Source organism: Paenibacillus sediminis, from assembly GCF_017873765.1.
Lineage (GTDB): Bacteria > Bacillota > Bacilli > Paenibacillales > Paenibacillaceae > Paenibacillus_AG > Paenibacillus_AG sediminis.
The window spans coordinates 115,343-173,013 of the sequence record NZ_JAGGKP010000006.1; the positions used below are offsets into that span (position 1 = coordinate 115,343).

At 43.1% G+C, this 57,671-nt stretch carries 59 protein-coding genes, 2 pseudogenes and 1 riboswitch (1 of these 62 cut by a window edge); of the genes and pseudogenes, 13 read left to right on the forward strand and 48 right to left on the reverse strand.

Features of this window, described 5'->3' with window-relative positions:
- Positions 1 to 606, reverse strand: the 5' portion of a protein-coding gene (locus tag J2Z20_RS12595) for a hypothetical protein (RefSeq protein WP_209850652.1). 63 nt of this gene lie to the left of the window's left edge; 606 of the gene's 669 nt are visible here — the first part of the coding sequence; the start codon lies at positions 604 to 606; the stop codon falls past the left edge of the window.
- Between the two features lie 102 nt (positions 607 to 708).
- Between J2Z20_RS12595 and J2Z20_RS12600 the strand changes: the two genes are divergently transcribed.
- From J2Z20_RS12600 to J2Z20_RS12605, 3 genes are all read left to right on the forward strand, one after another.
- On the forward strand, positions 709 to 993 hold the full coding sequence (locus J2Z20_RS12600) for a hypothetical protein (RefSeq protein WP_209850655.1): 285 nt from the start codon (positions 709 to 711) through the stop codon (positions 991 to 993).
- 98 nt (positions 994 to 1,091) lie between these two features.
- On the forward strand, positions 1,092 to 1,340 hold the full coding sequence (locus J2Z20_RS18370) for a hypothetical protein (RefSeq protein WP_415640023.1): 249 nt from the start codon (positions 1,092 to 1,094) through the stop codon (positions 1,338 to 1,340).
- 42 nt (positions 1,341 to 1,382) lie between these two features.
- Positions 1,383 to 3,083 carry a DUF262 domain-containing protein gene (locus J2Z20_RS12605; RefSeq protein WP_209850658.1) on the forward strand — a complete coding sequence of 567 codons (1,701 nt, stop codon included), beginning with the start codon at positions 1,383 to 1,385 and terminating at the stop codon, positions 3,081 to 3,083.
- A gap of 146 nt (positions 3,084 to 3,229) precedes the next feature.
- Here J2Z20_RS12605 and J2Z20_RS12610 read toward each other — a convergent pair whose 3' ends face one another.
- From J2Z20_RS12610 to J2Z20_RS12655, 10 genes and pseudogenes are all read right to left on the reverse strand, one after another.
- Positions 3,230 to 3,412, reverse strand: coding sequence for a hypothetical protein (locus J2Z20_RS12610; protein ID WP_209850660.1), 183 nt, complete (start codon positions 3,410 to 3,412; stop codon positions 3,230 to 3,232).
- Between the two features lie 94 nt (positions 3,413 to 3,506).
- Positions 3,507 to 4,073, reverse strand: coding sequence for a DUF1643 domain-containing protein (locus J2Z20_RS12615; RefSeq protein WP_209850663.1), 567 nt, complete (start codon positions 4,071 to 4,073; stop codon positions 3,507 to 3,509).
- Between the two features lie 180 nt (positions 4,074 to 4,253).
- A complete protein-coding gene (locus tag J2Z20_RS12620; protein ID WP_415640022.1) occupies positions 4,254 to 4,952 on the reverse strand; it encodes a DNA-methyltransferase in 699 nt (232 codons plus the stop codon).
- A 345-nt stretch (positions 4,953 to 5,297) separates the two neighbouring features.
- Positions 5,298 to 5,675, reverse strand: a complete 378-nt coding sequence (locus J2Z20_RS12625) for a hypothetical protein (protein ID WP_209850666.1) — start codon at positions 5,673 to 5,675, stop codon at positions 5,298 to 5,300.
- A 3-nt stretch (positions 5,676 to 5,678) separates the two neighbouring features.
- Entirely contained in the window at positions 5,679 to 5,858 is a 180-nt protein-coding gene (locus tag J2Z20_RS12630) for a YdbC family protein (RefSeq protein ID WP_245252306.1), read from the reverse strand.
- A 74-nt stretch (positions 5,859 to 5,932) separates the two neighbouring features.
- Positions 5,933 to 6,555, reverse strand: a pseudogene (locus J2Z20_RS18375) (type I restriction endonuclease subunit R, EcoR124 family).
- Positions 6,556 to 6,635: 80 nt separating this feature from the next.
- Positions 6,636 to 7,166, reverse strand: a pseudogene (locus tag J2Z20_RS12640) (DUF2199 domain-containing protein).
- Entirely contained in the window at positions 7,153 to 7,527 is a 375-nt protein-coding gene (locus J2Z20_RS12645) for a hypothetical protein (protein WP_209850669.1), read from the reverse strand. Before J2Z20_RS12645 ends, J2Z20_RS12640 begins: the two are co-directional and overlap by 14 nt.
- 30 nt (positions 7,528 to 7,557) lie before the next feature.
- Entirely contained in the window at positions 7,558 to 8,052 is a 495-nt protein-coding gene (locus J2Z20_RS12650; RefSeq protein WP_245252312.1) for a barstar family protein, read from the reverse strand.
- A gap of 404 nt (positions 8,053 to 8,456) precedes the next feature.
- On the reverse strand, positions 8,457 to 9,917 hold the full coding sequence (locus J2Z20_RS12655; RefSeq protein WP_209850672.1) for a hypothetical protein: 1,461 nt from the start codon (positions 9,915 to 9,917) through the stop codon (positions 8,457 to 8,459).
- A 375-nt stretch (positions 9,918 to 10,292) separates the two neighbouring features.
- Between J2Z20_RS12655 and J2Z20_RS12660 the strand changes: the two genes are divergently transcribed.
- On the forward strand, positions 10,293 to 11,459 hold the full coding sequence (locus J2Z20_RS12660) for an IS256 family transposase (protein ID WP_209850675.1): 1,167 nt from the start codon (positions 10,293 to 10,295) through the stop codon (positions 11,457 to 11,459).
- 228 nt (positions 11,460 to 11,687) lie between these two features.
- Here J2Z20_RS12660 and J2Z20_RS12665 read toward each other — a convergent pair whose 3' ends face one another.
- Both J2Z20_RS12665 and J2Z20_RS12670 read right to left on the reverse strand, forming a co-directional pair.
- Complete coding sequence (locus J2Z20_RS12665) at positions 11,688 to 12,968, reverse strand: MFS transporter (RefSeq protein WP_245252314.1); 1,281 nt, start codon at positions 12,966 to 12,968, stop codon at positions 11,688 to 11,690.
- Positions 12,969 to 13,007: 39 nt separating this feature from the next.
- On the reverse strand, positions 13,008 to 13,595 hold the full coding sequence (locus J2Z20_RS12670) for a LysE family transporter (RefSeq protein WP_209850678.1): 588 nt from the start codon (positions 13,593 to 13,595) through the stop codon (positions 13,008 to 13,010).
- A gap of 114 nt (positions 13,596 to 13,709) precedes the next feature.
- On the opposite strand from J2Z20_RS12670, the gene J2Z20_RS12675 reads away from it, so the two are divergent.
- A complete protein-coding gene (locus J2Z20_RS12675; RefSeq protein ID WP_209850680.1) occupies positions 13,710 to 14,264 on the forward strand; it encodes a helix-turn-helix domain-containing protein in 555 nt (184 codons plus the stop codon).
- A 394-nt stretch (positions 14,265 to 14,658) separates the two neighbouring features.
- On the opposite strand, the gene rlmD is transcribed toward J2Z20_RS12675, so the two are convergent.
- The 4 genes from rlmD to J2Z20_RS12695 all read right to left on the reverse strand — a co-directional run bounded on the left by rlmD (position 14,659) and on the right by J2Z20_RS12695 (position 18,168).
- Positions 14,659 to 16,104, reverse strand: coding sequence for a 23S rRNA (uracil(1939)-C(5))-methyltransferase RlmD (gene rlmD / locus J2Z20_RS12680; RefSeq protein WP_209850684.1), 1,446 nt, complete (start codon positions 16,102 to 16,104; stop codon positions 14,659 to 14,661).
- A 75-nt stretch (positions 16,105 to 16,179) separates the two neighbouring features.
- A complete protein-coding gene (locus tag J2Z20_RS12685; protein ID WP_209850687.1) occupies positions 16,180 to 17,064 on the reverse strand; it encodes a diacylglycerol kinase in 885 nt (294 codons plus the stop codon).
- Positions 17,065 to 17,082: 18 nt separating this feature from the next.
- Positions 17,083 to 17,874: a sirohydrochlorin chelatase gene (locus J2Z20_RS12690; RefSeq protein ID WP_209850690.1), complete on the reverse strand. Its 792-nt coding sequence runs from the start codon at positions 17,872 to 17,874 to the stop codon at positions 17,083 to 17,085.
- Positions 17,875 to 17,877: 3 nt separating this feature from the next.
- Positions 17,878 to 18,168 carry a YerC/YecD family TrpR-related protein gene (locus J2Z20_RS12695; protein WP_209850693.1) on the reverse strand — a complete coding sequence of 97 codons (291 nt, stop codon included), beginning with the start codon at positions 18,166 to 18,168 and terminating at the stop codon, positions 17,878 to 17,880.
- Positions 18,169 to 18,431: 263 nt separating this feature from the next.
- Between J2Z20_RS12695 and J2Z20_RS12700 the strand changes: the two genes are divergently transcribed.
- Complete coding sequence (locus J2Z20_RS12700; RefSeq protein WP_245252316.1) at positions 18,432 to 19,031, forward strand: tyrosine protein kinase; 600 nt, start codon at positions 18,432 to 18,434, stop codon at positions 19,029 to 19,031.
- 80 nt (positions 19,032 to 19,111) lie between these two features.
- Here the strand turns inward: J2Z20_RS12700 and corA are convergent, their stop codons facing one another.
- From corA to J2Z20_RS12735, 7 genes are all read right to left on the reverse strand, one after another.
- Positions 19,112 to 20,068: a magnesium/cobalt transporter CorA gene (gene corA / locus J2Z20_RS12705; RefSeq protein ID WP_209850696.1), complete on the reverse strand. Its 957-nt coding sequence runs from the start codon at positions 20,066 to 20,068 to the stop codon at positions 19,112 to 19,114.
- Between the two features lie 66 nt (positions 20,069 to 20,134).
- Positions 20,135 to 21,121 (reverse strand): inorganic phosphate transporter, encoded by a 987-nt coding sequence (locus J2Z20_RS12710; protein WP_209850699.1) that lies wholly within the window; start codon positions 21,119 to 21,121, stop codon positions 20,135 to 20,137.
- A 92-nt stretch (positions 21,122 to 21,213) separates the two neighbouring features.
- Positions 21,214 to 21,828 carry a DUF47 domain-containing protein gene (locus J2Z20_RS12715; protein WP_209850701.1) on the reverse strand — a complete coding sequence of 205 codons (615 nt, stop codon included), beginning with the start codon at positions 21,826 to 21,828 and terminating at the stop codon, positions 21,214 to 21,216.
- A 171-nt stretch (positions 21,829 to 21,999) separates the two neighbouring features.
- Positions 22,000 to 23,079: a DUF3048 domain-containing protein gene (locus J2Z20_RS12720; RefSeq protein WP_209850704.1), complete on the reverse strand. Its 1,080-nt coding sequence runs from the start codon at positions 23,077 to 23,079 to the stop codon at positions 22,000 to 22,002.
- Between the two features lie 142 nt (positions 23,080 to 23,221).
- Positions 23,222 to 24,022 carry a DODA-type extradiol aromatic ring-opening family dioxygenase gene (locus tag J2Z20_RS12725; protein ID WP_209850707.1) on the reverse strand — a complete coding sequence of 267 codons (801 nt, stop codon included), beginning with the start codon at positions 24,020 to 24,022 and terminating at the stop codon, positions 23,222 to 23,224.
- Between the two features lie 79 nt (positions 24,023 to 24,101).
- Positions 24,102 to 24,932 (reverse strand): alpha/beta hydrolase, encoded by an 831-nt coding sequence (locus J2Z20_RS12730; RefSeq protein WP_209850710.1) that lies wholly within the window; start codon positions 24,930 to 24,932, stop codon positions 24,102 to 24,104.
- A 120-nt stretch (positions 24,933 to 25,052) separates the two neighbouring features.
- The gene (locus tag J2Z20_RS12735; RefSeq protein WP_209850713.1) at positions 25,053 to 25,265 is read right to left on the reverse strand and encodes a hypothetical protein; all 213 of its coding nucleotides are present in this window, start codon (positions 25,263 to 25,265) and stop codon (positions 25,053 to 25,055) included.
- Positions 25,266 to 25,485: 220 nt separating this feature from the next.
- Between J2Z20_RS12735 and J2Z20_RS12740 the strand changes: the two genes are divergently transcribed.
- Both J2Z20_RS12740 and J2Z20_RS12745 read left to right on the forward strand, forming a co-directional pair.
- On the forward strand, positions 25,486 to 26,325 hold the full coding sequence (locus tag J2Z20_RS12740; protein WP_209850715.1) for a hypothetical protein: 840 nt from the start codon (positions 25,486 to 25,488) through the stop codon (positions 26,323 to 26,325).
- A 140-nt stretch (positions 26,326 to 26,465) separates the two neighbouring features.
- Positions 26,466 to 27,131, forward strand: a complete 666-nt coding sequence (locus J2Z20_RS12745) for a DUF1129 family protein (RefSeq protein ID WP_209850717.1) — start codon at positions 26,466 to 26,468, stop codon at positions 27,129 to 27,131.
- Positions 27,132 to 27,199: 68 nt separating this feature from the next.
- Here J2Z20_RS12745 and J2Z20_RS12750 read toward each other — a convergent pair whose 3' ends face one another.
- From J2Z20_RS12750 to J2Z20_RS12775, 6 genes are all read right to left on the reverse strand, one after another.
- Complete coding sequence (locus tag J2Z20_RS12750) at positions 27,200 to 27,916, reverse strand: copper amine oxidase N-terminal domain-containing protein (protein ID WP_209850720.1); 717 nt, start codon at positions 27,914 to 27,916, stop codon at positions 27,200 to 27,202.
- Positions 27,917 to 28,110: 194 nt separating this feature from the next.
- Positions 28,111 to 29,373 carry a threonine ammonia-lyase IlvA gene (gene ilvA / locus J2Z20_RS12755; protein WP_209850723.1) on the reverse strand — a complete coding sequence of 421 codons (1,263 nt, stop codon included), beginning with the start codon at positions 29,371 to 29,373 and terminating at the stop codon, positions 28,111 to 28,113.
- Positions 29,374 to 29,610: 237 nt separating this feature from the next.
- Positions 29,611 to 30,231 (reverse strand): alpha/beta hydrolase, encoded by a 621-nt coding sequence (locus tag J2Z20_RS12760; RefSeq protein WP_209850726.1) that lies wholly within the window; start codon positions 30,229 to 30,231, stop codon positions 29,611 to 29,613.
- On the reverse strand, positions 30,228 to 31,175 hold the full coding sequence (locus J2Z20_RS12765; RefSeq protein WP_209850728.1) for a ring-cleaving dioxygenase: 948 nt from the start codon (positions 31,173 to 31,175) through the stop codon (positions 30,228 to 30,230). Before J2Z20_RS12765 ends, J2Z20_RS12760 begins: the two co-directional genes overlap by 4 nt.
- Before the next feature lie 216 nt (positions 31,176 to 31,391).
- Positions 31,392 to 32,933: a DHA2 family efflux MFS transporter permease subunit gene (locus J2Z20_RS12770; protein ID WP_209850731.1), complete on the reverse strand. Its 1,542-nt coding sequence runs from the start codon at positions 32,931 to 32,933 to the stop codon at positions 31,392 to 31,394.
- A gap of 12 nt (positions 32,934 to 32,945) precedes the next feature.
- A complete protein-coding gene (locus J2Z20_RS12775; protein ID WP_209850734.1) occupies positions 32,946 to 33,581 on the reverse strand; it encodes an HlyD family secretion protein in 636 nt (211 codons plus the stop codon).
- A 177-nt stretch (positions 33,582 to 33,758) separates the two neighbouring features.
- Here J2Z20_RS12775 and J2Z20_RS12780 point away from each other — a divergent pair, with 177 nt between their 5' ends.
- Positions 33,759 to 34,310 carry an NAD(P)H-dependent oxidoreductase gene (locus tag J2Z20_RS12780; protein ID WP_209850738.1) on the forward strand — a complete coding sequence of 184 codons (552 nt, stop codon included), beginning with the start codon at positions 33,759 to 33,761 and terminating at the stop codon, positions 34,308 to 34,310.
- Positions 34,311 to 34,318: 8 nt separating this feature from the next.
- A complete protein-coding gene (locus J2Z20_RS12785; protein WP_209850741.1) occupies positions 34,319 to 34,672 on the forward strand; it encodes a hypothetical protein in 354 nt (117 codons plus the stop codon).
- 93 nt (positions 34,673 to 34,765) lie between these two features.
- On the opposite strand, the gene purD is transcribed toward J2Z20_RS12785, so the two are convergent.
- The 14 genes from purD to J2Z20_RS12855 form a co-directional block, all read right to left on the reverse strand.
- Entirely contained in the window at positions 34,766 to 36,031 is a 1,266-nt protein-coding gene (gene purD / locus J2Z20_RS12790) for a phosphoribosylamine--glycine ligase (RefSeq protein WP_209850744.1), read from the reverse strand.
- Between the two features lie 19 nt (positions 36,032 to 36,050).
- The gene (purH, locus tag J2Z20_RS12795; protein ID WP_209850747.1) at positions 36,051 to 37,598 is read right to left on the reverse strand and encodes a bifunctional phosphoribosylaminoimidazolecarboxamide formyltransferase/IMP cyclohydrolase; all 1,548 of its coding nucleotides are present in this window, start codon (positions 37,596 to 37,598) and stop codon (positions 36,051 to 36,053) included.
- Between the two features lie 119 nt (positions 37,599 to 37,717).
- Entirely contained in the window at positions 37,718 to 38,326 is a 609-nt protein-coding gene (gene purN / locus J2Z20_RS12800; protein ID WP_209850751.1) for a phosphoribosylglycinamide formyltransferase, read from the reverse strand.
- Complete coding sequence (purM, locus tag J2Z20_RS12805) at positions 38,326 to 39,366, reverse strand: phosphoribosylformylglycinamidine cyclo-ligase (RefSeq protein WP_209850754.1); 1,041 nt, start codon at positions 39,364 to 39,366, stop codon at positions 38,326 to 38,328. Before purM ends, purN begins: the two co-directional genes overlap by 1 nt.
- Positions 39,367 to 39,733: 367 nt before the next feature.
- A complete protein-coding gene (gene purF / locus J2Z20_RS12810; RefSeq protein ID WP_209850757.1) occupies positions 39,734 to 41,206 on the reverse strand; it encodes an amidophosphoribosyltransferase in 1,473 nt (490 codons plus the stop codon).
- Entirely contained in the window at positions 41,191 to 43,434 is a 2,244-nt protein-coding gene (purL, locus tag J2Z20_RS12815; protein WP_209850760.1) for a phosphoribosylformylglycinamidine synthase subunit PurL, read from the reverse strand. The genes purF and purL overlap by 16 nt, the downstream gene beginning before the upstream one ends.
- Entirely contained in the window at positions 43,412 to 44,101 is a 690-nt protein-coding gene (purQ, locus tag J2Z20_RS12820; protein WP_209850763.1) for a phosphoribosylformylglycinamidine synthase subunit PurQ, read from the reverse strand. The genes purL and purQ overlap by 23 nt, the downstream gene beginning before the upstream one ends.
- 5 nt (positions 44,102 to 44,106) lie before the next feature.
- Positions 44,107 to 44,352 carry a phosphoribosylformylglycinamidine synthase subunit PurS gene (purS, locus tag J2Z20_RS12825; protein ID WP_209850765.1) on the reverse strand — a complete coding sequence of 82 codons (246 nt, stop codon included), beginning with the start codon at positions 44,350 to 44,352 and terminating at the stop codon, positions 44,107 to 44,109.
- 38 nt (positions 44,353 to 44,390) lie between these two features.
- Positions 44,391 to 45,266, reverse strand: coding sequence for a phosphoribosylaminoimidazolesuccinocarboxamide synthase (locus J2Z20_RS12830; protein ID WP_209850839.1), 876 nt, complete (start codon positions 45,264 to 45,266; stop codon positions 44,391 to 44,393).
- Between the two features lie 69 nt (positions 45,267 to 45,335).
- Positions 45,336 to 46,631 (reverse strand): adenylosuccinate lyase, encoded by a 1,296-nt coding sequence (purB, locus tag J2Z20_RS12835; RefSeq protein ID WP_209850768.1) that lies wholly within the window; start codon positions 46,629 to 46,631, stop codon positions 45,336 to 45,338.
- A complete protein-coding gene (gene purK / locus J2Z20_RS12840; protein WP_209850771.1) occupies positions 46,628 to 47,806 on the reverse strand; it encodes a 5-(carboxyamino)imidazole ribonucleotide synthase in 1,179 nt (392 codons plus the stop codon). The genes purB and purK overlap by 4 nt, the downstream gene beginning before the upstream one ends.
- On the reverse strand, positions 47,803 to 48,288 hold the full coding sequence (purE, locus tag J2Z20_RS12845) for a 5-(carboxyamino)imidazole ribonucleotide mutase (protein ID WP_209850774.1): 486 nt from the start codon (positions 48,286 to 48,288) through the stop codon (positions 47,803 to 47,805). Before purE ends, purK begins: the two co-directional genes overlap by 4 nt.
- 157 nt (positions 48,289 to 48,445) lie before the next feature.
- A riboswitch (purine riboswitch) is annotated at positions 48,446 to 48,547 on the reverse strand.
- A gap of 141 nt (positions 48,548 to 48,688) precedes the next feature.
- The gene (locus J2Z20_RS12850; RefSeq protein WP_209850778.1) at positions 48,689 to 49,123 is read right to left on the reverse strand and encodes a universal stress protein; all 435 of its coding nucleotides are present in this window, start codon (positions 49,121 to 49,123) and stop codon (positions 48,689 to 48,691) included.
- 41 nt (positions 49,124 to 49,164) lie between these two features.
- The gene (locus tag J2Z20_RS12855) at positions 49,165 to 49,434 is read right to left on the reverse strand and encodes a DUF1294 domain-containing protein (RefSeq protein ID WP_209850780.1); all 270 of its coding nucleotides are present in this window, start codon (positions 49,432 to 49,434) and stop codon (positions 49,165 to 49,167) included.
- A 217-nt stretch (positions 49,435 to 49,651) separates the two neighbouring features.
- Here J2Z20_RS12855 and tlp point away from each other — a divergent pair, with 217 nt between their 5' ends.
- On the forward strand, positions 49,652 to 49,876 hold the full coding sequence (gene tlp / locus J2Z20_RS12860) for a small acid-soluble spore protein Tlp (protein WP_209850782.1): 225 nt from the start codon (positions 49,652 to 49,654) through the stop codon (positions 49,874 to 49,876).
- 55 nt (positions 49,877 to 49,931) lie between these two features.
- Here the strand turns inward: tlp and J2Z20_RS12865 are convergent, their stop codons facing one another.
- From J2Z20_RS12865 to J2Z20_RS12880, 4 genes are read right to left on the reverse strand one after another with little or no spacing between them, the layout of a single operon-like run.
- Positions 49,932 to 50,069, reverse strand: a complete 138-nt coding sequence (locus tag J2Z20_RS12865; RefSeq protein WP_209850785.1) for a hypothetical protein — start codon at positions 50,067 to 50,069, stop codon at positions 49,932 to 49,934.
- Between the two features lie 55 nt (positions 50,070 to 50,124).
- Positions 50,125 to 52,257, reverse strand: coding sequence for a DNA topoisomerase 3 (locus tag J2Z20_RS12870; protein WP_209850789.1), 2,133 nt, complete (start codon positions 52,255 to 52,257; stop codon positions 50,125 to 50,127).
- A gap of 17 nt (positions 52,258 to 52,274) precedes the next feature.
- Positions 52,275 to 53,012 carry an acyl-[acyl-carrier-protein] thioesterase gene (locus J2Z20_RS12875; RefSeq protein WP_209850792.1) on the reverse strand — a complete coding sequence of 246 codons (738 nt, stop codon included), beginning with the start codon at positions 53,010 to 53,012 and terminating at the stop codon, positions 52,275 to 52,277.
- A gap of 53 nt (positions 53,013 to 53,065) precedes the next feature.
- Complete coding sequence (locus J2Z20_RS12880; protein ID WP_209850795.1) at positions 53,066 to 54,286, reverse strand: MFS transporter; 1,221 nt, start codon at positions 54,284 to 54,286, stop codon at positions 53,066 to 53,068.
- Between the two features lie 207 nt (positions 54,287 to 54,493).
- On the opposite strand from J2Z20_RS12880, the gene J2Z20_RS12885 reads away from it, so the two are divergent.
- On the forward strand, positions 54,494 to 56,317 hold the full coding sequence (locus J2Z20_RS12885) for an ABC transporter substrate-binding protein (RefSeq protein ID WP_209850798.1): 1,824 nt from the start codon (positions 54,494 to 54,496) through the stop codon (positions 56,315 to 56,317).
- 124 nt (positions 56,318 to 56,441) lie between these two features.
- The gene (locus J2Z20_RS12890; protein WP_209850801.1) at positions 56,442 to 57,656 is read left to right on the forward strand and encodes an MFS transporter; all 1,215 of its coding nucleotides are present in this window, start codon (positions 56,442 to 56,444) and stop codon (positions 57,654 to 57,656) included.
- Positions 57,657 to 57,671: the final 15 nt, after the last annotated feature.

The following is a 57,671-nucleotide window of genomic DNA, read 5'->3' on the forward strand; positions in this document are numbered from 1 at the left end:
ACTGTCGTTTGGTTCCATTGTTTTTGAATTCACCGCACAAAAATTTTGCGTATTAAAGTAATAACAACTTCTGCATCTCATGGTTCTTTTACTCGATTTATTTTTCCACGAGGGCTTAAGTTTTGTCGGTTTTTTTGATGATTTTACTTTGGCTTTCGGCTGACTATTTGGGGTCTTGCTCGATTGTTGCTCACTTTGCTTAGAAGATATAGTTTCGATCATTTTATTTGTTGTAGCGATTTTGGCACTTAGTTCATCTAATCGTGTTTGAAAAGTTCCTAATTGCCTTTGCTCATAAGCTTTTTTATCATAAGTAACATTCAAAGACATTAATAATCCGTGAAATTCACCAACTACTTCATGAAAACCACCAGTTGTTGCCACTAAGTATGAATTGCCCTTATTTGTTAAGGGGTTTATTGTTCCTAAGGCTTCATCAAGATCAATTTTAACCACAAGTTTTTTCCTGCCATTAATAACTTCGACAGCGTACTCTATATTATCCATCGGATCAATATTTGACTTCATGATTTCTGTGCCATTAATTTTCATCATTTTTTCCAAGTCTGACATCATCTTTTGTAATTGTTCTTTTATCTCATCCACTAAGATCATCTCCTTATTTAATCATCCAAATCAAGGAAACTTGTGTTACAATACAGCTGAGACCTACAAAAGTCCCGATATATTTATAAGAGGAATCTCAATATGAAAACAAATGTCTTCCAACCAGCAGTAGAATGGATGAAGGAAAATAAATCAAACCTCTTTCCCCCAGTCTCTTTTCAAGATTACCTGAAAAAGAACGAATTGCCAATCGCAAATACCGCAGCATCCATCTCCGTCGATTCAATAGAAAAGTTAAATCCGCTATTACGATTCGAACAAACAATGGTGTTTCGATTAGGAGATTCGGGAACGGGTACTCAGTTCGCTTTGTTTCGATTACAACTGCAACTTATCAGGCCGCATTCTCCTTTTCACTTAAGTTGAGTTCTGAGGATACCACGTCCTTCATGCACAACAGAGGACAAGTTGAGATTTGATGCTATGTTTGTTGCAGAGAAAATAATCACCCGACACTATTCGTAATGGAAGCTAAGAGCGATACAACTCATAGGTCATTAGCAAAGCACAAGCTCGTTTACCCGATTCTTGCGATTTCAGAGAGCGTTTCTGCTGAAATACCTATTAATCCCGTCTATCTAAAAGTATTCGAATCTTATAATTTTTGGCATTTCCATATTATTGAGTGTTCATTTCCTGATCCAAGAAATAGTATTCGTGCAATTAACGAATTACGACCAAAATCACATACATATTTCCGAGTGCGGCAATAGCAATGTTTTTGCACGATTATAGAATAGGAGTGGGAATTTATAATGGCAGCAGGAACAATTGAAGCAAACAAAGAGATTCTCCAAAAAATATTTTCAGAAGATTTTTGGTTTCTTATCCCCGAGTATCAGCGCTCATATGTATGGCAAACTGATAATATTACTGAGCTTGTAGATGACTTGTATTTTGCTTTTGAACACAAGCCAGAAAATGATTACTTCCTCGGATCATTAGTTCTGAAGAAGTTTAAGGAAAGTACATTTCCAGAATATGAAGTATTGGATGGACAACAACGACTAACAACATTTTTTATCATGATGGCAGTGTTAAGAGATACCATTGATAACCCACAATATAAGAAAACACTGCATAAAAAAATATTCCAAGAAGAGAGTCCTCTTGAAAATATCCCCTCCAGAACTAGGCTAACTTACAAAATTCGAGATAGTGTAGAAGACTTCATCCATCAATTTGTTATTAAATTAGAAGGAACAAGCAATATAGATGCGCTGAAATCCTATTTAGAGAGCGACAACGTATCCATCTCAAATATGTCCAACGCCATCCTCGTTTTGCGTGAACAGATGCTAAAAATAAAACAAGAGCATGGTCTGGAAGAATTCGTGAAATTCATCTTTAACAAAGCACTATTCATTTATGTATCGACAGAAAATACCGAAGATGCATTCCGGTTGTTCACGATTCTGAATAATCGGGGAATCCCACTGACAAATGCAGACATATTGAAATCACAAAATATTGGGGCGCTGCCCACTGAAAAGGAAAAAAATAAGTACGCAAAGATATGGGAAGAAGTCGAAGGTAAACATGGAAATGATTTCGATCGTTTCTTGCAATTTATTAGAACGATCTTAGTACAGGAAAAAGCCAGAGCAAATTTGCTGGAGGAGTTCAATGAGAAGATCTATAGTGCCAAGCCTTCGCAACCACCTCGACTCCAATTAGGTAAAGACACGATTGACTTTATTAATCGATACAATGAGATATACGAGGAGATCATTGAACTACAAGACATTACTTTAAGTAATAGCTTTAAAAACCTACTTACCATCATGAAAATCGGTTTACGATCAGAGGACTGGATTCCGCCTTTAATGCATTATTATGCTAAGTATGGAACGAACCATTTGGAAGAATTCCTTAAAAAATTGGAGTATAAATTTACGGGGGACTGGGTCTGTGGAATTACTCCAACAATTCGATTAGATGCGATGAATAGCATTCTAAAAATGATCGATCAGACTTCGCAAAACCAGCTAGACAATTTACTAAAAGATAACCAATTATTTGAAATAGATGTTGAAGAATTTAAACGCAATATCCAAGGGAATATTTACAAAAAACAGTATGCACGACATCTGCTTCTGAAAGTAGAGTATTTATCTGGAGACAATACTGTCCATTTGTCGAACTACCAGTACATCACTGTTGAGCACGTTTTGCCTCAAAATCCACCAGATAATAGCCAGTGGAAACGAGATTTCAACGAAGAAGAAAGAAATACTTGGATTAATAAAATTGCAAATCTAGTCCTGGTAAGTCAAAAGAAAAATAGTGCATTAAGTAATCAGGACTTTGATATGAAAAAGAAGACATATCTAACTAAACGGATCGATGCTTTCCATGCTAATAAAGTCTTTATTGAGCAGAATTCAATTTGGACACCTAATGTTTTAATTAATAGGCAATCCCAATTAATTAAAATACTTTCTGAAGTACAGTAACCCAAAAACGCAACTTGCCACCCCTCCCATGAGAGTTAACATCGACACACTTAACTCGGGAGGGAATTTACTATGTCACATATACAGATTTTCCAATATGGTTTAGAGAAGCACTAAGCCGGAGATTCGATGAACAGGCAAATGCATCAGTCCCGTCTATAGTCTCCAAGTGTCCATATATGGATTCCTAACCGTTTTGCGATCTCCTCATCCGTAGCTCCTTCTCGCACCCAAATCGCAATATCCTTGAATCTAGGAACGACATTCAATTCATATTTTGTCAGTATTTTTGGCTTGTTTTTCTTGGGTTTATGGTTATTTTCAGCCATAATTACCTCACCTCCGTTTCAGGCACAAAAAAACCCATGCAATGAAATGCACAGGCAAATGAAAAATTTATCGAACTCTTGATCTGAAGGGAGCTTAAAGTAAATCTTTTTCACTAAACATCCACGAGTCATCGTAGATTTCCTTCCCATCTTTATCGATAAGGATACCTTCTCTGCTGGTAAACTTACGCTCAACTGTTGGATTAACTTTAATTAACCTCCTTAGTTTAAAATCTTTAAGAGGATTACCTGTACTCACAAATAAAGGATGACGAGGATCGCCATCAGTCAAAATATCTAAGCACTTCAACTGGTAATTTTTAAATAATGAAATTAACTCATCATCTTGATTCCTCTTATGAGTTTTTCCATTAGAACCCCAAGCAGCTACAATTAGATCTGCTCGTTCCAACGCTTCACGAATATTTGTTAGATTTTCTGAGCCTATTGCAATTTCCTTTTCAAGTTTATTCAATTCCGAAGGGTCTGTTGCCCTATATGCAAAAAGATTAACGACTTCAAATGAGCCATATTCCCATTTCTTCGTGAATCTAATACAAGCCTCAATAGTACGATCATCTTTTTCATGATCTGCCGTGCTAGGATTAAGCATAATCCATAGTGCTTTAGGCTTTGTTAAATCCCATTCTCGCCGTAACAAGTATCTATAGATTCCAGTAGAGTCGATAATAGCTTCCCTTTTCAGAATAATTCCTCCCCTAAGGATTTAATACTATAATTATACATCGGAAATAAGAATACTTCGAATCGCAAGTAACGAAATTACACAAGATTACGACCAATATCTCCTATGACGGTTATAGAACAATCTCACTCATTCTTAGTATTTCATTGTTGCAACAACATCCTGATAACCAATCTTCACACCACCCCTAACCAAATATACTTTACTAACCCCGCGAACATGGGCAATATATCGATTCACAATTACATCTGCATATTTTGGGTCAAGTTCAATCGTATAGCAAATCCGATCAGTTTCTTCACAGGCAATCAAAGTGGAAACTGAACCTCCAAATGGATCGAGTACAATATCGCCAATTTTACTGGAATTTTTGATCGGATATGTAATCAACGGAACAGGCTTCATTGTTGGATGATATTCATTCCGAAATGGGCGATCAAACTGCCACAAGGTTGTTTGCTTTCTGTCACTGATCCAGTAATGTCCAGCAGTCGGTTTCCAACCGTACAATACAGGCTCATGCTGCCAATGATAGTCCCGTCTGCCCATCACCATTGTTTGCTTCGTCCAAATACAACACTGTGCCAGTTTGAAGCCAGCTTCGATAAACGCCTTCCTAAAATTTAATCCTTCTGAATCCGCATGAAACACATAGATACTCGCTCCGTCATCAGCCGCTTCATACATTCTTGTATAAGCTGCCAATAGGAAATTATAAAACTGGTTATTGTCCATCTTGTCATTTTCAATTTTTAGCGCATCTTTCGTTTTGCCGGTATAATCCACGTTGTAAGGTGGATCAGTCACAATCAATTTGGCTTTCTCACCATCCATCAACGATGCGTCATTTTTTGCGATTGTTGTTTAAAAGAAAAGAAGCCGATAATCTGCAATCACAGACAACAGCTTCATTTTGATTTTATTGTATCTGCCGCGCGGCGCATTCTACAATTCCCTTTACATATTAAACGATCCAAAATGTGCAATTACACCTCAGATAATAGTTTCCATCAATTTTTACAGATTCATTATTAAACTTTTCCACTTTCCCAACAGTATCTAATTTTTCAGCAATCCAAACTTCAACATTACGTTGATGTTATAGAACGTTGAAAGTCTGAATCTGTTTTTATAGGTTTTTTTCTAATCATGTTGGTCTGCCCTTTCTTAAATTAAGGCTTAGTCAAATGGCTTCCCCGACAATTTCCGAACAACTTCACAAAACTTCTTCCACTCAGGCGGATAGGCATTGCTGCCATTTATGTGAATACTTTTTTCGGACAACTGAATCTCCAAGCTCCACTGCGTTCCATCAAGAATATGATGATCGATGTATTCTTTATCCCAACTCAAGATGTTACATTCCCTTAGCCCATTTCGAACCAATGTTATTCCTTCAGCATCCATATTCAAGATGATCGGAGGTTCAAAATACTCACCTTCAGTGCTCCAAGAAATGTGTCCATTCACTAAGTCAGCTTTAAACTTGTAACTCGATCCAAAGTATCCGCCTATAGAAGCTTCGATTTTTTTGATATTGTTATAATCCTGATTCAATAGCTACAACTCCAATCCATTCAAAAAATCACGCAAAGCAACAATCTCTTCCTTGGACAATGTGATACCTTTGCCCATCCTTTCATAATCTTCTGACCAGTCACGAATATCATACTTAGCTTCTTTATCGTTCCAGCTTATACTTCTCAGTTCCTTTGTCCAATCCTTTGAAGATTCCGACAATCTGCCGTGTATTTGAGTTACTTTATATTTGAATTATGCCATTTCTCCACATTGTACTATCTATTTTAAATTTATTAAATCTTTCCACCTACTCCCTTAAACTTATCTACAAAGGCAGAGATTTTCTGAAAAACGCTCTGCTTTTTTGTTAAATACTGAGGATTAAGAGGACTCATTTTAGGAAGAATTTCATTAAGCTCCGTTCCATTTTCACTGGCATATTCTCTTTTTAATGAAGTTAAAATATATCTTTTTGCAGCCTCTTCATTAAGATTTTCAGTATTAATCAATTCTTCTGCTCACGTTTTTGCTCAGTTTGAGCAAATGAGAAGAAGGCATCAATAATACTTGCTTTATCTTGAATATTGTCTAAATCTGTTTGATTGATAAAATCGACTACTAAACTTTCTTTCGCACGGTTCCCCACACTAGAACGAATTAAGCGACGAACTTCTTCAACCAAGGATGCTTTATCTTTTACTTTTTTGTTATGCTCAAAAATAAGTTCAAGAATGTAATCTAAATTGATCTCTTGGGATTTTAAAAGATCTACTTCAAAGACAACATCATCCCAATCAATAGAGGAATTATCTTTTTCTTTTCCAGTTCTTTCACGACGAAGCCAATCACGAATATCATTATATGAAGAACGATAATCTTGAATAGCTCTTTCTTCTAACACTTGAATCTCTTGCATAACAGCTATATCTTCATCCGTTACATAGTGAGTAGACTTAAAATTTTCCAAAGCCTTCCGCAATTAATACTTTCTATTTTCTAGACACTCATATGAATTATATTTTCGGCGATTTCTTGATTCCTTTTCATACTAATCCCATCTCTTTGTTCAACTGCAAGAGGATGTTCCGTTGGTTCTACTTCTATTAATGGTCTAATACCTATCTTTGTGAGTATGTACCATTGTTTTTAGATTCAATGTCTCTTCTGAATAACATGGAATAGTAGTCTATAACCAACCGAACATTGGTTCTAGCTCATTTTCTCTACCCTTCTTAGTCCAGCATGATACTGCCTTTTCAAAATTTTCTTTACTAAGAGAGACCCAAACATCCCAAAACGAAAATCTTTTTATCTTCCTTTACAGGTATTTCAATGTTACCACGGATGAAGTAATGCTGGTCATCCATAAAATTCAGAATCAAGAGTAAACCTTGTTTCTCTTTCTTCTGGTTTTGTTTGAAACCAATAATATGGAGCATTACTACCATAACTCATTGGAAGTTCATCATGCTTTTTGCCACAACACGAACAGATATAACCATTGCTTTTCTTCTTAAAAAAGTTCATCAAATAGTTCTTCTCCCATCACTAAAATTACTCCTTTATTCAAATTTAATACCTTTTTTAGTGTGTTAAGGTAATCGTTTAATGCGGCATTAAAATCAATGTCATCATCTATGTTTTCAAAATACTTCCACAGCATCAATTCTTCTGTATTTTTATGTATTACTTCAAAATCCATCTCTCTTGACTTGTATACAATTACTTGACCCATGCAATGTTCTGACTCTTGAATTATTCTAATGAATGGCTTTGCTAAGAGTTCAATATTTTCTACATTTGCCATTACAAATTCAGTTGATATACCTTCATTTTTTAATGATTCAATATTATCTTCAACCCACACCTTGAATTTTTGTCTTATCATTATTCACCAGCCTTAAACGAAATCGTGCTTTCAATACAATTCTCTGGACTTATTAAGCCATTCTTCATTATTCCAAAGTACAGGCAATGCTCCCACAGATTGTATATGTAACCGAGGGTCATTGGAATGCAAAAAAGCCATCAATTTCTTTTGATTTTCGACAAGTAATCTCCAAGAATTATTTTGGATAATATTTAGCACATGATACGCAGTATCTTTATCTCTTTCATTGAATTTATCGAAGTTCTTGAAGACTAATACGAATCCTTCATTGCTAGGGACAATGTCGGAAAGGCAATCATTAAAAGCATCTAGGTTTTTACCATAGTAATCGGGGAACTCAAGAGTATTACCTAATTCCAAAAGACAAGCATTCTTATCCCATGACTCACAATCAAAGAGATATACGTCAAATCCTTCTTCTCTTATATTTTCAACATACATTTCTAGTATGCTTTGTCTCCAAAACATAACGATAGAACCGTTTATCATCAACGATTTCCATAATGCTTCTTCTCGTTCCATCTATCTAACCCCCAAACAACTTTCATCAGAACAACGACCTAAACCCATTGTACCATATGTTGGTATTTTTCTTTTCGTATCGTTAATATTTTTACGTCTGGTTGCTGAGTAGATGTGTACTGCCCGATATTGATAACAGAGACATTCATTTAGCTGTAAACCACCCCCGAGTGTCCTATGACAAACTCCCGCTCCCTTGTGAAGACAAAAAAATACCCTCTCAATTAAGAGAGGGCAATCCCACATTAACTTCTCATTCGTTATTTCCGTTCCAAACCAACAGTGAGCAGCACTCCACATGCAACGAGCGGGGTGGATTGATGTCTTTTACATTGTCGGTAGTCGGGAACAAGTCAAAGGCTCTTTTTGCACTATCGGTAGGCGGGAACATGTCGACTACACTTTTAGTTATTGTTCTTACATTTCTGTAACTTCGCGGCTACACGTTGGCAAGCCAATTTTTCCGGCGAGTCTTTGGATAAAACAGGAATAAACGTATTCTTTAACTTTTCAGCAAGAACAAGCAAATTAAATGGTTTTTTTGTTTCGAACCTATCTGTTTCATTAATATGACTATCAATTATGTTCCAAAATGTCTCCGTTTTAATGATATTCATTATTTTATCGATGATAGTATCCCAATATCCCATCGGTGTTTTCATACATCCAATTTCATCTAAATAATCTGACGGCTTTTTGAGTAGATCTAAATATTTGAAATCTGCGATACTCATACACGAAACCATCTCATAGATTAGTGTTGATGCCAGTACGTTTATATCTTCACTTTTTTTATTATCAAGTGCATCTGATATCATCATCAATATTTTATACTTTTCGTGTGATATCTCATAAATCCATGAAATTACAGTATTCAAATCAAGTATCAATTCATTGGCTAAGTGTTCCAAATTATCTGTTTCTATTAATCCAGTATGTGCAATTTCATTTCTTATCTCTGGGATTTCAAACATATAATACGGATATACGGATAACATTAATATATGATTATCACGGAACGATTTATCTACTTTCTCAACCAAAGTTCCTGCCGAACCGCTCAGTTCATTATTTTTCAACACATTACAGCAGTCATAAAACAACCCTTCAATCTGCAATATTGCAAGAGATATAAAAGATTGCCATTTTTTCTCCGCATATAAGATTTTCAAAGTATTAAATACTTCCAACCGGCGTTTCATTATATTATGTACTTCTATTCTTTCACATAGGTAGTCCAATACATTATTTTCAACTACAATTCTGCTTATTTCCACCTGATATGCATTGAAGTTTTCATTCTTTAGTTTTATATAACTATTTATTACATCTATAAAATTCTCTAATTTTACTCCAGGAATAAATCTAATTTTTGCTTCTGTTGAAAAGTCGTAGTTGGGATCGTAGTATTTTTTGAAAAAGCCGTATTCATAGCAACTTTGTAGCATCAAATTAAGTAATTTATCGTCCTGCCGAGTAACATAATTTCCAGACTTATGTTCTATTAAATAATCCAGTAATCCGGTACTGAGAAATTGTATTATTTCATCTCTTGCTTGCTTATTTAAATTAGCAAAGTACCTTAACTTCCTATGTTCGTAGTCTTTCTCAGCTGGGATAGAAGCATCTAATTGTTTCAGATATTGTAAACGCTCGTTTATCTCACATAGATCAGCTATTATCTTCTGGGATATATAAATATAATTAGAAACAAAAACCTCTTTATCAAGATCGATTTCTTCTATTCTAGGGGTTATTATTAAAGATAATTTTTCACATAGTTCTTCTTTTGTTAGAGGAACGGCTTTCTCAACCTTAGGAAATATTTCTAAAAAATCCTTTATCCTTTTATTAATTTCGTCCACTTCTTTTCATTGCCTCCTATCAACTCATAATGAGTTCCATTTCTACATAAATCACTCTTCAATTTTCCAATGAGAGTTGTTTATTATCTCATATAAGATTTGAATTATTCTAGGAGCGTAGCTTTCAAATACTATTGTCCAAGTTCCTGGTTCTGCAAAGGGAAGAGCTTTACCATCAGTACCTTCTAAACAATATTGGTATGCATTTCTATGTGTCATGATATTTCTTATGCCTCTAATACCAGATTCTTTGCTAGCTAAAAAATCATAATGATGATGTATAAAATTTTGTGTCAAGCATTTAGTTAGACCAAAAGAAAAAGGTAGGGTATTCTCTGATTTGGCAAAAATCTTAGAGAAAGGAGTACCCTACCTATGTCTAAAAGTATATCGAATATAGATTGGATGAATCAACTGGAAAACGTTATTCGTGAGTTTGTAAAGGAAAAATTAGAGCTGATCATGAAGGAAGAAATCCAGACTTTCCTCGAAATGGAACAAGAGGGAACGTCGAATAGAAGAAACGGCTATTACCATCGAAACCTAGACACGCAGTATGGTCGTATCGAAGGCCTTTCTGTTCCAAGAGACCGAAACGGGGAATTTCAAACGCAGCTGTTTGCCCCTTACCAACGCCATACGGGCTGGCTCGAGGAAGCCATCATCAAGATGTATCAAAGTGGTATGAGTACGCGTGAAATTGGCAAGTTTATTGAACGAATTTTAGGCAAGGCCTATTCTCCTTCAACGATCAGTCGTATGACCGATATCGTGAAAGAAGACATTGAGAAATGGCACAAACGTCCCCTGCACAAACGTTATTCTGTCTTATATTTAGACGGCTTGTATGTAAAACTTCGTCGCGATACCGTGGAGAAAGAAGTGATTTATGTGGTGTTGGGGGTCAACGAAGAAGGATATCGCGAAATTCTTGATTTTTTCGTAGGAGGACAGGAGAGTGCCTATGGATGGCAAGAGATTCTTCAACAGCTCTACAAAAGAGGCGTACAGGAAGTGCTTCTGGGCGTATTTGATGGCCTTCCGGGGCTAGAGGAAGCCTTTAAGGCTGTTTATCCGAAAGCCGATGTGCAGCGCTGTGTCGTTCACAAAGTACGTAATACCTTAAATCGTGTTCGGAAAAAAGATCAATTTGAAGTGGCAGAGGATCTCAAACTGATTTATCGCGCACCGAATAAGGAGATTGCGTTACAGATGTTTCAACAGTTTGAGTCGAAATGGTCGAACAAGTATCCGAGAGAAGTTCAATCTTGGGCCAATGAGTTGGATGTCCTCCTTACATTTATGGATTATCCAAGCAGTATTCGAAGTGTGATTTACACGACCAATGCCATTGAACGAACGATCAAAGAGATTCGGAAACGTCTAAAGCCGATGAACAGTTTGAGTAGTTTAGAAGCCGCTGAAAAAGTCGTGTATTTGACCATCCAAGATTTTAATGAGAAATGGGCAGGGCGAAAGTTGCGAGGATTTGCCGAAGCACATGAAGCCCTTCAACAAATGTTTGAAAAACGTTATAACTAACCAAATATTGTAAATGAACAAAATAAAGGGATTCTCCCTTTCCACAGTAGAGACTGAATATTCAGTCTCCTGTGTAGAGGAAATCGAACCCCTATCCATTCCAAATCCATTTCAGAGATATCCTATCTATCTTACATAACACAAAATTCTTGACGGTACCTCTTTATTTTATTCCTCATTGTGTTAAAGCATCCTTAAGTTGAACAAGACATTATCGCATTATTAATGTTATATAGTTAATGAATCATCTTTAATGTTTGTCAGAGAGGTTTGTTTTTTAATAATAATTACAAATAGGCTTGCTACTAAGCAGAATATTCCTGCCAAGAAAAATGCCCAAGAGTATGAATCGAATATTTTATAAATTAGTCCACCACCATAGGCTGCGACTGCTGCACCAGCCTGATGTGAAGCAAAAATCCAGCCATACACTATTCCACTCTTTTCAATTCCAAAGACTGTCCTTGATATGCCAATAGTTGGTGGTACGGTTGCAATCCAATCTAATCCGTAAAATACAGAAAAAATAATGAGTAAAGTGAAGGAGCTCTCAGATAACGCAATTGGAAGAAAAACAAGTGATACGCCTCTTAAGCAGTAGTACCAAAATAATAACCATCTATTATCAAAACGGTCTGATAACCAACCTGAAAGAGTTGTTCCTACCAAATCAAAAACTCCCATAAATGATAATAGCGATACGGCTGTAACCAAAGGTATGCCGTAACTGATACAATAAGAAACAAAGTGAGTACCGATTAATCCACTTGTTGAAAGTCCACAGATAAAGAAACTACCCGCTAACAACCAAAATTCTTTCACTTTTATTGCTTCATATAAACCGTTGAAAGCAATAATAATCGGATTTTTCTTCTGTTCTTCTATATAATCTTCTGATTCCTTTTCAAGACCAAAGGGAAGAATACCAATATCTCTTGGAGAATTTTTTATAAAAAGTAAAATGATTACTAGGATGATTACACTAAGTACCATAATTAAGGCAATCGCCCAACGCCACGAATATTTTTCTATAATATCCGCTAAGATTGGAAGAAGTATTAATTGACCAGTTGCTGTACTTGCTGTTAATATTCCTAACGCAAGACCCCTTCTTTTTTCAAACCAATGATTTGCAACATAAGGACTTAGTACGGTTAAAAATAACCCTGAACCCAATCCTATAATAATGCCCCAGATGATAATGAGTTGCCACGACTGTTGCATAATTAGGGTAAGCAAAACCCCTATTAATAGTGTTGACATAGATACAATCATTATTTTTTTTAAACTAAGCACTTCAATTAGTGCAGCCATAAAAGGACCTGATATACCATATAAAAATAAACCAACAGCAAAAGCTAGTGAAATAATTGAACGGTCCCAGCCAAATTCATTCTCGAAAGGTTCTATGAAGACCCCTGAAGATGACCTTACAATTCCAGCCACAATAATTGAGAAAAAAGTAATAATTAAAATAATCCAACTATAATGAATACGATTTCGAATCAAAATCTCACCTACAATCCTGGTTAATGAGGTATCCTATCCCTAACTTTCTAATAATATGGATACGGCACTGTATAAAAGTAACAAAGCCATTACCATATTAAACTGATTTCTATATCTTGTTAAGAATATTTGAAACAAGGAGCCAAACACGCTCCAACAAACAGTACCAGCAAAACCGACAAAAGCAAGAAATAGCGAATATAAAATTAAACTAAAATTAGAATTGTTAAAGGGTATGATAAAGGTTGATGTAGCAGTTATCCCATATAAAACAACTTTGGGATTTATGAATTGTAAAAGCATCCCTAAAAAAAATCCATAATTCTTTTTGTCGTCTCTTTCATTATTTTTTTCTTTACTAAAAATAATTTTTAAAGCTAAATACAACATATAGATTGAGCCAAAGATATTCATACTAAATTCTATTTTTGGAATGGTGTTTTTTAACAAAACATTCAAATAACTACACAATATCATGATTACTAAAAAACCTGTACCAACTCCTAAACAAAACTTAATAGTCCTTTTAAAGCCATACTTATTAGCAGACAACATCACCATAATGTTATTGGGACCAGGAGTAAAAGCAGTCACAAAAACATATAACAAAAAAGATAATAAAGTCAAAATATAACCTCCCTTATTGTGTGTTATAATGTCTAAAATAGACAATATAACGATTTACGTTTTATTGTAAATTACGGACGTTATATTGTAAATAAAAAATTTAGGAGTGTTTTTATGGAAGAAATAAATTTAATCATTGCAAAAAATTTAAAAGCTTATAGGGAAAGTAAAAAATTAAGCCTAGAAAAAGTCGCAGAAATTACTGGGGTAAGTAAAACCATGATTAGTCAAATTGAAAGAGGTGAATCAAGTCCTACAATTACAACAATATGGAAAATTGCAAATGGATTAAAGATTTCTTTTACTTCTTTAATAAATAATCCACAACCAGATGCTAAAGTTATCTTAAAAAATGATATTCAAACACTTTTTGAGGATAATGGAAAATATAGACTTTATCCTTTCTTCCCCTTCCAAGATGATAGACGTTTTGAAGTCTATTCTGTTGAAATAGAAAAAGGTGGGTATCTTAGTTCGGAGTCGCACGGTGAAGGAACTGAGGAGTTCTTAACTGTTTTTGAAGGTGAATTAACTGTACGGGTAAATAACAATGAATATACAGTAAAAAATGGCGATTCTATCAGGTTTATGGCTGATAGACCTCATACCTATCATAACTCAGGGGTAACATTAACCCGATTAAGTATGGTTATATACTATCCAATTTAACCCCCAGTTTAATTAAATAGGGGGTTTTCCTTTTAATTCTTTATCTTGGACTATGTTCAACTAAACTGCCGCGAACATTTCTATCGATTAGATATGGGAAAAGGCACTATCAGGAATAAAGTTCGTGGTATTACATCAAATGAGGAACTTGATAGAATCTTCGATGCAGATGCTGTACGAGAAGATTAAATTCTACATCTATCCTGTCTCCTCAACCTGTGCAAAAACAAACACTATCCAATCTGTCAACTCAACCCTATTCCTTTTTTGGTAGTTGATTTGTTTCCACAAACAATAAAAATTAGGGTTTCCTTACATTATCTCCTCCGGCAAAGTAACCGTGAGGAAAGCCAAATGTCTGGAAACCCTTTATTTATCAGTGTTTTGAATACTCTTATTTCTCTATCCTTGACATCAATACTACGCACTCAACGTGTACCGTATGCGGAAACATATCCACCGGCTGCACTTCCACCGTGCGGTAGCCGCCATCCTCCAGCACGCGCAGATCGCGCGCTAGTGTGGCCGGATTGCACGACACGTACACGACACGCTCTGGCTGCATCGCCAGAATCGTATCCAGCAGCTTCGGATCGCAGCCTTTGCGCGGCGGGTCGACGACGATGACACCTGGGACGATGCCCTCCTCGCGCCAGCGAGGGATGACGTCTTCGGATGCGCCTGTCTCGAAGTGGACGTTGCTCATGCCGTTCAGCTCGGCATTCGCCTTAGCGTCTTCGATCGCCTCGGGGACGATTTCGACGCCGTATACTTGCTTCGCGTGCTGGGCGAGGAAGAGTGAGATCGTACCGATGCCGCAATAAGCGTCGATGACAGTCTCTTTCCCCGTTAGAGCAGCGTACTCTACTGTCTTGCTGTACAACAGTTCGGTCTGTACCGGGTTCACCTGATAGAATGAACGCGCTGAGATAGCAAATTTAACGTCTCCGATGTAGTCATAGATGACTTCACGTCCCCAGAGTACTTTAGTCGTATCCCCGAAGATTACGTTTGTTTGTTTCGTATTAATATTCTGGCAAATGCTCACCACTTTAGGCATTTCTTCACGAATTGCGGAGATCCAAGCATCCACTTGCGGGATACGTTCGCCGTTCGTCACGAGGACGATCATCATCTCGCCTGTGCGGAAGCCGACCTTCACGACAACGTGGCGCAAGAGACCTTGTCCGCTCTCTTCATCATAAGCGGTAATGCCGAGTCTGCGGCCGATGTCTTTCACGCGGCGCACGACGTCGTCGTTATGCTCATGCTGAATGAGACAGCTCTCCATATCGACAATTCGGTGGCTGCCGCGTGCGTAGAAGCCGCCGACAAGACCGCCGTCCACGATACCCATAGGCACCTGTGCCTTGTTACGGTATCTCCAAGGTTCGTCCATTCCAATTGTCGGGTGGACAACAATACCCTCGGCACCGTCTTCAACCTGCAGCTTGCCGATCCGCTCCAAGTTATCCACGACGAGCTGACGCTTCCACTGAAGCTGAGCCGTGTAGTCCATATGCTGGAGCTGACAACCTCCGCATTTATCGTAAATCGGGCAAGGCGGCGCTACGCGATACGGGCTGCTCTCTACGAGTTCAAGCAGCTTCGCATACCCGTATTGCTTCTTCGTCTTCAGCACTTTAACGCGAACCTTCTCGCCGGGAAGTGCTCCTTGTACAAAAAGGGTATAGCCGTCTGCACGGCCTACCCCTTCTCCTTCATGGCTCATGCCGATGATGTCGACTACGACCTCATCGTTCTTAGATACTGGCAGCCCTTCAATTTGGGCAGTGCCAGTCCGGCGGCCGATCCCAGGGCCGCTGCGGTGTTTCTTCATGTTGTCTTCTTCACTTCTTTCATCATCTTCTTTATAAATCCGTTATATTTAAATGTTCATCTGATATGGAATGGATTATGCAAAAATTCGCAAATGCTGAGGCAGCATTTGAAATGTAGCAGGAAGAACGCCGCCAAGCTCACCATCTAGGTTAAGCTGCACATGGGCTGGGGAAGTGACTTCCATATAATCTGTCCGAAAATAGACGACGTGCGGATCGTTCAAATGCTCACCGCGGAGCGCTAATGTTACAAGCCGTACAAACTCTGGCAAGTTGCATTTCTTTAGCGCAATCACATCGAATAATCCGTCATCGATGCGAGCGCCGGGAGCGAGCTTCTCAAAACCGCCTACAGAGTTCGTATTCGCGATAAGGAACATCATGAATTCATCATGCAGCATTTCCTGTCCTTCGGCTTGTATAATTAACTCTGTCGGAGATAGGTTCGTCATCTTCTCAATCCCTTTTAAATAATAAGCGAGCTGTCCAATCATCGTCTTCAGCTTGCTCGGAACCTCGTACGTAAGCTCAGTCAGCTTGCCGCCGCCTGCAATATTTACAAAATACCGATCATTGGCTTTGCCCACATCGATCGGCCTAAGCTCCCCGCGAATAATGAGATTGCAGCAATCTTCCCAATTTCTAGGGATTCCCATCGCACGTGCAAAGTCATTCGTCGTTCCAACCGGGAAGTAGCCAAGCGGAGGCAAGTTCTCCTTCTCTGCCATCCCGTTAATGACTTCGTTCAGCGTACCGTCACCGCCAGCAGCGATAATGAGATCATATCCTCCTCGCTCGACGGCATCTGCCGCTGCACGAGTCGCATCACCTTCACCCGTTGTTGCATGACAGGTCGCTTCTATTCCCGCTTCGTCGAGTCGCTGCAGAATATCCGGCAGCCTCCTCCGCATCTCCTCGCGTCCTGAGGTCGGATTATAGATCAACCTAGCTCTCTTCATTGTATGATACGCCACCTATTAATCATATTGTCTTTCATTTAGGAAAGAACGAATTTGCTTCAAGGTCCACTTAGGCAGAAAAGGGTGCGGTAACAGCGCCTTACCTGCATATTGATAGGATAGCCCTCTCAGACGGTCTGGAATCGCGGTATTTAAGAAATACCCTTCGCTTAAGAACAGAGGTGCAACGATAACCGTATAACCCCGCTCCTGACTCCAGTATTCCACTCGTTCCCGAACACTCTCTGGGTTAAGCAGACCATAATCAGCATAAGCAACTCCGCTTATGTGCTGGACTCGCTCGGCCAGTGATGAAATTCCATGCACCCAACGCTGGCGAAACCAATCATATCTACTCCCATGCCCTACAATAACAATAACCTCTCGATCAGGCCTAGCAGACAAATGCTTCACTTTATCCCAAATCATTTGTGCGACTTCAGCATCATCATCGACAGGCTTTCCATAATGGATATGAGCACGGAAATCAAAACGTTCCAAATCAGTCTCCAGTTCAGGCTGCTCCTTCACACCAAGGGCGTAAGCAATTTCATCCACATGGGTACTGCCCGATGAGACGAACAGCGGAATAACAAAAATATCGGTTACTCCTTGCTCCTCTAACCGGCGAATTCCATCCTGAATAAGCCTACCTTCCACGAGTTCAAGAAAGGAGGCTTCTACTTGTAAATTCTTTAGCTGTTGCTGTTTGATTTGTTCTTCTAACTGAGTTACGGCTTCATCCACCAAAGTAACCCAAGACGATTCACGCGAACCATGGCTAATAATAAGTACGCCAGGTTTGTTCATGGTTTAACGTCCCAGACGATCGAGTGCCATCTTGTAACCGTCTGTTCCGTAATTTAGGCACCGTTTCACACGGGAAATCGTTGCAGTGCTTGCACCTGTCTCAGCCTCAATCTGATTATATGTGCTGCCTTTACCAAGCATGCGGGCAACTTCGAGGCGCTGAGATAAAGACTGAATTTCATTTACTGTACATAAATCTTCAAAAAATATATAGCATTCTTCGATGTCTTTAAGCGTTAAAATAGCTTCAAATAATTGATCTATCGTTTTATCATTCAATTTCTTGAGCTGCACGAATTATCATCCCCTACGATTACTGTAACCTTCTATTATCACTTCACTTACTTATTCTCATTGTGATCCATCCTCATTGTAACTGAGCGAGCCTTACTTTTTCAAGCATTACCGATTTCACGCATTACAGAATAGAATCATGAAATGGATGATGACTTCTATTTCAGCCCAAATCCGCCTATTTCAGGACATTCGTCTATACATGTAATTTGCCTACTACATACAGTATAGTATAAATCATCCATGAAGGAATGTGATCATTCATGCCTGAGCAATATGTTCACCCGCGTCATAACCAACGTTCACTGGGCGGTCCGTTCAATCCTTCCCCCTACCCAGGCATCAACCCATATATGGAAGTGCCGAATATGGCACAGTCATCCTCGCTCGTTCCCTTTGCTTCTTCTGCACAGCCTGTAACCACGGTTACCCAGGGAGCCGCGGGTGCTGCGGGCGCCGCCAGTGCCGCAGGCAGTGCAGCATCTGGAGGATTGTCTCTGGCAAATCTAGGACAGTTAAAGGGGATGATTGACCGCTTAGGCGGAATTGACGGAATCGTCGCTACAATGGGCAAAGTGCAGCAAGTTATGAACGGCGTTCAGCAAGTCGCTCCTATGATTAAACTGCTCATGGGATCGTTCGGTAAAGGCAAAAGTAAAAAAAATGCTACAACCAAACCAAGAAGGCAAGTTGTATATGAATATAGACCTCGTCGCAAACGCCGTAGAAAGACATATTCAAGTCCAAGAAAATCCTCTTCATCTAGGACACGACAATCATCCGGCAGTTCAACATCGCGCCGCCCGAAATCATCAATACCATTCCGACCGCCTTCATCCCAATCCTCAACTAAAAAACGCTAAATACTTGAACATTTTGGAAGGCATACTCCTCTTGCCGTATTGCGAACCCACCTTTTCGGGATTCCAGTACGGCTTATTGTTTAGAACCAGCCTCTCCGTTTAAACCAAGCAGCCATCCATATGCCAAGGAGTGCCATAATCAATAGTACGGCAAAATAACCATACTTCCACTTCAGCTCAGGCATATAAGCAAAGTTCATCCCATAAATTCCAGCAATGAGCGTCAGGGGCATAAAAATCGTCGTGATGACCGTCAGCGTCTTCATGATCGAATTCATCCGGTTAGAGTTCAACGAAATATAACTATCCCTTAAATCGGCAGTCATCTCTCGATCTTCCTCAATCATGTCAGACAGCTTCAGCAGATGATCATATATATCGGTAAAATAAGCCGTGTGTTCCCGTTCTCTCTGAATATGCTGTGAATTCACTATACGGTACAGTAATTCCCGCATCGGCACAATGGTACGGCGAAGTTTAAGAAGACGGCTTCTTAGATCAAACACCTGTTCCATCAGTTCATCAACCGACTCACGGCTCCCTCGATTTTCGAGCTCTGCGAGCTCATCTTCAATAGCGTATAGGCAAGGAAAGTAGTTATCGACGAGCTTATCCATAATTTTGTACGCCGCCGCTACAGGTCCTCTCGCCCATATTTTGCGATCGTGAACATTTTGAACAATGCGCTGCCACGCGTCATCGATTTCCTGAAGGTGCTGCCCATGATAGGAAACAATATAGTTCGAGCCGAGAAACAAATCGACCTCTTCAATATGTAAATCATCCAAATGGATGGCATGAAGCACGAGGAACTGCACATCATCATAAATGTCAAGCTTAGGCCGCTGAATCAGATGCATACAATCTTCTATAGCTAAAGGATGAAAATGAAAATGAGTATCTAACAGTTTCGATTCTTCATCAGTCGGCGAATTAAAGTCCACCCAAATCCATGCATAATTTTCTGGCTGTAACTCTGCAAGCGGCAAATCCATTATTACGTCATGCGTACGAGTTATGGCAAGCGTTCGAATCAACCTTCAAACCTCCTCTATATTCATATAACAAAAAAGCCAACCTTCCCAGATTGGCTCCACTCTACCCTAAAAAAGAATTTTATATATAATCCCTGCCAAAATCGCTGCAATTGGAATCGTAATGACCCAAGCAATGACGATACGTCCCGCTAGGGACCATTTTACCGCAGAGAACCGTTTCGCAGATCCTACGCCTAAAATAGAAGACGTAATGACATGCGTTGTACTTACCGGCAAATGAGTCATCGTAGCTGTAAAGATGATGGATGCAGAAGATAAATCCGCTGCAAAACCGTTAATAGGCTCAATTTTAAAAATTTTCGTGCCCATCGTTTTAATGATTTTCCAGCCGCCGATTGATGTTCCGAGTGCCATTGCCGTAGCTGCAGCAATTTTAGCCCAAAGCGGAACTTCTAGATGATCTTGAACACCTGCACTAACAAGTGCAAAAGTGATGATCCCCATCGCCTTTTGAGCGTCATTCGTACCGTGTGTGAAGGATTGCAACGCTGCCGTTATAATCTGCAAAAATCGAAAGCCTTTGTTCACCGTATGCGGACTATGCTTGGCAAATATCCATTTTAAAATGGTCATAACCACATAACCAACAACAAACGCAAGCAGTGGAGAAATGACAAGCGCTTCAACAATGCTGCCAAAACCGCCCCAATTCAGTTGATCTGGCGCAGCGACAAATACGGCACCAGCCAGAGCCCCGATCAATGCATGCGAGGAAGAAGACGGAATACCGAACCACCAAGTGACAAGATTCCAAATAATCGCTGCAATTAACGTTGCAATGACAACTTCAATCCCGTTATCCAGCTTCAGCGGGTCTGCTACACTGCCCCCGATTTTCTTCGCAACACCCGTAAACAACATCGCTCCAACAAAGTTCATGACCGCTGCCAGCAAAATCGCTAATCTTGGAGGTAATGCTCTTGTTGATACCGATGTGGCAATCGCATTGGCTGTATCATGGAATCCATTAATAAAGTCAAACGCCAGAGCGAGAAAAACGACTATTCCAAGTACAAGTAATGATGTATCCATATTTATTTTATTGCACAGTGTCGATAGAACCCAACATACCCGCGCAATCTAGACCTCCTTTTTGACACTCTCTTTGTCCATAGCGAAGCCGCTTAAGAATTGCGCATGATGATGGATTCGAGCGTATTCGCTACATCTTCACAAGTATCCGTTGTTGTTTCAAGGCGCTCATAAATCTCTTTTCTCTTAATGAGCTCGATCGGATCTGTTACTTTTGCGAAAAGCTCTTTGACCGACATGCGAAGCAGTTCGTCCCCTTGGTTCTCGAGGTCATTCAGGCGAATCGTGTGCTCGCGAATGGCTAGGAGTTTTTTCTCAGTAAGCAAGTGAATCGCCTTTTGAATCTCATAGGCAGATTGACGCAAAATTTCTGCGAACTGCACGATGTATTCATCCGGATCACTTAAATGATACATGTCGAACCTCGAAGCACTTGCTTCAAGACCGTCTAATACATCATCAACTGTGGTTGCCAGTTCCATAATATCGTCACGTTCGATCGGCGTAATAAATGTTTTGTTGAGCTCGATAATGATGGTATGAGTAAACTCATCACATTTTGTCTCATATTCCTTCATCTGTTTGGCAAAAAGTGATACATCTTGTAATTTCGCAACATGTTCAGCAAAATAATCCGCTGCTTGTACGACCGTATCTGCCATATTCTCCAATTGTTCGAAGAATATATCTTTCTTCTTTATCCGCATACAATAACCCCTTTTCTAAAAATTGCTGAAAAACCTCGAAATAAAGAAAAAGACAACCTTTGTTATCTTACCATAAATGGAGGTGGTTTTGTAAAGAACCACATTTGCAAAATGCCGCCTCCCTAAAAGGATGGAAGCGCCATCCATAAAGGGAGTGTGCAATAGTCTTTTTTATTGATTTTTAATCGTTACATGACCTGCAAATGCAGGGCTACTCGGAACAATATTATAGTATGTTTGACCAGCATATAACGGTACCTCTTTACCGTCTTTAACAAATCGAATAATGTCACCGCTGCTTCGTACCCATTGTCCAGTTAACATTTTCCCCCGTTGCAGTAATATTGCTTCACCGCCGAGGTCTAGATCAATGCTTAATCTTCCCACCTTATCCAGCACTTTAATGTCGGCACCCATAATAATGACGTTCGCTGCACTGAGCTGTTCATTGGTATTCAAATCGATATGCGGCTTCCCATTAATAGATCGTTTGTATACCTTAGCTTGTTCATCATAATCGTAGCCAACTACATAGTCACTAGCGATGAATTTCACTTGTACGGATTTTGCGCTCTCTCCAGAAGCTTCTTCCGTCTCATCACGAAAAGTATATGCAGGAATACTCACTTGCTGTTCGTACCCATGCTTGTCAGCACCTTTTCGAAGCTTGTCTATGCTTGAATATAAATTATGGGGAGCCTTACGATCTTTCTCTCTCCAAAAGTATGCCCCCGCATTCGTAATTTCATCGAGGTGTTCTTTCTTTTGTTTTTGCAAAATCGCATACGCATCAGTACTGCCTCCAGCATGGACGAGCACTCCATGATAGCTTTCGCCGATCTCTATTAAATAAGGCCGAATACTGCGAATCGGTCCGATCTTGTTAATATCTTTATGACTTTGGAAAATAGCTACAAACCGAGTAATCCCGCCTTCAGCCGGTACTTCGTACACGACATCTGCCTTACTTAATCCCGATTGCGGCCTAGCCGCAGGGGCATTATTGATCATCACCGCAAGAGGTCTATCTTGCACTAGCTGCTCCATAGGCATACCTGTTAGCGGTGCCGTATACATTGGAGTGGTCGATGCTGCCTCCTCTGCAGGCGGGGTTTGCTGCTTCTGCTGCACTTCTGCCGGCCCTTCCGAAACCTCAGGTTTACCTGCACTTGAGCAGGACGATAACATTACGATAAGAGCAATTGCGATTACAATTTGAACATACAGTCTCTTTGAAAAATGTTTGGTCATATTTATCATTTCCCTCCCGAAGCATAAGGCATCATCTTCCTTAAATTCCATCTTACTTCATTTAAGCACAACATCACTCCAAATTGAACACAAAAAAGGCTACCCTTTAAAATCTCATAAGGTAGCCCTTTATATATCGAATTTATAAGACGATTAATTCTTCGCTGTTTCCAAAGCTCCAAACATTTAAACTGATTGAACCCATTTGATACATCTGGAACAATTTCTTCGCCTTGCGCCCGTTATCGGCTGCGCCCATTGCATAGAAGAAAGGCGCAATATGTTCAGTTCCGTACGCAGGAACGGCCAGGCGCGCATTAGGCGCTTTTTTCTCGTAACCAAATAAATGATTCGTGTTCCACTCAGCTAACTGCTCACCAATCCAGTCGTCAAACTGAGCTGCAAAGTCTTGTGGTCCCTCCATATGGCGAACCATCCGTAAATTGTGCACCAATCCTCCGCTCCCAATGATGAGCACATCCTGCTCTCTTAGACTCGACAGCATTGCACCAATATCGTACTGCTCCTTTGGTGATCTTCTAGAGTCAATGGACAGCTCCACAACAGGAATATTCGCATCTGGATACATTGTTCGAAGTATCACCCAAGCGCCATGATCAAGGCCTCGTCCTTGCACCTTCTGATATGGCAGATTGCTCTTCTTGAACAACTGCTCCACCTGCGTCACAACCTCTGAATCCCCGCGCACCGGGTATTCAATGTTGTAGAGCGGTTCAGGGAACCCGTAGAAATCATGGAGCGTCTCATGCAGCTTGTCATCCGTAATATGTTGGACAGGCTGGTCCCAGTGGGCAGAGAATATAACGATCGCACGCGGCGTCTTTATTTTCCGGCCCAAATGTGTGAGAAATTGCGTATAATCGTTGTCCTCTAAAGCTAGAGCAGGCGAGCCATGCGCAATAAATAATGCAGGTAATGTCATCGGTGCCAACCTCCACACTCCAGTATAAGGTTACACCTTTTATTTTACCTTTTATTCGTGACAAATACTAGGCAGAAAGCTAAATCATCCAGTGTTGCCAATCCGTCTGTATAGCTTCCTTGTCGCTGAGCCAATTTTGCGTCTTCTGAAGCAGCTCTGCTCGGTGCGGACCAGATGAATACGTATGATTCGCTTGGAAGATGATTTCCTTGTCGCAGCAGCCTTCTGGACGCATCCAGAACAATTTCTGATACAGAAATGCATAGTCCACAGGAATGACTTCGTCCGAGGTTCCATGAATGACGAGAACATCGCCGCTAAATTTGAGCGCTTCTTGGAATGGCTGGAACGCCGCAAGCGACTCAAAGTAATTCGGTGTAAAGCTGTATCCTAGATAGTCTGCCGCACCTTCTTTTACAGCACGATCGTATGTGTCCCGTCCCGTAATTTTCACAATATCATTAAATGGATAGCCCACCGCCGACCACAGAACAAGATTCTTCACCCGGCGATCTCGAACCGCTGTATGCAGCGCGACCGCTCCGCCAAGACTGTGACCAATCAGCGTAACACGAGTCAGATCAACATCGCAGCAGCTTGTCGCGTAATCAAGCACGGTCCTTGTCTGGTTAATCATCGATTCCATTCCTTCTTTGCCGTATGCGCCTGTGCTCTCACCGCAGCCTGCATAATCGAATCGCACTACAAGATAACCCTTTGAAGACAGCTCCCGCGCAGTTTCAACGAACAGACGATCTACCCCAATTCGGTTGCCCACAAAACCGTGGCAAATCACGATAAGGGGGACACGATCTTTACTTCGTCCATCTTGCTTGACGTTATTCTCTGGATAATGAATCGTTGCTGTCAGGTCTTTCTTCTCATGCCGGATGACGATGTGGCGTTCCATTCGAATTCCTCCCTTAGTTATGCAATGTATCAATATCGTTCAAATATATTTATAATTCCGATAAGTTTAATGTGATTTATTTGAACTCATCTTATCATCGCGGCGGGAGTGATGTCAATGTTATTCATAATACAACTTCATGTAATGATTCGTTTCTTTCTTGCCTTTCCACTGATTTGCATCAGCATTTTCGCCATATGGAGCATCATTGATTGAAACGTCTAACCATTCTGCAGACAATATTTCTGCTTCTGGCAGCATTTCATCTGCTGATCCTCTGGAATGACTGTGAAGTAAATAGTAACGTGTCAAATCTTGCTCCATATATTCCATACTCATCCCCATCCTTTCTGTTAAATGATTGCCCTTATTTTCAGATGAACATAGAACATTTTATACTTGACACATACGACTATTTTTTATATATTTTACAAAAATAAACAGTTCGGCACACTTACGAGAAGCACCCGTAAGGTAAGGCTCATCAGGCCTTTCCTGCGGGTGTTTTTTTTGGTGACGTGTGCGAGCATAGTTAAATCTGGGGAGGTTCTGAATGAAACGAATGAACTTGTATGCAAAAATAGCCACAAAAATAGTGTTAGCACTTTTAGTCGTTCTGCTTACCCTTCATCATCCTGCATCTGTAAAAGCAGCTTCCATGGAGTTATCTCCTGCGCAGAAATCTAACTTAGACAAAACAACAGCTTCCACCGATAGAGCACTTGCAGGTAAAATCAACGCACTGTACAGTACTTTCCTGACCTTGCAGGTGCAGGATCAAAAGATCGACCAGAACATTAGTACACTCCACTATAGTAATGAGGAAGCGCTAGCGATCCTCCGCAAACAAATCAAACTAATTGATGCGGAGAAGCTAAGTAAGCTTGATAATGCTCTCAAGCAAACTAAGGAACGCTATAAGCCGCTGTTCGATCTGTACAGTACGCTAAACAAGCAAATTGCAGCCGCCAGAAAGCTGAAAAACAAAGAGCTCAGCAGCGCGCTTCGTTCCCAGGCAGATACTGTGAAGATTGCTGTGCAGCTGGCACGAGAAGACATTCAGGCTAAAGAACATGCGCTCGCTGCCGCAAAAGATGAAGCGGGCAAAAAGATAAAGAAAATTCGCAATATCTTGTCAGAGATTGATCCTCTTATAATGAAAATCAAGGCAGAGCGAAGCACTGCGACTATTCTCAAGAGGAACGTAAGCCCAATGTGGAAGACGCTTACTCAATCGATTAAAGACAACGATGCGAAAAGGACAGAAAGTTCTCTAACCAACATAAATTCCTTACTTCGTCAAATTTCCGAGCAGAAGCAGAAAATGATGAATCTGGAGGGGAAAATCAGCGGTATTATTCAGAGTGCGAGAGCTCAAATGCCTATAAGTTGATAAGTTAGAAAACTTCACATGTCATAGTAATGATAACCCAGGGAGATACTAAATCATGGTTTTCTTGTACATATCATAGGACTGCAATATACTGTAGTAAATATTAGAAAACGGCTTCCTGAGGGGGAATCATATTAGACATGAATGATTTGCGTAGAACGTTTGAAGAGAACAATGAGAAAAAGAAGCAAATGAACAGTGAAAATGCAAAGATATATTCTCAAATGGTGGAATATATACGCAGCAATGCTTCTGATGAGGTCGAAGGCGAGAAGCATATTTCAAAAATTGCAGACCGAATCATTGAGGCCGAGGAGAGCGGACATAGCGCTGCTGAATTATTCGGCGACGATCCGCAAAAATATTGCCAAGAGCTCATTAACGACGATTTCCCTAAACGTACATCTTCGGAAAAAATAAAGTTCTATATCATGATACCGTGGGTCGCACTAACCTGGGTGTTCTTACTACTGGCTCTCACTAGTTTTTTGAGCGATTGGACGGGCGGTCCTTCTGACATCAAAAACATCAGCCTCGCAACGCTCATTATAATCGGCCTTGGCTCTATTTTACTTGTTGAATCGTTATTACGTTTTCTAGATAAGCTAGGTGATGGCAAAGTAAGCGTAAAAGGATTTAACGCGAAAACGATCGGTATTTATTTAGTTATCGTTGTTGTTATATTGTACGTCGGCTTTTACCTACGCACGGTGTTGCCGGTGTTTACATTAACCCCTTTGACCAGCTTAATTCTGTTCATTATCGGAGTTCTCGGACAGAAGTTCATTTTTTTACGAAAAAAATAAGTGTTTAATAAAGAAGGCGGCCTCACTTAACTTAACCGTTAAGGAGGACGCCTTTTTTATGACTGCTTTTATTGATCGATAACAACGGACCCGGACTCGGCATCCCATTTCACATTAGCGTCAAGCGCTTCACTAATAAAGCGTACTGGCACCATTGTACTTCCGTTCTCAACCGTTGCAGGAACATCAAGATTTACAGCTTTACCATTCACATATGCAACCTTTTGATCAAGTACAATCGTAACGATCGTCACATTTTGAACAACAGTTACTGAACGTTTCTTCGCATTGTAGGTTACTTTAGCTTTAAGCTGCTCAGAGATAATACGGAATGGAACTAATGTGCTTCCATCTTTAACGATCGGAGCAGTTGTTGACTGTACCTCGCTGCCATTGATCACAATTTTAACCCCATGTCCTTTACGGCCAGGTTTTCCGTAAGTGCTAGTCGTAACCGTTACATCTGGTTGTCCATAAGTACTAATTGTTACGGTTACACGCCCTTGTTCTTTTTTAGGTTTTTCTTGTTTGCCATAAGTACTGGAAGTTACCGATTCACGGTCCTCGTCACGTTTCTCTTTCTTCTCTTGCTTCTCTCTCTTCTCTTGCTCCTTGCGATCTTTCTTGTCTTCTCTCTTGTCAGACTGATCTGACCAATTGGAATGTTCATCGTGCTGTCTAAAGTTGCGGTCATTGCCTCCATGATTTCCATGAGCTGATACTGCACCTGCTGTCAAGCTGCCCACTAACATAAACGTTAATAACATCATTCCTAATTTGCGCACGTTAACGCCTCCTCAAATGTATTTTCTATATTGTTATCTTCGGAAGATATTGTCGTATTATGAAGAGGATGAAGGACAATAGGTACAGTTCCCACAGCAAAAAGGTCCGAAAGAACTAGCCAGAAACTCGGCTAGCCTCTACGGACCTATCATGATTATAGAAGGACATTTAATGCTATAGTCGCACTTCTTCGTTATATCAACATATTAAATAAGTTCAGATCGCGATTCACTTCAGTGAACTGGATGCCTTTACTCTTCAATCGCTCGACAAGCGGCTCGTAATCTTCTTTATAGGTAAGCTCAATACCTACGAGTGCCGGACCGTTGTCTTTGTTATTCTTCTTCGTATATTCGAACCGGGTAATATCATCGTTAGGACCAAGTACTTCAGCTACAAACTCACGAAGAGCGCCTGCCCGCTGCGGAAAGTTAATAACAAAATAGTGCTTCAATCCTTCGTAAATCAATGAACGCTCCTGAATCTCCTGCATTCGGTCGATATCGTTATTACCGCCGCTAATGACGCACACTACATTTTTGCCGCGAATATGTTCACGATACAAATCAAGTGCAGCTACTGTAAGAGAACCTGCAGGTTCTACGACAATTGCATTTTCATTATACAACTCCAGAATGGTCGTACATGCTTTGCCTTCTGGAACTTTCACGATATCATGCAGTACTGTCGAGCAGATTTGATAAGTAAGCTGTCCAACCCGCTTCACAGCAGCCCCGTCGATAAATTTATCGATCTCCTGCAGCGTTACTACTTCTTGCCGAGCAAGCGCCTCAGTCATGGAAGCCGCACCTGTCGGTTCAACGCCGATCACCTTTGTGGATGGGCTAACGGTCTTCACGTATGTGCCGACACCTGCTGCAAGTCCGCCTCCGCCGATCGTTACAAAAACAAAATCTGCAGGCACATCTAGACTTTCCATCACTTCCATGCCGATCGTACCATTACCCGCAATAATCTTCGCATCATCAAATGGATGAATGAACGTCATGCCATATTGCTGGCAAGCTTTCATCGCTTCCTCATACGCATCATCATATGTATCGCCAGTTAGAATAACTTCCACGTGCGAACCGCCAAACCGCTTCACCTGTTTCACCTTTTGGTTAGGTGTAGTGCTTGGCATATAAATTTTGCCTTGAATCCCAAGCGCATTACAAGAGAACGCCACGCCTTGAGCATGGTTACCCGCACTTGCACAGACAATCCCCTTGTCCAATTCCTCCTGTGATAGACTTCGTATCATATTGTAAGCCCCGCGAATTTTGAAAGAACGTACGACCTGCAAATCCTCACGCTTCAAATATACGTTGCAATCATACTTTGCCGAAAGTGTAGCATCAAGTTGCAGCGGGGTTCGTACAATCACTTCACGAAGCACATGATGCGCACGAACAATATCGGCCATCCCAACAGTTGGGGTATCAGCTGTATCCATTTCAGTTCTCCTCGCTTTACTCTATTTACGTCTATCACTGCATCATCCAATTTTCCGAAAATCTCCATCCCTACCGTACCACCATAAGGAGATATTTTTCAAGAGGGGAAGAGTGTTGATATGATCAACAAGGCTTGGACCGATCTAGATTGGCGCAGCGAAGTTCATGTTCATGGTTAATAACAACAAGGCCTCTCATCCGTAGATGAAAGACCTTGTTAACTATCTATGAAAATATTATTGCTCTAAGAACATTTGACCGAACCATTTCGCAGCAGCGACCACTTCAGTTCGTGTTAATTGGTGACCGTAATTTTCCCAATGGACGGTAACATCGGCTCCCGCACCTTTAAGCAGTGCTTCCAAATCCTCTGTCTCATTTGGAGGGCACATGGAGTCATTCTTGCCTGCACCGATAAAGACAGGAACATCCTCCAAAGCAGGAAGCTCTTTGCCGCGAATCGGTACCATCGGATGGTGCAATACAGCACCCTTAAGTGCATCACCATAATGAAACATAAGGCTGGCGGCGATATTCGCACCGTTCGAGTAGCCTACAGCTACCATATTACGGCGATCCACATTATACTTCTCCGCTGCTTCATCTAGAAACTGATTAAGTTCCTGTGTGCGGAGCACCAAATCTTCCAAATCAAATACGCCTTCAGCAAGTCTCTTAAAGAACCGCGGCATCCCATTTTCCAGCACATTACCTCGAATGCTTAATACGCTTGATAGGGGTGACAGCATTTCGACAAGTGGCAGTAAATCATGCTCTGTACCGCCTGTACCGTGCAGCAGAACTAACGTCGGAGCAGCTTCATCACTGCCCTTTTTAAAGATATGTTGATGATTCACTCTTTATCCTCCTTCAGTACGCGCACCTCAACTGGCGGCAAGTTTTGTTCAATGAGAGAACGATGCGGTTCGAACCATTCTGGAAGCATTAATTTCTGTCCGAGCTGATCTATCGGTTCGTCGTTATCAAATCCAGGGGGATCTGTAGCGATTTCGAACAATATGCCGCCATATTCCCGGAAATATACCGCATTGAAATATTGACGGTCGATGACTGGTGTAGGACGAAGAGCTTTATTTGCAATAAGCTTTCTCCACTGTTCATGCTCTTCAAAATCTTTGGCACGCCAAGCGATATGATGCACGGTTCCTGCCCCGCCTTCGCCCCACGGCATATCCTGAGCATTAATATCGATCAAATTGCCAAGATCACCTGCAGCACGATAACGAATAAGTCCGTTTTCTTCAGCAACCTTTTCTAATCCAAGTATATTTTCAAGCACGTTCCTTGTGTCTTTCGAAGAAATACTGAAGAGAACAGCTCCCCCGAATCCTTTAATCGCTTTATCTGCCGGCACACCACCGAAAGACCAAGTGCTTAATGGACCTTCCTCGCGCTCAACCAATTCAATGAGCAACCCTGAATTGTCCTCGAAACGGATATATTTCTCACCGAAACGTGTCGTTTCTTCGAAAGCAATGCCAAATTTGTTCAGTCTTTCTTGCCAGAACGGCATGCTGCCAGAAGGGATCGTAAACACCGTAATCCCGACCTGTCCGCCGCCAATGACCCCTTTGCGTGCATTTGCTTGCGGGAAGAAGGTCATAATTGTACCTGGGCTGCCTTTCTCATTCCCAAAGTAAAAATGGTACACCTCTGGAGCATCAAAGTTAATCGTCTTCTTCACCATACGTAAGCCAAGCACGCCAACGTAGAAATCAACATTCGCTTGCGCATCATTTACAAATGCGGTGATATGGTGAATTCCTGCTGTCTTAAGCACCTAAACTCCTCCTCTACTCAAAACGAAAACGAAACATTATTTTCATGTATTTTAAAATTAAGATTCTTTAGTTTTATATTAATATAAATGACTGCTACATGCAAATCAATTGCGATGCCACTTCCACAAATAAACGAAGCCGTCAATCCATGTCACTTAGGTACCAACACGGACTAACGGCTCTTTGATTTATTTTATACAATTTATTTTATACATTTATTTTACCCGAGTTTTTCTCGGCCTTCTGGCTCTCCTCAAGAATAGGGAGAATATCAATCCTGCAAGAGCAATCCACGTAGCAACAATGAAGGCATCATCGATGCCTTGGATACTCGCATTTTTCAAAGATAGTCCATAGACCATTTGCAGACCAATAGCGTATCCTGTCTCTGGAGGAACACCCGCCATCACCGCAATGTTCTGCCCTATCGCGTTCATATTTTCTACAATAACAGGGTTGGCCGCCGATACATGATTGGCTGCATCAGCGACATGGATCGTCGTTCGTGTAGACATTACCGTCACAAGCAGTGCAGTTCCGATCGATCCAGCCACCTGCCGCATCGTATTGGACATGGCTGTGCCATGGGCACTTAAATGAAGAGGTAACTGATTAAGCCCTTCCGTCTGCACCGACATCATGAGCAGTGACATCCCAAAGCTGCGTACAGTATAAAGAAACAAAATGTGCGAATAAGTTGTATCCGCAGTCAGCTTGCTGAATTCAAACGTTGAGACAGCAGTAATAATCAGTCCGACAATGGCCAGTGGCCGCGCCCCTATTTTATCGAAAATAACACCTGAAATAGGCGACATAATGCCCATCAATATAGCACCCGGCAGAAGCAGTAATCCAGACTGCAGCGGAGTATATCCGCGAATATTCTGCAAATAAATCGGCAGCAGCAGCATTGCACCGAATAGAACCATCGTTACCACAGCACCGACAATCGTTGAGATCGTGAAAATATCGTATTTAAACACACGAAATTCGAGTAGCGGTTCATCTAATCTAAGCTCACGCAGTACAAAGAGCAAAATAAATACGGCTCCAATGAATAACGAGACAAGGACAGTCATACTCTCCCATCCCTTATCCCCTGCAGAGCTAAATCCATACAGCAACGTTCCGAATCCAATCGTTGAGAATACGACTCCCCAAAAATCGAACTTAGGATTCGTTAGTTTGGATACGTTGCCCAACCATTTATAAGCAAACAGGATATCAAGGACAGCAAGTGGAATGACCATGAAAAATAAAATGCGCCACGTATAGTTCTCTACAATCCAGCCCGATAAAGTTGGCCCTATTGCTGGAGCGAACATAATCGCTATGCCCATCATGCCCATTGCTCTGCCGCGCTTTTCTGGCGGGAAAACGGTTAGAAAGACGTTCATCACTACCGGCATAATAATCCCAGCCCCGCAAGCTTGGATAATCCGTCCGAAGAGCATAAGCGGAAATGTTGTACTCACAGCGCACAGAACGGATCCTGCAGTGAACAGGCCCATAGCTGAAATGAACAAACCTCGTGTACCAAACGATCCAATGAGATAAGCCGTAAGCGGAATGAGTACACCGTTAACGAGTAGGTACGCGGTAGACAGCCACTGCACCGTTGTTGCCGATACGTTAAATTCATTCATCAAATGAGGGATGGCTACATTAAGCAGCGTCTGATTAAGTATTGCAATAAACGTTCCCAATAACAGGACGGTTAGTGTGCGTCCCAAATGGGCGTTGTCCGCGTTCGCCATGACGCTGTCCTCCTAGATGTGAATTCTTACCGTTGCATTCATGCCAGGAACGATTCCAAGTCCTTTATACCCCTCAATTGTAATCGTGACAGGGATGACTTGAGTCACTTTGGTATAGTTGGCGTTCGTGTTCGTACTTGGAAACAAGGAGAACGTAGATGCTGTTGCTAAACCAATTTGGTGTACAGTGCCTGTAAGAGTTGTACCAGGAAATGCGTCGATATAGACGTCTACCGTTTGACCAACTTCCAAATCGTTAATATCCGTCTCGTTTATGTTCGCGTTAATCCACAAATCATTTAAATTGTAGGCTCTCGCTAAAATTGTACCTGGAACGACAAAAGAGCGGGGTACTGCGGACTGCTGTACAATGGTGGAGCTGATCGGAACTGTAATTGTCTCCGTCGTTGCCCCGGTCTGAATACTGCCTATCGTATCGCCAGCGTTGTAGGATTTACCTACTTGTCCGTTCCAACTCGCCAGCCTGCCAGCTGCAGGAGCCATAATCGTCACCGGTTGACCGGCCACTTGGGCATTATTCGTTCTTATGTAGTTAGCTGTTTGATTGTAGTAGTAAATAGCTGCTCCCCCAAGTGCAAGGATAATGATGATGACTAAAATATTGACAAGCAATGCTCGTGCATTCATAGCATGAAATTCCTCCTCATTCGTTGGCCAAATATAGCTAGTCTAAGCAAGAGCATTTCCTAAACAGGTATCTGGTATGCATTTTTTTCTAATCATTGGCTCATTCGGTAATACCGGATAAATTACGGCAGTATGGGGATTAATAAGGTGAAATGATGGTGCAAAGGGGACGTTTTCATGAAAATTTATATAGTGTACGATAGCGACAATGGTCATACCGAGGCGTTAGCCCGTTCTATAAATGAAGGTGCAGGAAGTGTAGAAGGTGCTGAAGTGACCATGCACCATGTCCGGGAAGCTGATATTTACATGCTCGAAGGAATCGACGCTATTATTTGGGGGTGTCCAGGACATTTCGGCACCATCAGTGCGGGTCTGAAGGAATGGATTGATCGTCTGGGATATTTATGGGCTCAAGGTAAGCTTGTGGGCAAGGTTGGTGCTGTGTTCTGCACAACAGCAACCTTACACGGCGGACTCGAATCCACCATGATTAACCTCATAACACCGATGCTTCATAACGGTATGATTATCGTCGGACTGCCAAGCAATATTCCCGAAAATGCTTTGCACGGGTCCTATTACGGAGTAGGTGTAACATGCCCTGTCGAACTCTCTCCAGATGATCCGCCAAATCTCCCTAAAGAGAATGACCTCGCACTTGGCAGAGCACTCGGCAAGCGAGTTGCAGAAGTCACCAAACAATTGATATCCTCTGCGGCAAGGTAGGGATCCTTATGCTTTATGCATTAATTGCGCTGGCTTTGATCTTGTTAATCTTTCTCCTCGTCTATAATACCCGCGTGGCTAGAAAGTCTGATAATAGACAGAAAACCGAATTAGATAACACCGAACCTGCTGGGCCAGAAGTCATTGATCGAATAGAGAATCGACCTTCTGGGAAAATCATTGAGATTGAGCAGCACTCCAGAACATCCCAAAATATGAGCGACCAAGATTACCGAGAAGCGCTGCGTCAGTTTTCAAATCAGAATAAACCTCCTAAGCAAGAGGAGTTTAATTCTAAGCCGGAAAAGACATCCGATGAAGCCTATCGCGAGGCGCTTCGGTCTATGGCGAAGCGAGACTAAAAAGAGACTAAAAAGAGGCGAGAAAGAGCATCCTGCTCTTCGCGCCTCTTCTATATCTCTATTTATTCCGCCCTAATTCCCCCTACACCGACATTACACCAGTGCTTTTGCTGCGATATCCGTCCGCTGATGCTTGCCTTCAAATGCAATTAACTCTGCTTGTTCGTACGCTTTATGGCGCGCTGCAGCAATATCCGGACCAAGTCCGACGACGCCAAGCACACGGCCGCCGCCCGTTACCCATTCACCTGCTTCATTCTTTGCGGTACCCGCATGGAATACGAGAGCATCTTTTACTTGCTCCAAACCTGAAATCGGGACGCCTTTCGCGTATGATGCTGGATAACCTCCTGAAGCCAATACAACACATACCGCCGCTTCGTCCTTCCACTCAATATCTACATCTGCCAGATTTCCATGAACCGCAGCTAACAAAATATCTAGCAAATCGGACTTCAATCTTGGCAGGACGACTTGTGTCTCTGGGTCGCCGAATCTCGCATTGAACTCAATGGTCCTCGGTCTGCCATCCGGTGTGATCATCAATCCTGCGAATAAAACGCCGCGGAAAGGCCGTCCTTCAGCCGCCATCGCTTTCGCCGTCGGTTTAATAATCGTTTCAATCGCTTCTTGGGTAATCGAGTCGTCAATATGCGGAAGCGGTGAATAAGTACCCATTCCACCTGTATTCGGCCCTTGATCGCCGTCAAATACAGACTTATGGTCTTGAGCCGCTACCATAGGACGAACGGTCTCTCCATCGACAAATGAGAGAATAGACATTTCCTGCCCTGCTAGAAATTCCTCAATGACGACATGATTGCCCGCTTCTCCAAACACTTTGTCTACCATCATATCATGAAGCGCCTTCTCGGCATCCTCCATCGTATAAGCAACCGTAACGCCTTTGCCTGCAGCAAGTCCATCCGCTTTAATGACAATCGGCAATTGCTGTGTATGGAGATACGATAGCGCTTGTTCGTAATCATCGAATTTCTCATAAGCAGCCGTCGGAATGTTGTATTTTCTGAGCAAATCCTTCATAAATGTCTTACTGCCTTCAATGATCGCTGCATTTTTTCGAGGACCAAATACCGGAATGGCCGCCTCTTCAAAAGCATCTACAATCCCTGCCGCAAGCGGATCATCCGGTCCTACAACGACGAGGTCAACGTTTCGCTCAGCTGCAAAAGCTGTTAACCGGTCGAATTCATTCACCCCAATCGGTACACACTCTGCAATTTGTCCAATACCGGCATTCCCTGGCGCACAATAAATACGTCCTGCCTTGGGGCTTTTTGATAAAGCCCACACAATTGCATGTTCACGTCCGCCGCCGCCAATGACCAAAATGTCCATGTTCGTCCTCCATTACATTTTAATGTTTGAAATGGCGTACACCCGTGAAGACCATTGCAATGCCGTGCTCGTTCGCTACTTTGATCGATTCCTCATCGCGAATAGAACCGCCAGGTTGAATGACGGCTGTAATGCCCGCTTTTGCAGCCAATTCAAGCGTATCCCCCATTGGGAAGAACGCGTCGGAAGCGAGTACAGAGCCCTTTGCCTTTTCCCCAGCTTGTTCAATGGCAATTTTCGCAGAACCGACACGGTTCATTTGTCCTGCACCTACACCAACAGTCATATTGCCTGATGCGAGGACAATTGCATTGGATTTCACGTGCTTAACGACTTTCCATCCGAATAGAAGCTGCTTCAATTCCTCTGCTGTAGGCTGACGATCTGTAACGACTTGAAGCTCGGAAGGATCAAGCGAATGAATGTCGCTCTCTTGAACGATCATACCACCATCTATTGATGTAATGACGAACTCGCTCTTCCGATCTGCTGCTGATCCGAACTCACCCATTTTCAGCAAGCGAATATTTTTCTTCTGAGTCAGAATTTCAAGAGCTTCCGGTGTGAAGTCCGGTGCGATAATAATTTCTAGGAATATTTCTTTGAGCAAATTTGCCGTGTCTTTATCGATTGTACGATTGGCCGCAACGATACCGCCGAAGATCGAGGTTGGGTCTGCACTGTATGCTTTTTGATAAGCTTCGAGTACGGTGCTGCCAACGCCTACGCCGCATGGATTCATATGTTTAACGGCAACGACAGCGGGTTCGTCGAATTCTTTGACAATTTGCAGGGCAGCGTTCGCATCATTAATGTTATTGTAGGACAACTCTTTACCATGCAGTTGCTCTGCGGTTGTTAATGTTCCAGCTGGAGCAAGTGGTTTACGGTAAAAAGCTGCTTTCTGGTGCGGATTTTCACCATAACGCAAATCTTGAATTTTCTCATAAGTTACCGTATAGCGTTCAGGAAGAGGATCGCCTGTCACCTTGGACAAATAATCAGAGATGAGTGCATCATAAGCCGCCGTATGACGGAACACTTTTGCCGCAAGCCGTTTTCTTGTTTCAAGAGTCGTATCTCCACCAGCTCGAATTTCTTCGAGTACTGTACTGTAATCATCTGCATCGACAACAACACTGACAAAAGCGTGGTTTTTCGCAGCCGAACGCAGCATCGTTGGACCGCCGATATCAATATTTTCAATAGCGTCTTCATAAGCAACATCAGGCTTCGCAATCGTCTCTTGGAACGGGTACAGATTAACGACGACAAGGTCGATATAATCCAAACCTAATTCATTCATTTGCTTCTGATGCTCTTCGCTGTCTCGAATGGCAAGCAGACCGCTGTGTACAGCTGGATGGAGCGTTTTAACCCGTCCGTCCAAAATTTCCGGAAAGCCTGTTACATCAGAAATACCGATGACAGGTACGCCTTCCTTCGCCAGCAAATTTTTCGTTCCGCCTGTCGAAATAATTTCTACACCTAATGAAGACAGCTCACGGCAAAAATCTACGATACCTCTTTTATCAGACACGCTGACAAGCGCTCTTTTAATACTCACAATCTATTCCTCCTTCAATTCAGACACAAAAATTCCATATAACAAACAACGACATATTTCCCGAGAAATATCCATTAACAATGTATAAACAAACTTCTAATGTCAGTTCTTAATGGCCGTTAGCTTTGAAACGTTACTAGACGCCCGTCTAAGGCAATCTTGCCTTGAACGAACAAGGACACGACTTGCGGATACAGCTCCTGTTCTATTCGATGAATACGCTGTGCAAGTGAATGCTCATCATCATTGGGGTCAATTTCCAAAGCCCGTTGAGCGATAATCGGTCCAGTATCCATGCCCCCATCGACAAAATGAACCGTTACTCCAGTCACTTTAACGCCGTAACGAAGCGCCTGCCCAATTGCGTCTTTTCCTGGAAAAGCCGGCAGAAGCGAGGGATGAATATTAATGATGCGGCCCATATAGGGTTCAACGATTGTCGAAGTAAGCAGACGCATGTATCCTGCGAGTACGATCAGATCAATGCTACGCTTCTTTAGTTGTACAATGATGTCTCGCTCTGCATCTTCACGTGAAGGATAGCTTTTAGGATTAAAAACAAAGCAATCAACGCCAGCCCGCTTAGCACGTTCAATGACCGGAGCATTCGGTTTATCACAGACAAGCAGATCAATTTGACCGCCAAGTGTTCCAGCCGCTTCAGCATCAACAAGCGCTTGAAGGTTATTGCCCTGCCCCGAAGCGAACACAGCAATACGATAAGACATTAACCTTCTACCCCCGTAAACGTAACTTTGCGTTCACCAGAGTTTACTTTGCCAATTGTATATGCTTCCTCACCATTTTCCTGTAAAAGGCGAAGCGCTGGTTCAGCATCTTGTTCAGCAACGACAAGCACAAGTCCGATTCCCATATTAAAAGTCGTAAACATATCACGATGTGATATTTGTCCTTGTGACTGCATCAGCTTGAAAATCGGCAAAATCGGCCATGAGCCGTACTCAATATCCACGTTCACATGATCCGGGAGTACTCTTGGAATATTTTCAATAAAGCCGCCGCCTGTAATGTGTGCCATCCCTTTGACGTTAATTTGTTCGATGAGGTTCAGCAAGGACTGGACATAGATTTTCGTAGGCTCTAACAGAACATCGCCAAGACGTCCTCCAAGTTCCGCAATCTCATCTTGAAGGCTGTAACCCGCTTGTTCTAAAAGGAGTTTACGTACTAGAGAGAAGCCGTTACTATGAACGCCGCTAGAAGCGAGTCCGATGACAATATCCCCCGGTGAGATGGTGGAACCGTTAATGATCTTATGCTTATCTACGACGCCAACCGTGAACCCGGCAATGTCATATTCACCGCTACTGTACATTCCCGGCATTTCTGCTGTCTCACCGCCGATGAGAGCACATCCCGCTTGATGACACCCTTCAGCAATTCCCTGCACAATCGCTTCGATTTTTTCAGGAATTACTTTGTCACACGCTAAATAGTCTAGAAAAAATAGCGGCTCCGCGCCTTGGACTACGATATCATTAACGCACATCGCCACTGCATCAATACCGATCGTGTCGTGCTTATCCATAGCAAATGCAATTTTCAGCTTCGTGCCGACACCGTCTGTGCCTGATACGAGCACTGGTTCTTCGTATTTGTCTTTATTCAGCCCAAATAAAGCACCAAAACCGCCCAAATCTGTCATCACTTCAGGACGGAACGTTCTTTTGACGTGCTTTTTCATCCGTTCCACCGCTTCATTGCCCGCCGCGATATCTACCCCGGCGTTCTTGTATGCTTCAGACACCCGTATCAACACTCCTTAATATTAAATTGCCCACCTAAATGCTGACCGCTTTCCCACCTAAATCCTGACTTCTGCCCACCTAAATCCTCCCAGAGGGAGGACCCCAAAGGGCTGCGCCCTCTGGACTCCCGAAAGGTTGTCTCAATAGGGAGTGTGTGCGCTTATAGTTACTTTTGGTGTAGGATCGCTTTCGTCCCCTGTTTGCTTCGCAAATGCGGGGACCCGCTTCCAGTTGGTGCATTGCTACCTTCTACCTTCTACCTTCTACCTTCTACCTTCTACTTTCTAACTTCTAATTTCTAACTTCTAATTTCTAACTTCTACCTGTGCACTTCTACTAACTTTCTCTCTTCTGCCTCTTGCTTTATCAAAATGATCGCTTCTCTTCCCCGCCGAAATCCAGCTTTGTCGGGTAGTCATTATCAAAGCAGGCCATGCATAGGCCGCCTTTGTATTCGTTCGCGCTATTGCCGCCGACGGCTTTGATTAAGCCTTTGGGGCTTAGGAATGCTAGTGAATCGGCATTGATTTCCTTGCGGATTTCTTCAATGCTTTTGCTAGAAGCGATTAGCTCCTTTCGGTCTGGCGTATCGATGCCGTAGAAGCAAGGGTTCTTGAAAGGCGGTGATGTGATCAGCACATGCACCTCTGTTGCTCCGGCGTCGCGCAGCATGTTGACGATTCTGCGCGATGTCGTGCCGCGCACGATAGAGTCGTCGATCATGATGACGCGTTTACCGCTGACGACGCTGCGCACGGCGCTTAACTTCATTTTGACGCCTTGTTCGCGCAGCTCTTGGCTCGGCTGGATGAAGGTGCGGCCTGTGTATTTGTTTTTGATTAATCCCATTTCATATGGGATTCCGGTCTGTTCGGCGTAGCCGATCGCAGCGGACAAGCTGGAATCCGGCACGCCTGTAACAATATCCGCATCGATAAATGATTCAAGCGCCATCTGGCGCCCCATCCGTTTACGCGCGGAATGCAGGTTAGCGCCGTTCAAATCGCTGTCTGGTCTTGCAAAATAAATATATTCCATCGCACAAAGTGCTTTGCGCTGAGGTTCTGTGAATCGATCTTCACGAAGTCCGCCCCGGTCAAGAATTAAAAGTTCACCAGGCCCGATATCTCGGACAAGCTCGGCACCGATCGTCTCCAGTGCACATGTCTCCGAAGCAAAGATATAAGCATCTCCTAAGCGGCCCATCGTTATCGGACGTAACCCATTAGGATCAGAAGCAATCACCAGCTTATCGTTAGTCATAATCATAAATGCAAACCCGCCGACAATTTTCCGAAGCGCGTCTTTCACCGCTTCAATAAAATCCTTCGACGAACGTGCGATTAAATGTGCTACGACTTCTGTATCGCTTGTCGTCTGAAAGATGGAACCCGTCTGCTCAAGCTCTTTTCTAATAAGCGGTGCATTAACGATATTGCCGTTCGTTGCGATGGCGAGGTCGCCATCACGGTATTTAAAGATGAGCGGCTGCGCATTCGTAAGCCGGCTGTCGCCGCTTGTCGAATAACGCACATGTCCAATGGACATATCCCCAGTCAACGAGGCGAGACGATCCTTATCGAATACTTCCTTCACAAGTCCCATTTCACGATGATAGTTAAACTGCACTCCGTTCGTGACGCATATACCCGCACTCTCTTCTCCGCGGTGCTGGAGCGCATGCAGTCCATAATAGGAGAGCGTAGCTGCATCCTGATGACCATACACTCCGAATACTCCGCACTCTTCCTTCAATGTATCAAAAATATCCGATCGGCCCGTTCCTTCGTTATAATAGTCTCCTGTCCACAGCGGCTGCGCGGTCAATTCATGAGACATGGAATCGCGTCCTCCCACACTCGTTTCAGTTCATTCACGGATTCACTTACAGCGCGTTGTCCGTTCACATTCACGACTAAATCCGTTCCTTGAACTTTACCCAGAACCGCTGCTGGTACTCCATTGTTAACAAGCATTTCTTGTAATTGAGCAGCCTTATCTGGAGCAGCAGACAGCAAAATTCGAGATTGGCTCTCACTGAACAAAGCGATGTCTGAACGAAGGTCCGTTACCACATTCACCTGTGCCCCAAGCCCGCCGCTAATGCAAGACTCAGCCAAAGCAACAGCTAATCCGCCTTCTGACAAATCATGTGCGGACTGTACAAGTCCAGCTTGAATCGCTTCAAGAACTGAACTCAAAAGCTTCTTCTCTACATCCAGATCTATTTGCGGCGGACGTCCTTCAGTAACCCCATGCACCACAGATTGGAACTCGCTGCCGCCAAGCTCCGCCTTCGTCTCGCCGAGCAGAATAATAACGTCTCCCTCTTGCTTAAATGCTTGCGTCGTAATGTGATCAATATCATGAACGAGGCCAACCATACCAACAACCGGCGTCGGATAGATTGCACCTTGAGCATTCTCATTGTAAAGACTGACATTACCACCAATAACCGGTGTACTTAAAGTTCGGCATGCCTCAGCCATACCGTCAACCGCTTTTTCCATTTGCCAGAAAATATCCGGCTTCTCAGGGCTGCCAAAGTTCAAGTTGTCGGTAATCGCAAGCGGCTCTGCACCTGAGCAGACAATGTTGCGCGCAGCTTCACTAACTGCGATTTGTCCACCTACTTCAGGATCAAGATAGACGAACCGTCCATTACAATCTGTCGTCATCGCTAGACCTTTACGCGTTCCATGAATCGTTACAACGGCCGCATCCGATCCTGGACGAACTGCCGTGCTCGTACGCACCATGTGATCGTATTGGTTATATACCCACGCTTTGCTGGCTACGTTAGGTGAGCCGAGCACTTTTTTCAAAGCAGCTCCCAGATCCGTCACTTCTTCGTAGCGGAGTGTATTGATTCCAGCATTTTGCTCATAATAAGCAGGAACGGCAGAAGTTTTATAATATACAGGGCATTCATCAACGAGTGCAGTGACAGGCATATCACCAACAACTTCACCATGATGGAACAGCTTCAGACGTCCGTCGTCGGTTACTTTACCTACCTTCGCGCAAATAACGCCCCAACGATCAAAGATTTCTTGAGCCTGAGCTTCATGCTGAGGCTCCACAACAAACAGCATCCGCTCTTGGGATTCAGACAGCATCATCTCATACGGAGTCATGCCTTGTTCGCGCTGCGGTACTTGGTCCAAGTAAAGCTCAAGACCATTACCCGCTTTACTTGCCATCTCTGCGCTTGAACAGGTGAGACCCGCTGCACCCATATCTTGAATACCAAGTACGATGCCCGAATTGATCAGCTCCAAGCAAGCTTCCATCACTAGCTTCTCCATGAATGGATCACCGACTTGAACCGCAGTACGCTTTGCTTCGGACTCCTCTGTTAATTCTTCTGACGCAAATGTTGCTCCGTGAATCCCATCACGGTCCGTTGGCGGACCAACGTAGAACACTGGGTTGCCTACACCTTTAGCGACACCCCGCTGAATTTTGTCATGATCGATAATACCGACGCACATCGCATTGACGAGTGGATTGCCATCGTAGCTGTCATCGAACATCACTTCGCCGCCTACTGTCGGAATTCCGATACAGTTGCCGTAACCTGCAATACCAGACACGACATTTTCGAACAAATATTTAACACGATCACTCTCGAGCTTACCGAATCGTAAAGAGTTCAAAATGGCAACAGGTCTTGCTCCCATAGAGAAAATATCACGAATGATACCGCCAACCCCTGTCGCTGCCCCTTGATAAGGTTCAACAGCGGAAGGATGGTTATGGCTTTCAATTTTAAATACAACCGCTTGGTTATCGCCAATGTCGACAATACCGGCACCTTCGCCTGGACCCATTAGAACGCGGGGGCCGCTAGTTGGAAAACGGCGAAGCAGCGGCTTGGAGTTCTTATACGCACAGTGCTCAGACCACATGACGCTGAATACGCCAATTTCCGTATAATTCGGTTTACGCCCAAGGAAACCGCAGATCAGTTCGTATTCAGAGTCTGATACGCCCATCTGCTTATATATTTGCTGCTCGGCAATTTGCTCTGCCGTCGGTTCTTTAGCCCACAGTTGCTGCGCCATATTGATCCCTCCAAGCTGTCAGTATTGATGTGAACATGCGTTTACCATCTTCTGATCCAAGAATTGAACTTACTGCCCGCTCGGGATGGGGCATCATTCCGACGACGTTGCCGCGCTCATTGCAAATGCCAGCAATGTCGTCCGTTGAACCGTTCGGATTATGGGAATAACGGAAAACAATCTGATTGTTTGCTTTCAATCGCTCTAGAGTCGCTTCATCACAATAATAGTTGCCCTCTCCGTGCGCGATCGGTATCGTAATTTCCTCTCCAGCAGCGTACTCACTCGTAAATGGTGTTGTATGATTCACAACTTGAAGCTTCGAATCTTGGCAGATGAACTTCATCGATGTGTTGCGCCGTAATGCCCCGGGAAGGAGCCCCGCCTCCGTTAATATTTGAAATCCATTGCAAATGCCTAGAACATATTTGCCTTGCTCAGCAGCCTTAGCAACCTCAGCCATGACAGGCGCAAAACGAGCAATCGCCCCGCATCTTAAGTAATCCCCATAGGAGAAACCGCCGGGAACAAGTATGCAATCATATTCCGATAAGTCCGTGGCCGTATGCCATACATAATCTACCGGCTCACCGGTCGTTTCCTCTACCGCTTTATAACAGTCAATGTCACAATTAGACCCTGGAAATACAAGTACAGCGAATTTCATAAGACTTACCCCTCCAATTCAAAGCGGTAGTCTTCGACAACCGTGTTGGCTAGCAGCTTCTCGCACATTTCGGTCACACGCTCCGCTGCTTCATTTCGGTCATTCGTGTTCAGCGTCAGCTCCATATATTTGCCGATACGAACGCCCTCTACTTCGGTAAATTCCATAGAATGCAGTGCACCTCGCACCGCAACCCCTTGCGGATCCAATACGCTTTGTTTGATGGTGACATAGACCGTCGCTTTAATCATTGTTCAAGTTCCTCCCCACGAGATGGTGAATGATATGATTACTGACCTGTAAGCCTTTGATATATTTCGGTATAGCGCCGCGTTGTCTCTGCTACCACTTCCCTAGGCAGCGGCTTTGGCTGACTATTTTTATCCCAATCGGATGATGCCAAATACGTTCTTACCGGTTCTTTATCCATACTGTCGATCTCAACGTCCAGCAAGTAGTTATCCTTCGCCCAAAAGCGCGAAGCGTCCGGTGTAAAAATTTCATCGATTAAAATCACTTTGCCGTCTATAACGCCAAACTCGAACTTGCAGTCAGCAACGATAATACCTCGCTCGGCACAATATTCACTTGCGAATGCGTACAGTTTCAAACTTTTCTCTTTAAGTTCGATTGCTAGCTGCTCTCCAATGAGCTTCTGCATCTGCTCGAACGTAATGTCTACATCATGGCCGACGTCATTTTTAGCAGCAGGCGTGAACATAGGCTCAGGCAGCTGTTCGTTTTTTCGCAAGCCCTCTGGCAACCTAATACCGTTAACCAAGCCGCTCTGCTGATACTGCCGCCACCCACCTCCTGTAATATAGCCTCTAACTACACACTCGATGTCGATACGCTCTGCTTTCTTCGTCACCATGATGCGATCTTTCATCATATCTTTATCAGTGATGACAGACCCCAAAAGCTCTACATCCGTGTGCACAACGTGATTTTCCATAAGATGAGCTGTCTTCTGAAACCAAAACTTGCTGAGCTGATTGAGCACATTTCCCTTCTCAGGAACAGGAGGCTCTAACACGTAATCAAATGCGGAAATGCGGTCCGTTACAACCATCAAAAAATGTTCACCAAGGTCGTACAGCTCCCGCACCTTACCCTTATAAACGAGCGGCGCATTTACAAACGGTTTTGCAGTCGATAATGCCATAGCTGCTTTCGATTCCATGTAAAACTCTCCTCTCCCTTGAGCGATTTACTCTATTAAATGAGTACTTATTTAAATTAAGCCAAGCTTTTTGAAAATCGTATCTACATGTTTCAAGTGCCAGCTTGGATTAAATGCATCTTCAATTTCTTCCGGGCTAAGCACAGCTGTAATTTCTGGCGTCGCTTCAACAATGTCACGGAATTGGCGTTGTTCTTCCCATGCTTGCATCGCACGCGGCTGCACCGTATCATACGCTTGCTCGCGACTAAAACCTTTGTCGATCAGCTTCGTCATCACGCGGCCTGAGAATGGTACGCCGAACGTACGGCTCATATTACGCTTCATATTTTCCGGGAATACCGTCAAGTTGTTCACAATGTTTCCAAAGCGATTCAGCATATAGTTAAGCAACATTGTTGCATCCGGTAAAATAACGCGTTCTACCGAAGAATGCGAAATGTCGCGTTCATGCCAAAGTACTACATCTTCGTAAGCGGACACGACATAACCGCGAAGCACACGCGCAAGACCTGAAATATTCTCACAACCGATTGGATTGCGTTTATGAGGCATTGCGGAAGAACCTTTTTGTCCTTTGGCAAAAGCTTCTTCTACTTCGCGAACTTCACTCTTCTGAAGTGCACGAATTTCAGTTGCAAATTTATCTAGTGACGTTGCGATTAGAGCAATTGTCGCGATGTATTCCGCATGACGATCACGCTGTAACGTCTGTGTCGAGATCGGAGCCGGGCTAATGCCAAGCTTCTCGCATACAAACTGTTCGACCATCGGATCAATGTTGGCATATGTACCAACGGCACCCGAGATTTTTCCGAACTGGACGCCGTGAGCCGCATGACGGAAACGCTCTAAATTACGTTTCATTTCTTCGTACCACAGCGCCATTTTAAGGCCAAACGTTGTCGGCTCAGCATGAACGCCATGTGTACGACCCATCATCGCGGTATCTTTATAAGCAATCGCTTTGTTTTTCAAAATTTCAATGAAGTTCAAAATATCTTTCTCCAAAATGTCATTCGCTTGTTTAAGCAAATAACCTAGAGCTGTATCCACAACGTCTGTCGAAGTCAGTCCATAATGAACCCATTTCCGTTCTTCTCCAAGGCTTTCGGATACGGTACGTGTAAATGCAATGACATCATGGCGCGTCTCCTGCTCAATTTCGTAGATGCGGTCAATGTCGAATTTGGCATTTTGGCGAAGCCGTTTTACATCTTCCTGCGGAATGACGCCAAGCTCAGCCCAAGCTTCACAAGCGCATAATTCTACTTCCAGCCATGCTTTAAATTTATTTTCTTCAGTCCAAATTGCTCTCATTTCCGGCCTGCTGTAACGTTCGATCATCTGTTTATTTTCCTCCAAATATTAGTTTCATGAATCCAATCGAGTCCATCCTCCACATCACGGCACAGGAGGTTAATATGACCCATTTTTCTTTTCTCTTTTGCCTCTTTCTTGCCATAAAGATGAAGCTTAGGAACAACACCCAGCCGATCAGCCGTATCGTCACTTGTTCCAAGTCTCTCCACCACGGCTTCTAAATGCTCACCAAGAATGTTAACCATGACAACAGGTGTTAATAGGTTAGTCTTGCCTAACGGCAAGTTGCATATCGCACGTACGTGCTGTTCAAACTGCGATGTGACGCAAGCATCCATTGTATAATGCCCAGAATTATGAGGCCTTGGAGCGAGCTCATTCACATAGAGTTCTCCATCACCTGTCAGGAACATTTCGACCGCCAGAAGCCCTGCCGCTTCCATAGACTCGGCAACTTGCGCCGCTAGCTGCTGCGCCCTGTTCTGAATCTCTTGGGGAATTCTTGCTGGAACAATCGATATATGAAGAATGTTATCCACATGAATATTTTCCGATACGGGAAAAGTACTCAATTCACCCCGAGGACTGCGTGCGACAATGACCGACAGCTCACGTTCGAAGGCGATAAACTGCTCCAGCACGAGCTCAGTACTTGCTTTAGCAAGCGTGCTGTACGCCTCGGCTATTTCCGTTTCCGACCTTATTACCCATTGTCCTTTTCCGTCATATCCTCCAGTGGCAGTCTTGAGAACAGCCGGTATTCCAAGTCGCTCGACTGCTAGCTGTAAATCATCTTCACTTTGGATTTCCGCATATGGTGCAACTTTAACTCCCGCTGCTTCGATCGCCCGCTTCTCACGAAGCCTGTGCTGCGTCGTATAAAGAAGGCGGCTGCCTTGTGGAACATAAGACTCCTTTTCTAGCAGTGCAGCGACGTTCGAATCGACATTTTCGAACTCATACGTAATGACGTCTGACCGCTTCGCTAACTTCTTCGCTGACTCGATATCGTCGTACGCAGCTGTAATTTGCTGAGCGACTTGCCCACACGGTGCATCTGGAGTTGGATCAAGCGTTACAAAACGATACCCTAGATTCGTTCCTGCCAAAGCCATCATTCGTCCAAGCTGCCCGCCGCCTAATACGCCAATCGTGGAACCCGGCATCAGCACATGATCTCGGCCATCAATATGTATCATAATAAATCACTGCTTTCCAGCACTTCTTCGCGAATTCTGCTGCGACGTTCCTGAAGCCGATTTCTAACATCCGGATTTGAAGTAGCCAATATTTGCGCTGCCAGCAGCCCAGCATTCACTGCCCCTGCTTTGCCAATCGCGACAGTTGCTACAGGAACGCCTCCCGGCATTTGTACAATCGACAATAAGGAATCAAGTCCATTTAGCGCTGCTGATTTGACCGGGACGCCAATGACCGGAAGTACCGTCTTCGAAGCGACCATCCCAGGCAAATGTGCTGCGCCGCCTGCCCCTGCAATAATCACTTTCAGACCGCGGCCTTCTGCTTGCTCTGCATATTCAAACATGAGATCTGGCGTCCGGTGTGCTGATACTACTTTTTTCTCATAAGGAATACCTAGTTCCTCGAGAATCAGACAAGCATGCTGCATCGTTTCCCAATCGGACTGGCTACCCATAATGACACCAACCTGAATTGTCATGTTCCAACCTACTTTCTCCCAAGTCTTTATTTATACATGAAAAAAGTCCGACCCCATGAAAATACACGTATTTTCACGATATCGGACTGGGAATACAGCTTACTTTGTGTAAGAAAAGTGTACAAAACAAAAGGGTGTGCACAGGCATAGCCCCTCCATTCTATAGGCATTCCCTCGTAGTCCGAAAATTTAAGGTTTTCGGGTAGAGACTTTCGGGCCATATCCCCGAATTTATACGAGATTAGTATATCTTTATAAACAGTTTAACAATCACGTCACGTTCATGTCAACCTAAACACGAACATTCATATTTTTACATTTAATAATGTTCGTTTTTTATTAAACAATAAAAAGGAGTGCTTTACCTTAACAAAGCACTCCTCTTATGTTAAACAAGATATTATTTCATAATGAGTACAGGGATTTTCGAATGTTGAACGACATTGTGACTTACGCTGCCGAGCACAAATTCTCGGATCGTTCCGAGCCCCCGGCTGCCCATAACAATAACGTCAGCGTCTTTCTCTTTGGCATAGTTCAAAATCGCTTCTGCCGGCGAACCTTGAATCATATCCACTACACCATTAACACCCGCGTCTTTAACGCGCTGTTTCACTTCTTCTACGATTTGAACCGCCGCATCATTAAGCTCTTTAATCACGGAAGCTGGAATTGGAGCAAGTATTTCCCCAATATATCCACGTTGATAGTCATGCACATGAACGACATAGAGCTGCGCGCCAGGCTCTGCTTTTACAAGTTCAATCGCTTTATCAAACGCTTTATTAGAAGCTTTCGAGCCATCGTAAGCAATGACAATTTTAGAAAATAACATGTGAAAGCACCTCTCTCGTTGTCGTTTGAATTGTAACCTAATCAATTCGCCATCCAAAAGTATCCATACAATACTGCATTTAAAAAGAGCAACATCGGTATCCCTAATCGGAAACTAAGATGCCTTGTCTTATGCCTTTTACGATACATCGCAATTAAGACGCCAAGTGCACCCCCAATCGCTGCCAGCAAAAAAAGTGTCCTTTCTGAGACACGTTCTCGTTTGAAACGGGAACGCTTCTTATCCTCTGACATCACTAAGTAGCCTACTGCATTCATACAAATAAACCAAAAAATAAGACCGTTCTGCAAGTTGGGCAAGGCACCCCCTTTTCAAGGACCTTTTGATTCAATAACCTATATTGCCAACCTATATTTATATTATAAAACTGCCGAACCAATAAATACAGTGCTTTCATGAATAAGTCTTGAACTAGCTTGAGACACTTATTAATGTGTCATCAGGCGGCTTCGAATTTTAGCCGTTATGAGCATAACTTTGTTCTTTTACAACTAGGAGGTATGATGAATGGCTAAACCCGACAATCGAGAGGATAATGTTGAGAAGCTGGTTCACAGCGTGCAGAACACGCTCCAAAATTTTCATGAGGCACAAGATTATTTGAATGAATTTGGAGATGAAATTTCATCAGAAGAGCGGGAAGCGATTGAGGATAAAAACGCTAGACGTTTAAACAGCGTTGATGCCTTCCGGAGTGAGATCAAAGACGAGGCGCAAGCTAAGAAGGATTAATATGTAAGAAGCAGGAGATCAGCTGACTCCTGCTTCTTCACATATGGCATTACTATTAAGACTGATCTTTAGGAATTCCATTCAAACTAGGCGGATATTTCGTCGCTTTCTTGGAACGAATCGTCCTGTTCTCTTCAAGAATACTGGACTTATTCTGCTGGTCTCTGATCTTTAGTGACTTATTATGCGGCACGATCGATCACCTCCCTAGCGATAGAGTCCCTTGATTTTAGACGTTTTATGCCTGATTAATCTTGATCTTTCTGAGCAAGTGCCGCTTTAAGCAGATCACCTAAGTTTGAACCGATCGATTCTTGCTTCGCATATTGTTTCATCAATTTTTGTTGCTCACGCTTGTTGACATGCTGCGAATCCTTATTCAATACTTCCGTAATTCCGCAAGTAATGCACTGAACGAACATCCCTGCTTTTCCTTCCTTCAGCTCCATTTTCTTATGGCACTGCGGACAGCGACGGTTAGACAGACGTTTCTCAGCAGAGCGGCGATAACCGCACTCCTGATTTGGACAAACGAGCATTTTGCCGCGCTTCGATTTTTTCTCGAGCAATCTCTCCCCGCAATCCGGACAATGACTGTTTGAGACATTGTGCGGCTTATACGAAGCGCTGCTCCCTTTTACGCCGGATACCAGCTCTTCAGCCATTTTCCGAATACCACGAATAAACGGCTCTGGACGACCTTCTCCGCGCGCAATTTTCTCCAGCTCTGCCTCCCATCTTGCGGTTAGCTGCGGAGTACGCAGTTCAGGTGAGACTAGCTCGATAAGCTGAATTCCTTTGCCCGTTGGAAGCAGCATATTTCCTTGCCGTTCAATCGTGTCTGAGCTGACAAGCTTTTCAATAATATCTGCTCTTGTCGCCGGTGTACCTAGCCCGTGCTTCTCCATTTGACTAAGCAGAGCCGCTTCGGTATAACGTTTGGGAGGCATCGTTCGTCCACTGATTGCAGCAATCCGTTCAATCTTAACGGAATCCCCTTCATTCAGAACGGGAAGCGTTACGCCGCTTTCAGTCATATCCTCCGCGGAATCATCATCCGATTCTTCCATTTGCTCTCCTTCATATACCGCTCGCCAGCCTTGATCCTTGACGGTTATTCCTTTCGCATGAAAGCTTTCGCCGTCCACACTTACGGTTACATTCACGGCGTCATACTTAGCAGCCGGATAGAACAAGCTGATAAATCGGCGCACGATAAGGTCATACAGCTTACGTTCCTCGGTGCTTAGCGCATTTAAAATGACCGTCTGTTCCGTCGGAATAATCGCATGGTGATCGGACACTTTGCTGTCGTCCACAATACGTTTTGTAATCGGAAGAGATTTACGAAGGAGCGGACGAATGGCAGCAGCATATGGCCCTACCGCTACACTTTCAAGCCGTTCCTTCAGCGTGCCCACCATGTCAGAGGTTAAGTAACGAGAATCTGTCCGGGGATATGTGACTAGCTTATGCTGCTCATATAGCCGCTGCAGAACATTGGACGTCTGCTTCGCAGAGAAGCCGAACCGTTTGTTGGCGTCACGCTGCAGTTCTGTTAAATCATAGGCGAGCGGATGGGGCACCACTTTCTCGCTCTTCTTCACTTTAACAATTTTGCCTAAGCGGCCTTCCAGCTTCTGACGCAATGATTTAGCCTGTTCAGCATCAAATATACGAGAATCGTTGTTAGCGCCGCGCCATACTGCTTCAAAGCTGCCAAAGTTCCCGCGCAGCGTATAATATTCCTCTGATCTAAACTGCCGGATCTCATTCTCACGGTCCATAATCATGCCAAGCGTCGGTGTCTGCACCCGTCCTGCCGACAGCTGCGCATTATATTTCACAGTGAGCGCTCGCGTCACATTAAGCCCAATCATCCAGTCTGCTTCCGCACGGCAGCGAGCGGACTCGTACAGTCGGTTAAACTGTGAGCCTGGTCTGAGCGAAGCAAACCCTTCGCGAATCGCCTTATCCGTCTGTGACGAAATCCATAGCCGCTTAAACGGTTTGTTCCAGCGAAGCATTTGCATAATCCACCTTGCCAGCAGCTCCCCTTCTCTCGCCGCATCGGTTGCAATAATTAATTCATCGATGTCCTGGCGCTTCGCAAGCTGACTAATCGCTTTGAACTGATGATTCGTCTCGCGCAGCACTTTCAGCTTCATCTTTTCCGGTAAAATCGGTAAATCCTCTAACGACCAAGTCTGATATTTATGATCATAATCCTCAGGCTCAGCAAGTCCAACAAGATGACCTAGTGCCCAAGTAACAATGTATTTCGGTCCTTCAAAATAACTTTTATGCTTCTCACGGCTCCCCATGACGCGCGCAATTTCACGGGCGACAGATGGTTTTTCCGCTAATACTAATGTCTTCATCCTTTACTCCTTCTCTTTCATCGTACCGTCAGACAAGCCTCGAAATAATGATTTCCGTCTTGTCCTTCCCCGCGGAAATAAATCCGTCCTTCGTGCATCTCTGAGCGAAGCACAATAATCTCATCATCGAGACGCGCTTCATGCACATAAGTAATTTGAAATCTTGCAGCTTCTAGATTTATAAGTTCGTCAGCTGTCAATGCATCATAACATAGATCTGCATAGCGGGCATTGTTAAGATGTCCGTTAATATCGATGCCGCTGTATTTTACAGTCATTGAATAAGCAGGGCGCAGTTCCAATTCTTCTGGAATTGCTACCTTTTCGGGTGGTTCTCCTAAAGACTTCTCTGTATTGTAAGGAACTTCTTGCTGTAATGCTGAGGGGCGAACGATTCTGCGTTTTTCAATATCAACCAGCACCCAAATCGACCGAGCCTTCGCCGTCTCCTGCTGCTGTTCATCAAGCATCAAATAATCGCGCTGCCACATGGCACCTTTCGATCCCTTGCTCCACGTCTCTACACTCACATGCTCGAACACTTTCGGAATCCGGTGTAATTCCAAGTCTAACGTAATCAACATCCATCCAAGACCAAGCTCTATCATATGATCCCGTGTGACGCCGAGCTGTTCCATATCCCGGTCGGAAGCTCTTTGGAACACCTCAAGATGTTTAGACAAGCAAAAATCCGCTTTAAAATCGACATCCTCTGATTCAATATGATGCTTTTCTGTCCATATGTTGCTGCTCATCTTCCCCAACTCCTATGAGATTGACTCTACTTTATCTAAATTAAATTCTGATTCTAGCTTTCACTAACGGAAACAGGGCCTTTGCTCTTCCGCTTTATCCAGTAAAATGCCAGTACACTCGCGCAGAAAGCAACAACCGCCGCTAATCTAAAACCGACAGCAAGGCCCCACTGGTTGCTGACCCATCCGGCTGCGAATGGGCCTATAAACATCCCGACCGCGTACACCGCCTGATAAAACCCCATTGCTGTTGCTCTCTTCTCCGGTTCAATATGTTCAACCGATTTGCCAAGCAGAAGCGGAAAAATAAGTCCCTGGAATAGACCATTAAAAATCTGGGTAATACAAAGCCATAAGAAACTGTGGGCCGCAGGAATAAAAAATGTGAAAACTGCGCTTCCCATATACCCAAGCACAATCGTAGCCCGTTCGCCAAAACGCTGCACAAAATATTTGCCTGCGAACAATGTCGTCAGCGCATGCGGCACCATAAACGACAGGGTAAGCCATGCAAGGTCGTTTTTACTAGCCCCGAGGGCAATGGCCTGATTCGGCGTATATCCGAACATCGTAATAAACAAAATACAGTGTGCCAGAATGGACAAAAATGACACCTTAAACAACATCGGTTCGCGCATAACCGGGACCAAGTCTTTAAGCTTCATCGCTGCCCTTGTACTTTCTTGCCTATCCTTCATATAAAAAGAAAGCACCAGCGCGATCACCGAAATGATACCACCCAGCATAAAAGGTACTTTCCAGTTCCATGTATCGACCAAATAACCGCTGATCATCATGCTCGTAAGCTGAGCGATGACAGTCGTAAACTGCATGACACTCATCGCCTTTGTGACTTCCTCCTGAGCAAAATAACCAGAGTAGGCTACAGTAAATACGACCCACGTTGAAGCGGCAATGCCTGCTAACGCTCTGGCAAAGAGCGCCCAGCCTAGCTGATCCGTCAGCGCAAATGCAAATCCGCTAACCCCGCTTGATATAATGCCGAGCATAATGAACGGGCGGCGTCTATTTAAGAAATCAGACCAAATGCCAAGCGGAAGCCTAAATATAATTTGCATTAAGCCGTACACCCCAAGCACCATACCAAGGAAGGTATAGGAAGCTCCTAAATGCTCAATATACGGCGACAGTATCGGAACGTAAATATACGTTGAGAACCAATAAAGAAATACGACAACAATAAATAATGCCTTCTGGCGGCTGTTTGAGTCGCTATTCGCTTCTGTCTCCACTTTCGCTGTTGTTGTCTCCATGACGCACCTGCCCAACATTCATATTTTATCCTATATAAGTTAGAAAGACGAACTCACTACATTCGATCATACTCCTCTCCCCTAATACTGCCAAGAAAAGAATATGCCTAGAACTTGGGTCCTCTTTATTCTCTATCCTGCGAGCAAATAAAATGTGTTACATTGAAGATAACAATCTACTGACTTTATGTGTTAGGGGAGCAAGAGATGCGGCTCGTACAAGATTACCTTCAGTTAAGAAAGTCATTTCCCACTCAAATAGAGAGATATCCATTTCACGTAACGATGGATGAAATCGCAAATTCGCTCTATTGCACACCGAAGAACGCCAAAATTATTATTCATAAACTAATCGATCTCGGATGGGTGCAGTTTGTTTCTGGCCGGGGCAGAGGCCATACTTCTCAATTGACCTTCCTTGCGGATGCAGCAGAAATATTGGAGCGCGAGGCTGAAGCGTTTGTACATAAGGGAGAAATTGAAGCGGCTTTTGAGCTTATTAAACAGTTCGGAGACGGAATATATGACCAGAATCGGTTTATGAGCTTTATGTCAGCTTACTTCGGGTATCAGGTGAACAATGAAGATTATCAATACGTTGAATCGCTCAGACTGCCGGTATACCGCCCTATTCATACGCTTGATCCCGTTCATTCCTATTATTCGCTGGACAATCACATGATTAAGCAAGTGTTTAACACATTAATCGATTATGACTATGATCATCAACAGTTTATCGGTGCACTCGCCCATGATTGGATTAGCAACGAACAAGCGACACAGTGGATTTTTTATTTGCGAAAAGGAGTGCAGTTCCACCATGGCAGAGAATTAATCGCGGATGACGTAAAGTTCAGCTTGGAGAGGCTAAGTCATTCTCCCCAGAGCTGGCTCGCCCAAGATGTTCAGTCCATCTCGATCTTGTCCAGATACACGGTCCAGATTGATTTGCATAAACCAAACCATCTGCTCCTTCTATATTTAAGCTATTCACCTGCATCCATCGTCCCGCAAGATGTATACGAGGAAATACACAGTGCCAGCCAAGCAGAATCACAATCTAGATTGCCCGTCGGTTCGGGACCTTATCGGGTCGTCAAATATACGAACGAAATTTGCATCATCGAGGCGTTTGATCGTTATTATCAGAGCAGAGCATTCATCGACCACATTGAAATCATTGTCATTCCGGAAGCCGCTGAACCTTTCGTTATGGGATCTGCCAGCGATGTTTTACTTGTCCATACCGGCGAAGCAGATCAAGCTCCCGATTCCCGCTGGAATGAGGACGAGATGATATCCGGATGTAATGTGCTAACAATCAATATGAATAAACCTGGAATTGTTCAAAATATTCAGTTTCGCAGAGCACTTAATTATCTCATTAACAGACAGCAGCTTATTGATGAGCTTGGAGAGCCGAGACTTTCACCTGCTGACGGTTTTGGATTCCCGAATATTTCGAATAAATCTGTACCATCAGATCCTAAGTGGACTTATGAATATGCTCTAGAAGAGCTTCGAAAATCCGCTTATCAAGGAGAAGTTCTTACGCTTGTCACATACCCTCGTCATGCTCAGGATGCATGGTGGCTGCAGCGTGAGTACGCAAAGCACGGAATATCAATTGACGTCAACATCGTTTCATGGAGAGACCTGCTCATGCCTGAAGTGAAGGAACAAGCGGACATGATTCTATTTGAAATTGCGCTTAGCGAAGGCTTGATCCGATTCATTGAATCATACAAGTCAACGTACAGTTTTATAAATAATCATTTGCATCCAAGTCTTAAGTCTTCTATAGACGATCTATTAAAGAAGGTTACAACGGAGCCACTTCAAGAAAAACAATATCAATATCTTCAAACTATTGAAAACGAATTAAAAGATCAATCTGCCATTATTTTCTTAGTCAATAAAAGTGTCAGTGTGACAGCTCACCCAGTATTACAGGGATTAAAAGTGAATGCGAAAGGGTGGGTGGATTTCAAAGATATATGGTTCAAACATGAGAGTTTAATGGGTAAATAGATAGCTTACTGCTGTTATTCTAAAAGTGGAAATTGTCGTATTCATGTTTGCCATTTTTATATGACGTGCCCCCGGCTAAAATGAGAGCAAATCTAATCTTATTTAGTTTAAGGGGGCTTTTCAATTGTCTATAGCAGAGCGTCAAATTTCCTTGTGGAGAAGTAGACCCTTCACCTTACTTTTAAGCAGTGTGCTGTTACTTACCGTCGGTAACAAGATGTATGAAATTGTATTGCCGTTAATGATGTACGATATTACCCATTCCTCTGTATCCGTGGCATCGATGCGAACGGCAGAGCTTTTGCCTAACTTTTTATTTGCTGTCCTTATCGGAGTCCTCGTTGATCGGGTGAATAAGAAAAAATGGGTCATGTGGATGGTTGGTTCTCAGGCGCTGTTACTTTTTATTTTCGGGTATCTTTTTCAAATGAACATCCATATTCTTATAGTCTATTATGCGTTAGGGTTCTTATTGATGACGTTCAATTACGGATTTTTCAATGCTCAGGTCAGTATGGTCAAACTTAGCGTTGCTCCATCGCAGCTGACTTCAGCAAATGCTAAATTTGCATTTATGGATACGTTAATTAGTATTATGGGTCCGGCGTTTTCAGGCATTCTTCTCTTATTCACGAATATGGCATATGGAATTTGGACGACGGCTGGTTGCTATATTCTATCCCTCATTATTTTGAATCGCCTGCCCTTTGAATCGGAGCGTCCCGCGCATGGCAATGAAACGAGTTTTGTGCAGGCTTTTCGGGAAGGGTTCGTTCATTTCTTTTCACAAAAATTGCTGCTGCTCGTAACCGTCTTCGTTATGCTGTTTAACTGTACAACGACGGTAGTCGGCACCACCATCATTTTCTTGGCTAAAGACGTACTGCATCTTCAGTCCTCAATGCTTGCCGCTATTTTATCCATGACTGGTCTTGGCGGTTTACTTGGAAGTCTGCTGATTAGCAAACTTAGAAGCCGATTAGGTCTTGGAAAAATATTTGGCCTTTCAACACTACTATGCGGACTGTCTTATGCGCTCTTCTTTCTCACTCATAATCTAGCAACCTTCATATTCGCATTGTTCATGTACGGACTAGCGGGTGCTCTATATAATATTTCCGTCTATACGTTCCGCCAAGAGCAGTCCCCTGCACGGCTAATGGGACGAATCGCTGGAATTACAGGAATGCTGTTTAGAACCGGGATGCCGATTGCCGTGTTTGCTTCGGGATGGATCGTTTTATGGTGGGGCACGTATTCTATCTTTCTGATATCCGCGGTATTCAATATTACTCTCTTCGGCATATACATGTTCACTCGGCTGTGGAAGATATCTTAAAACAGAAAAGGCTAC

What these genes read in the sequence shown, in the direction of transcription:
- J2Z20_RS12770 (WP_209850731.1), bottom strand. Translation starts at nt 32,933, where the DNA reads ATGGCGAACGCGGACAACGCCCATTTGGGACGCACACTAACCGTCCTG.
- J2Z20_RS18370 (WP_415640023.1), top strand. Translation starts at nt 1,092, where the DNA reads ATGGAAGCTAAGAGCGATACAACTCATAGGTCATTAGCAAAGCACAAG.
- J2Z20_RS12645 (WP_209850669.1), bottom strand. Translation starts at nt 7,527, where the DNA reads ATGATAAGACAAAAATTCAAGGTGTGGGTTGAAGATAATATTGAATCA.
- J2Z20_RS12685 (WP_209850687.1), bottom strand. Translation starts at nt 17,064, where the DNA reads ATGAAGAGAGCTAGGTTGATCTATAATCCGACCTCAGGACGCGAGGAG.
- J2Z20_RS12700 (WP_245252316.1), top strand. Translation starts at nt 18,432, where the DNA reads ATGCCTGAGCAATATGTTCACCCGCGTCATAACCAACGTTCACTGGGC.
- J2Z20_RS12875 (WP_209850792.1), bottom strand. Translation starts at nt 53,012, where the DNA reads ATGAGCAGCAACATATGGACAGAAAAGCATCATATTGAATCAGAGGAT.
- purB (WP_209850768.1), bottom strand. Translation starts at nt 46,631, where the DNA reads ATGATCGAACGTTACAGCAGGCCGGAAATGAGAGCAATTTGGACTGAA.
- rlmD (WP_209850684.1), bottom strand. Translation starts at nt 16,104, where the DNA reads ATGAAGAAACACCGCAGCGGCCCTGGGATCGGCCGCCGGACTGGCACT.
- J2Z20_RS12775 (WP_209850734.1), bottom strand. Translation starts at nt 33,581, where the DNA reads ATGAATGCACGAGCATTGCTTGTCAATATTTTAGTCATCATCATTATC.
- J2Z20_RS12780 (WP_209850738.1), top strand. Translation starts at nt 33,759, where the DNA reads ATGAAAATTTATATAGTGTACGATAGCGACAATGGTCATACCGAGGCG.
- J2Z20_RS12650 (WP_245252312.1), bottom strand. Translation starts at nt 8,052, where the DNA reads ATGGAACGAGAAGAAGCATTATGGAAATCGTTGATGATAAACGGTTCT.
- J2Z20_RS12675 (WP_209850680.1), top strand. Translation starts at nt 13,710, where the DNA reads ATGGAAGAAATAAATTTAATCATTGCAAAAAATTTAAAAGCTTATAGG.
- J2Z20_RS12830 (WP_209850839.1), bottom strand. Translation starts at nt 45,266, where the DNA reads ATGGCATTATCGACTGCAAAACCGTTTGTAAATGCGCCGCTCGTTTAT.
- J2Z20_RS12620 (WP_415640022.1), bottom strand. Translation starts at nt 4,952, where the DNA reads ATGGATGGTGAGAAAGCCAAATTGATTGTGACTGATCCACCTTACAAC.
- purD (WP_209850744.1), bottom strand. Translation starts at nt 36,031, where the DNA reads ATGGACATTTTGGTCATTGGCGGCGGCGGACGTGAACATGCAATTGTG.
- tlp (WP_209850782.1), top strand. Translation starts at nt 49,652, where the DNA reads ATGGCTAAACCCGACAATCGAGAGGATAATGTTGAGAAGCTGGTTCAC.
- purN (WP_209850751.1), bottom strand. Translation starts at nt 38,326, where the DNA reads ATGTCTTATCGTATTGCTGTGTTCGCTTCGGGGCAGGGCAATAACCTT.
- J2Z20_RS12745 (WP_209850717.1), top strand. Translation starts at nt 26,466, where the DNA reads ATGAATGATTTGCGTAGAACGTTTGAAGAGAACAATGAGAAAAAGAAG.
- purK (WP_209850771.1), bottom strand. Translation starts at nt 47,806, where the DNA reads ATGATACATATTGATGGCCGAGATCATGTGCTGATGCCGGGTTCCACG.
- J2Z20_RS12850 (WP_209850778.1), bottom strand. Translation starts at nt 49,123, where the DNA reads ATGTTATTTTCTAAAATTGTCATTGCTTACGATGGCTCGAAAGCTTCT.
- J2Z20_RS12690 (WP_209850690.1), bottom strand. Translation starts at nt 17,874, where the DNA reads ATGAACAAACCTGGCGTACTTATTATTAGCCATGGTTCGCGTGAATCG.
- J2Z20_RS12740 (WP_209850715.1), top strand. Translation starts at nt 25,486, where the DNA reads ATGAAACGAATGAACTTGTATGCAAAAATAGCCACAAAAATAGTGTTA.
- J2Z20_RS12785 (WP_209850741.1), top strand. Translation starts at nt 34,319, where the DNA reads ATGCTTTATGCATTAATTGCGCTGGCTTTGATCTTGTTAATCTTTCTC.
- J2Z20_RS12720 (WP_209850704.1), bottom strand. Translation starts at nt 23,079, where the DNA reads ATGACCAAACATTTTTCAAAGAGACTGTATGTTCAAATTGTAATCGCA.
- J2Z20_RS12660 (WP_209850675.1), top strand. Translation starts at nt 10,293, where the DNA reads ATGTCTAAAAGTATATCGAATATAGATTGGATGAATCAACTGGAAAAC.
- J2Z20_RS12885 (WP_209850798.1), top strand. Translation starts at nt 54,494, where the DNA reads ATGCGGCTCGTACAAGATTACCTTCAGTTAAGAAAGTCATTTCCCACT.
- purQ (WP_209850763.1), bottom strand. Translation starts at nt 44,101, where the DNA reads ATGAAATTCGCTGTACTTGTATTTCCAGGGTCTAATTGTGACATTGAC.
- J2Z20_RS12870 (WP_209850789.1), bottom strand. Translation starts at nt 52,257, where the DNA reads ATGAAGACATTAGTATTAGCGGAAAAACCATCTGTCGCCCGTGAAATT.
- J2Z20_RS12730 (WP_209850710.1), bottom strand. Translation starts at nt 24,932, where the DNA reads ATGGAACGCCACATCGTCATCCGGCATGAGAAGAAAGACCTGACAGCA.
- J2Z20_RS12600 (WP_209850655.1), top strand. Translation starts at nt 709, where the DNA reads ATGAAAACAAATGTCTTCCAACCAGCAGTAGAATGGATGAAGGAAAAT.
- J2Z20_RS12710 (WP_209850699.1), bottom strand. Translation starts at nt 21,121, where the DNA reads ATGGATACATCATTACTTGTACTTGGAATAGTCGTTTTTCTCGCTCTG.
- purE (WP_209850774.1), bottom strand. Translation starts at nt 48,288, where the DNA reads ATGACAATTCAGGTTGGTGTCATTATGGGTAGCCAGTCCGATTGGGAA.
- purS (WP_209850765.1), bottom strand. Translation starts at nt 44,352, where the DNA reads ATGATTAAAGCGACGGTCTATGTCACCATCAAACAAAGCGTATTGGAT.
- J2Z20_RS12735 (WP_209850713.1), bottom strand. Translation starts at nt 25,265, where the DNA reads ATGGAATATATGGAGCAAGATTTGACACGTTACTATTTACTTCACAGT.
- purL (WP_209850760.1), bottom strand. Translation starts at nt 43,434, where the DNA reads ATGGCGCAGCAACTGTGGGCTAAAGAACCGACGGCAGAGCAAATTGCC.
- J2Z20_RS12715 (WP_209850701.1), bottom strand. Translation starts at nt 21,828, where the DNA reads ATGCGGATAAAGAAGAAAGATATATTCTTCGAACAATTGGAGAATATG.
- J2Z20_RS12610 (WP_209850660.1), bottom strand. Translation starts at nt 3,412, where the DNA reads ATGGCTGAAAATAACCATAAACCCAAGAAAAACAAGCCAAAAATACTG.
- ilvA (WP_209850723.1), bottom strand. Translation starts at nt 29,373, where the DNA reads ATGGATACAGCTGATACCCCAACTGTTGGGATGGCCGATATTGTTCGT.
- J2Z20_RS12605 (WP_209850658.1), top strand. Translation starts at nt 1,383, where the DNA reads ATGGCAGCAGGAACAATTGAAGCAAACAAAGAGATTCTCCAAAAAATA.
- J2Z20_RS12880 (WP_209850795.1), bottom strand. Translation starts at nt 54,286, where the DNA reads ATGGAGACAACAACAGCGAAAGTGGAGACAGAAGCGAATAGCGACTCA.
- purF (WP_209850757.1), bottom strand. Translation starts at nt 41,206, where the DNA reads ATGTCTCATGAATTGACCGCGCAGCCGCTGTGGACAGGAGACTATTAT.
- J2Z20_RS12725 (WP_209850707.1), bottom strand. Translation starts at nt 24,022, where the DNA reads ATGACATTACCTGCATTATTTATTGCGCATGGCTCGCCTGCTCTAGCT.